53 protein-coding genes (2 of these 53 cut by a window edge) are annotated in these 57671 nt (G+C 52.5%); 30 read left to right on the forward strand and 23 right to left on the reverse strand.

Annotated features, from left to right (window positions below):
- Both CRP01_RS18345 and CRP01_RS18350 read left to right on the forward strand, forming a co-directional pair.
- Positions 1 to 464, forward strand: partial view of an IS3 family transposase gene (locus CRP01_RS18345; protein ID WP_170110436.1) — the 3' portion only. 406 nt of this gene lie to the left of the window's left edge; only the last 464 of its 870 coding nucleotides appear in the window; the start codon falls outside the window, past its left edge; it ends in the stop codon at positions 462 to 464.
- Between the two features lie 133 nt (positions 465 to 597).
- Complete coding sequence (locus CRP01_RS18350) at positions 598 to 1443, forward strand: AraC family transcriptional regulator (RefSeq protein WP_099151546.1); 846 nt, start codon at positions 598 to 600, stop codon at positions 1441 to 1443.
- A gap of 11 nt (positions 1444 to 1454) precedes the next feature.
- Here CRP01_RS18350 and CRP01_RS18355 read toward each other — a convergent pair whose 3' ends face one another.
- Positions 1455 to 1913: a hypothetical protein gene (locus CRP01_RS18355; protein ID WP_099151547.1), complete on the reverse strand. Its 459-nt coding sequence runs from the start codon at positions 1911 to 1913 to the stop codon at positions 1455 to 1457.
- A gap of 199 nt (positions 1914 to 2112) precedes the next feature.
- Here CRP01_RS18355 and thyA point away from each other — a divergent pair, with 199 nt between their 5' ends.
- The 17 genes from thyA to CRP01_RS18445 all read left to right on the forward strand — a co-directional run bounded on the left by thyA (position 2113) and on the right by CRP01_RS18445 (position 22136).
- A complete protein-coding gene (gene thyA, locus CRP01_RS18360) occupies positions 2113 to 3018 on the forward strand; it encodes a thymidylate synthase (protein WP_099151700.1) in 906 nt (301 codons plus the stop codon).
- A 419-nt stretch (positions 3019 to 3437) separates the two neighbouring features.
- Complete coding sequence (locus CRP01_RS18365) at positions 3438 to 4904, forward strand: c-type cytochrome (RefSeq protein ID WP_099151701.1); 1467 nt, start codon at positions 3438 to 3440, stop codon at positions 4902 to 4904.
- Between the two features lie 77 nt (positions 4905 to 4981).
- Complete coding sequence (locus CRP01_RS18370) at positions 4982 to 8299, forward strand: TAT-variant-translocated molybdopterin oxidoreductase (protein WP_099151548.1); 3318 nt, start codon at positions 4982 to 4984, stop codon at positions 8297 to 8299.
- 167 nt (positions 8300 to 8466) lie between these two features.
- Positions 8467 to 9936: an NrfD/PsrC family molybdoenzyme membrane anchor subunit gene (gene nrfD, locus CRP01_RS18375; protein ID WP_099151549.1), complete on the forward strand. Its 1470-nt coding sequence runs from the start codon at positions 8467 to 8469 to the stop codon at positions 9934 to 9936.
- 87 nt (positions 9937 to 10023) lie between these two features.
- Complete coding sequence (locus tag CRP01_RS18380; protein WP_099151550.1) at positions 10024 to 10554, forward strand: DUF3341 domain-containing protein; 531 nt, start codon at positions 10024 to 10026, stop codon at positions 10552 to 10554.
- An 88-nt stretch (positions 10555 to 10642) separates the two neighbouring features.
- The gene (locus tag CRP01_RS18385; protein ID WP_099151551.1) at positions 10643 to 11548 is read left to right on the forward strand and encodes a c-type cytochrome; all 906 of its coding nucleotides are present in this window, start codon (positions 10643 to 10645) and stop codon (positions 11546 to 11548) included.
- Between the two features lie 117 nt (positions 11549 to 11665).
- Positions 11666 to 12925 (forward strand): hypothetical protein, encoded by a 1260-nt coding sequence (locus CRP01_RS18390; protein WP_099151552.1) that lies wholly within the window; start codon positions 11666 to 11668, stop codon positions 12923 to 12925.
- A 112-nt stretch (positions 12926 to 13037) separates the two neighbouring features.
- The gene (locus tag CRP01_RS18395; RefSeq protein ID WP_099151553.1) at positions 13038 to 14273 is read left to right on the forward strand and encodes a cytochrome c oxidase subunit II; all 1236 of its coding nucleotides are present in this window, start codon (positions 13038 to 13040) and stop codon (positions 14271 to 14273) included.
- Between the two features lie 188 nt (positions 14274 to 14461).
- Complete coding sequence (locus CRP01_RS18400) at positions 14462 to 16318, forward strand: cytochrome c oxidase subunit I (RefSeq protein ID WP_099151554.1); 1857 nt, start codon at positions 14462 to 14464, stop codon at positions 16316 to 16318.
- A gap of 132 nt (positions 16319 to 16450) precedes the next feature.
- Entirely contained in the window at positions 16451 to 17347 is an 897-nt protein-coding gene (gene cyoE / locus CRP01_RS18405) for a heme o synthase (RefSeq protein WP_233752708.1), read from the forward strand.
- Between the two features lie 4 nt (positions 17348 to 17351).
- On the forward strand, positions 17352 to 17933 hold the full coding sequence (locus tag CRP01_RS18410; protein ID WP_099151555.1) for a cytochrome c oxidase subunit 3: 582 nt from the start codon (positions 17352 to 17354) through the stop codon (positions 17931 to 17933).
- Between the two features lie 75 nt (positions 17934 to 18008).
- Positions 18009 to 18941, forward strand: coding sequence for a cytochrome c oxidase subunit 3 (locus tag CRP01_RS18415; RefSeq protein ID WP_099151556.1), 933 nt, complete (start codon positions 18009 to 18011; stop codon positions 18939 to 18941).
- A 41-nt stretch (positions 18942 to 18982) separates the two neighbouring features.
- Positions 18983 to 19405 (forward strand): cytochrome C oxidase subunit IV family protein, encoded by a 423-nt coding sequence (locus CRP01_RS18420; protein WP_233752709.1) that lies wholly within the window; start codon positions 18983 to 18985, stop codon positions 19403 to 19405.
- Between the two features lie 279 nt (positions 19406 to 19684).
- Positions 19685 to 20350 (forward strand): hypothetical protein, encoded by a 666-nt coding sequence (locus CRP01_RS18425; RefSeq protein ID WP_143473432.1) that lies wholly within the window; start codon positions 19685 to 19687, stop codon positions 20348 to 20350.
- Between the two features lie 4 nt (positions 20351 to 20354).
- Positions 20355 to 20933: a DUF420 domain-containing protein gene (locus CRP01_RS18430; RefSeq protein ID WP_099151559.1), complete on the forward strand. Its 579-nt coding sequence runs from the start codon at positions 20355 to 20357 to the stop codon at positions 20931 to 20933.
- Positions 20934 to 20971: 38 nt separating this feature from the next.
- A complete protein-coding gene (locus CRP01_RS18435; RefSeq protein WP_099151560.1) occupies positions 20972 to 21241 on the forward strand; it encodes a hypothetical protein in 270 nt (89 codons plus the stop codon).
- Positions 21242 to 21641: 400 nt separating this feature from the next.
- Positions 21642 to 22136 carry a hypothetical protein gene (locus tag CRP01_RS18445; RefSeq protein WP_099151562.1) on the forward strand — a complete coding sequence of 165 codons (495 nt, stop codon included), beginning with the start codon at positions 21642 to 21644 and terminating at the stop codon, positions 22134 to 22136.
- Positions 22137 to 22243: 107 nt separating this feature from the next.
- Here CRP01_RS18445 and CRP01_RS18450 read toward each other — a convergent pair whose 3' ends face one another.
- The 4 genes from CRP01_RS18450 to CRP01_RS18465 all read right to left on the reverse strand — a co-directional run bounded on the left by CRP01_RS18450 (position 22244) and on the right by CRP01_RS18465 (position 27052).
- Complete coding sequence (locus CRP01_RS18450; RefSeq protein WP_099151563.1) at positions 22244 to 22768, reverse strand: DUF3575 domain-containing protein; 525 nt, start codon at positions 22766 to 22768, stop codon at positions 22244 to 22246.
- A gap of 281 nt (positions 22769 to 23049) precedes the next feature.
- The gene (locus tag CRP01_RS18455) at positions 23050 to 24561 is read right to left on the reverse strand and encodes a carboxypeptidase M32 (RefSeq protein ID WP_099151564.1); all 1512 of its coding nucleotides are present in this window, start codon (positions 24559 to 24561) and stop codon (positions 23050 to 23052) included.
- Positions 24562 to 24566: 5 nt separating this feature from the next.
- Positions 24567 to 25925, reverse strand: a complete 1359-nt coding sequence (locus CRP01_RS18460) for a pyridoxal-phosphate dependent enzyme (RefSeq protein WP_099151565.1) — start codon at positions 25923 to 25925, stop codon at positions 24567 to 24569.
- A gap of 278 nt (positions 25926 to 26203) precedes the next feature.
- Positions 26204 to 27052: a LysM peptidoglycan-binding domain-containing protein gene (locus CRP01_RS18465; RefSeq protein ID WP_099151566.1), complete on the reverse strand. Its 849-nt coding sequence runs from the start codon at positions 27050 to 27052 to the stop codon at positions 26204 to 26206.
- Positions 27053 to 27202: 150 nt separating this feature from the next.
- Here CRP01_RS18465 and CRP01_RS18470 point away from each other — a divergent pair, with 150 nt between their 5' ends.
- The 3 genes from CRP01_RS18470 (at position 27203) to CRP01_RS18480 (ending at position 30470) form a co-directional block, all read left to right on the forward strand.
- Positions 27203 to 28309: a TolB family protein gene (locus tag CRP01_RS18470; RefSeq protein WP_099151567.1), complete on the forward strand. Its 1107-nt coding sequence runs from the start codon at positions 27203 to 27205 to the stop codon at positions 28307 to 28309.
- 101 nt (positions 28310 to 28410) lie between these two features.
- Positions 28411 to 29589 (forward strand): glycoside hydrolase family 1 protein, encoded by a 1179-nt coding sequence (locus CRP01_RS18475; protein WP_099151568.1) that lies wholly within the window; start codon positions 28411 to 28413, stop codon positions 29587 to 29589.
- A 68-nt stretch (positions 29590 to 29657) separates the two neighbouring features.
- Complete coding sequence (locus CRP01_RS18480; protein WP_099151569.1) at positions 29658 to 30470, forward strand: PorV/PorQ family protein; 813 nt, start codon at positions 29658 to 29660, stop codon at positions 30468 to 30470.
- A gap of 41 nt (positions 30471 to 30511) precedes the next feature.
- Here the strand turns inward: CRP01_RS18480 and CRP01_RS18485 are convergent, their stop codons facing one another.
- The 6 genes from CRP01_RS18485 to CRP01_RS18510 form a co-directional block, all read right to left on the reverse strand.
- Positions 30512 to 30931 (reverse strand): DoxX family protein, encoded by a 420-nt coding sequence (locus CRP01_RS18485; RefSeq protein WP_099151570.1) that lies wholly within the window; start codon positions 30929 to 30931, stop codon positions 30512 to 30514.
- A gap of 186 nt (positions 30932 to 31117) precedes the next feature.
- Positions 31118 to 31672 carry a GNAT family N-acetyltransferase gene (locus CRP01_RS18490; RefSeq protein ID WP_222845768.1) on the reverse strand — a complete coding sequence of 185 codons (555 nt, stop codon included), beginning with the start codon at positions 31670 to 31672 and terminating at the stop codon, positions 31118 to 31120.
- Positions 31654 to 33216: an NAD(P)/FAD-dependent oxidoreductase gene (locus CRP01_RS18495; protein WP_099151571.1), complete on the reverse strand. Its 1563-nt coding sequence runs from the start codon at positions 33214 to 33216 to the stop codon at positions 31654 to 31656. The genes CRP01_RS18490 and CRP01_RS18495 overlap by 19 nt, the downstream gene beginning before the upstream one ends.
- An 86-nt stretch (positions 33217 to 33302) precedes the next feature.
- Positions 33303 to 33770: a hypothetical protein gene (locus CRP01_RS18500; protein ID WP_170110437.1), complete on the reverse strand. Its 468-nt coding sequence runs from the start codon at positions 33768 to 33770 to the stop codon at positions 33303 to 33305.
- Between the two features lie 65 nt (positions 33771 to 33835).
- A complete protein-coding gene (gene kdsA, locus CRP01_RS18505; protein WP_099151573.1) occupies positions 33836 to 34657 on the reverse strand; it encodes a 3-deoxy-8-phosphooctulonate synthase in 822 nt (273 codons plus the stop codon).
- Between the two features lie 77 nt (positions 34658 to 34734).
- Positions 34735 to 35097, reverse strand: coding sequence for a DUF2116 family Zn-ribbon domain-containing protein (locus CRP01_RS18510; RefSeq protein ID WP_099151704.1), 363 nt, complete (start codon positions 35095 to 35097; stop codon positions 34735 to 34737).
- A gap of 265 nt (positions 35098 to 35362) precedes the next feature.
- On the opposite strand from CRP01_RS18510, the gene CRP01_RS18515 reads away from it, so the two are divergent.
- A complete protein-coding gene (locus CRP01_RS18515) occupies positions 35363 to 35791 on the forward strand; it encodes a hypothetical protein (RefSeq protein WP_099151574.1) in 429 nt (142 codons plus the stop codon).
- A 143-nt stretch (positions 35792 to 35934) separates the two neighbouring features.
- On the opposite strand, the gene CRP01_RS18520 is transcribed toward CRP01_RS18515, so the two are convergent.
- The 3 genes from CRP01_RS18520 to CRP01_RS18530 all read right to left on the reverse strand — a co-directional run bounded on the left by CRP01_RS18520 (position 35935) and on the right by CRP01_RS18530 (position 38057).
- On the reverse strand, positions 35935 to 36261 hold the full coding sequence (locus CRP01_RS18520) for a HesB/IscA family protein (RefSeq protein WP_099151575.1): 327 nt from the start codon (positions 36259 to 36261) through the stop codon (positions 35935 to 35937).
- 84 nt (positions 36262 to 36345) lie between these two features.
- Positions 36346 to 36795, reverse strand: a complete 450-nt coding sequence (locus CRP01_RS18525; RefSeq protein WP_099151576.1) for a hypothetical protein — start codon at positions 36793 to 36795, stop codon at positions 36346 to 36348.
- 71 nt (positions 36796 to 36866) lie between these two features.
- The gene (locus tag CRP01_RS18530) at positions 36867 to 38057 is read right to left on the reverse strand and encodes an IscS subfamily cysteine desulfurase (RefSeq protein ID WP_099151577.1); all 1191 of its coding nucleotides are present in this window, start codon (positions 38055 to 38057) and stop codon (positions 36867 to 36869) included.
- A gap of 162 nt (positions 38058 to 38219) precedes the next feature.
- Between CRP01_RS18530 and CRP01_RS18535 the strand changes: the two genes are divergently transcribed.
- On the forward strand, positions 38220 to 39389 hold the full coding sequence (locus tag CRP01_RS18535; protein ID WP_099151578.1) for a methylmalonyl-CoA mutase family protein: 1170 nt from the start codon (positions 38220 to 38222) through the stop codon (positions 39387 to 39389).
- A gap of 24 nt (positions 39390 to 39413) precedes the next feature.
- Here CRP01_RS18535 and CRP01_RS18540 read toward each other — a convergent pair whose 3' ends face one another.
- Positions 39414 to 40025, reverse strand: a complete 612-nt coding sequence (locus CRP01_RS18540; protein WP_099151579.1) for a nucleotidyltransferase family protein — start codon at positions 40023 to 40025, stop codon at positions 39414 to 39416.
- 113 nt (positions 40026 to 40138) lie between these two features.
- On the opposite strand from CRP01_RS18540, the gene CRP01_RS18545 reads away from it, so the two are divergent.
- Positions 40139 to 41152: an alpha/beta hydrolase gene (locus CRP01_RS18545; protein ID WP_143473434.1), complete on the forward strand. Its 1014-nt coding sequence runs from the start codon at positions 40139 to 40141 to the stop codon at positions 41150 to 41152.
- 389 nt (positions 41153 to 41541) lie between these two features.
- Positions 41542 to 43287: an OmpA family protein gene (locus CRP01_RS18550; RefSeq protein ID WP_170110438.1), complete on the forward strand. Its 1746-nt coding sequence runs from the start codon at positions 41542 to 41544 to the stop codon at positions 43285 to 43287.
- Between the two features lie 524 nt (positions 43288 to 43811).
- Here the strand turns inward: CRP01_RS18550 and CRP01_RS42350 are convergent.
- The 6 genes from CRP01_RS42350 to CRP01_RS18570 all read right to left on the reverse strand — a co-directional run bounded on the left by CRP01_RS42350 (position 43812) and on the right by CRP01_RS18570 (position 48379).
- Entirely contained in the window at positions 43812 to 43958 is a 147-nt protein-coding gene (locus tag CRP01_RS42350; protein WP_170110439.1) for a hypothetical protein, read from the reverse strand.
- Between the two features lie 95 nt (positions 43959 to 44053).
- Positions 44054 to 44764: an outer membrane beta-barrel protein gene (locus CRP01_RS18555; RefSeq protein ID WP_170110440.1), complete on the reverse strand. Its 711-nt coding sequence runs from the start codon at positions 44762 to 44764 to the stop codon at positions 44054 to 44056.
- A gap of 136 nt (positions 44765 to 44900) precedes the next feature.
- Entirely contained in the window at positions 44901 to 45500 is a 600-nt protein-coding gene (locus CRP01_RS42355) for a DUF5683 domain-containing protein (RefSeq protein WP_170110441.1), read from the reverse strand.
- Between the two features lie 86 nt (positions 45501 to 45586).
- The gene (locus CRP01_RS18560) at positions 45587 to 46585 is read right to left on the reverse strand and encodes a ParB/RepB/Spo0J family partition protein (protein WP_222845770.1); all 999 of its coding nucleotides are present in this window, start codon (positions 46583 to 46585) and stop codon (positions 45587 to 45589) included.
- Positions 46586 to 46800: 215 nt separating this feature from the next.
- The gene (locus CRP01_RS18565) at positions 46801 to 47583 is read right to left on the reverse strand and encodes a ParA family protein (protein WP_099151583.1); all 783 of its coding nucleotides are present in this window, start codon (positions 47581 to 47583) and stop codon (positions 46801 to 46803) included.
- A gap of 121 nt (positions 47584 to 47704) precedes the next feature.
- Positions 47705 to 48379 (reverse strand): metal-dependent hydrolase, encoded by a 675-nt coding sequence (locus tag CRP01_RS18570; protein ID WP_099151584.1) that lies wholly within the window; start codon positions 48377 to 48379, stop codon positions 47705 to 47707.
- Positions 48380 to 48743: 364 nt separating this feature from the next.
- Between CRP01_RS18570 and CRP01_RS18575 the strand changes: the two genes are divergently transcribed.
- The 4 genes from CRP01_RS18575 to CRP01_RS18590 all read left to right on the forward strand — a co-directional run bounded on the left by CRP01_RS18575 (position 48744) and on the right by CRP01_RS18590 (position 54121).
- A complete protein-coding gene (locus tag CRP01_RS18575) occupies positions 48744 to 49283 on the forward strand; it encodes an NADPH-dependent FMN reductase (protein ID WP_143473435.1) in 540 nt (179 codons plus the stop codon).
- Between the two features lie 62 nt (positions 49284 to 49345).
- A complete protein-coding gene (locus CRP01_RS18580) occupies positions 49346 to 51382 on the forward strand; it encodes an alpha/beta hydrolase family protein (protein WP_099151706.1) in 2037 nt (678 codons plus the stop codon).
- A 68-nt stretch (positions 51383 to 51450) separates the two neighbouring features.
- Positions 51451 to 53559 (forward strand): 3-hydroxyacyl-CoA dehydrogenase NAD-binding domain-containing protein, encoded by a 2109-nt coding sequence (locus tag CRP01_RS18585; RefSeq protein WP_099151586.1) that lies wholly within the window; start codon positions 51451 to 51453, stop codon positions 53557 to 53559.
- 46 nt (positions 53560 to 53605) lie between these two features.
- Positions 53606 to 54121, forward strand: coding sequence for a class I SAM-dependent methyltransferase (locus tag CRP01_RS18590; RefSeq protein WP_170110442.1), 516 nt, complete (start codon positions 53606 to 53608; stop codon positions 54119 to 54121).
- An 18-nt stretch (positions 54122 to 54139) separates the two neighbouring features.
- Here CRP01_RS18590 and CRP01_RS18595 read toward each other — a convergent pair whose 3' ends face one another.
- Both CRP01_RS18595 and pnp read right to left on the reverse strand, forming a co-directional pair.
- Complete coding sequence (locus CRP01_RS18595; RefSeq protein ID WP_099151588.1) at positions 54140 to 55396, reverse strand: gliding motility-associated C-terminal domain-containing protein; 1257 nt, start codon at positions 55394 to 55396, stop codon at positions 54140 to 54142.
- 221 nt (positions 55397 to 55617) lie between these two features.
- Positions 55618 to 57671 carry the 3' portion of a polyribonucleotide nucleotidyltransferase gene (pnp, locus tag CRP01_RS18600; protein ID WP_099151589.1) on the reverse strand. It continues 178 nt past the right edge of the window, so only the last 2054 of its 2232 coding nucleotides appear in the window; its start codon lies off the right edge, out of view; it ends in the stop codon at positions 55618 to 55620.

Consider the following 57671-nt stretch of genomic DNA (forward strand, 5'->3'; position numbering starts at 1 on the left):
TTCTGGATCTCTATTCCCGGCGTTGCCTGGGATATGCGCTATCTCAAACCCTGGAAACCGAGCAAACCACCATGAAAGCTTTGAAAATGGCTCTAAAAACCAGAGGGAAGCATAATTTTGATCAGCAACTGATCTTTCATTCTGATGGTGGTGGCCAATACTATGATAAAGGCTTCCTGAAACTACTTCGTCAATACCAGATCGTCTCCTCAATGGCTGAGTGTGTTTACGAAAATCCTCATGTGGAGCGATTTCACAGTACCGCAAAAAATCAATATCTCATCCCCTGGGGTGTCAACTCGGTTTGTCAACTCGAAAAACGGATGCCACAGTTCATTAAATTGTATAACCAGATGAAACCACATCGAAGCCTTAAGGGCAAAAGCCCGCTCAGTTTTGAACAGTTTATTCAACAAATTCCGCTATGTCAAAGACCGGTGGAGTTATTTAAGAAAATAACCTAATTTTTATTCATCAAGCGAGTGGAATGTACACTCGTTTTGTGTCAACCTATGTTAGGCGCGCACAGTTGACAAAAACCAAAGCCTTCCACCATCGACCCTCTACCATCCACCGTCCACCATCGACCATTACAAAATGAAAATCATCGCCTTCACCATTCCCGTACGTCAGGATCAGACCGTCATCGTTAAACGGGAAGTAGATACCCGCTTCTATCCGCATCTGCACCGCCACGAGGAAGTGCAGCTGAGCTGGATACAGAAGGGAGCCGGAGCCCTGCTGGTCGGGGAGCACCTGCACGATTTCAGCCCGGGAGATATTTTTTTGTTTTCGGCCAATCTGCCCCACCTCTTCAAAAATGATCTGCAGGAAGACGGTATTGAAGCCTTTTCTCTCTTTTTTAAAAAGGACAATCCACTCTGGGCGTTGCCGGAACTCCATCAGATCGCTCAGTTTTTGCAACAAATGGAAGGTGCCTTCTTGGTGAAACAGGATCTCCGGCGGGAGGTAGGGGAGTGTCTGGAGGCCATCGAGCACCGACCGGCAGAATTGAGATTGCCCTTGTTTATCGAATTGATGCAGGGGCTGGTGCGCCGTTCCGGACTGGAACTGATCGGTGCCTCCACGGTGCCCCTGGTGTCGGATCAGGAGGGGCTGCGGGTGAATACCGTCTTACAGTTTGCGATGACCCATTACGACCGGACCATCACGCTGGAGGAAATTGCCGGGCAGGTGCATATGGCGCCCGGCTCTTTCTGCCGTTTTTTCAAAAAGCGGACCGGAAAAACCTTTATTCGTTTCCTGAACGAGATCCGGGTCCGGGAGGCCTGTCGTTTGCTGACGGATCAGCCCGACCGGCAGATCTCGGAAATCGCTTTTCAGTGCGGCTTCAAAAATGTCAGTTCTTTCAACCGGGTATTCCGGCAGATACAGGACCAGTCACCGACGGAGTACCTGCTGAGTATCCGGGAGGTCGTGTAGCGCTATACCGATCACTGTTTTTCGTAAATATGCAGGGTGCCGGAGCCCGCCCGGGTATCGTGGGACATGTAGCCCGCGCAGAAGTTGGACATGGTCAGGGCAAAGTGGGTGGGTTCGGTCTTCAGGAGAAACTCCCCGCCAAAAGCCGTGTTTTCTTCTACCTGCCAGTCGAAATTAAAATTGACCTCTTCAAATTCACTTTTGTAATTAAACTGACCGCCGTCCGCAGTGAAGGTGATGTTCGCCGTGGTGGGGCCGTAGCCGGCACAACCGCTGCAGGCGTAGCCGATCAGCTTCCAGTTGCCAATCAGTTGCTGCCGGATGGTATCCGCGTCTTGCAGGGGATTGGCCCGGCAGGCCAGCAGGATATCTTTGGTTGCTTCCGAAAAACCATCGGTGGTACTTGTATCCTTGGAGCAGGAGCAGAACAGTGTGATGAGGAACACGAAGTAAATAGCGTTTTTTTGCATGTGTTTTTCTTGTTTTATGGAATGCCTGGGAAATAGCGGGGCCTCTGCCGGTCCCGAGATCCCAATTAGCAGAGACGGCTTCCCGGGGATAAACGGTTGGGAGGAAACGGGCGGAAAAAACTCCGGTAGCGAAGCAGCCGTTCAGATTACGCTACTTCCCGCTTGTTTTGTAGCTTTGCTTCAAATAAATCCGATTCCATTGCGAGCTTATCTTGACCTTTTACAACATATCCTGGATCAGGGCGTCACCAAAAGCGACCGTACCGGTACGGGCACTATCAGTGTTTTTGGTTACCAGTTGCGCTGCGATCTGGAAAAAGGTTTCCCGTTACTGACAACGAAGAAGGTCCATTTTAAATCCATCCTGCACGAATTGCTCTGGTTCCTCCAGGGGGATACCAATATTCGCTATCTGGTACAAAACGGCGTGGGGATCTGGAACGAGTGGCCGTATCAGAACTGGCTGGTGCAAAATGATCTGGCGGAGCAGTATCCCAAGTACAGCGAGGCCTGGAAGGAGCAAAAGAAGGTCTTCATCCAAAATATAAAAGAGGATGCCGATTTCGCCGCCCGCTGGGGAGAACTGGGGCCGGTCTACGGGAAGCAATGGCGGGATTTTGAAGGGGTTGATCAGATCGCCCAGGTAGTCGAAGATATCCGGCAGAAGCCCGATTCGCGTCGTTTGATCGTTTCGGCCTGGAATCCGCCGGATATACCCATCATGGCCAAGGCCGGATTGCCGCCCTGCCATACCCTGTTCCAGTTTTATGTAGCCGAAGGGCGTTTGTCCTGTCAGTTGTACCAACGCTCCGCCGATGTATTTCTGGGGGTGCCGTTCAATATTGCCTCCTACGCCTTACTGACGATGATGATCGCTCAGGTCTGTGATTTACAGCCGGGGGATTTCGTGCACACTTTCGGCGATGCACACCTCTATCTGAATCATCTGGAACAGACGAAACTGCAAATGAGCCGGGAACCCCGGCCATTGCCCCGGCTCCGGATCAATCCGGAAGTAAAGGATATTTTCGGGTTTCGGTACGAAGATTTTGAGTTGCTGGATTACGATCCCTACCCGGGTATCCGGGCACCGGTGGCGGTTTGATGATTTGATGATCTGATGCCGAGATGATTTGATGTGGAGATGATCTAATGCTGAAAATACTGCAACAATCTGATAGTGTGGTCTTCACACTATCTAAGCAGCAAAAAATCGCAGGATTGATTTGGGTAGAGATATTCTAAATAGCAGAAAAAATTGACCATTGTCATAAAAATGTCAGGGCAATCATTAAATTTGCGCCCGATAACTCAAAAAGGAGCACTGCTCCCAAAAACCACCAAACATCCTGCCTGATCCTGGGATGAGAAAACTAAGATTACCTTCCCTTATTTAGAAGGAATCTAAATAAAAGTCTCCTTTGTCAAAATCCTGTTATAAACGCATTACGAACTTTATCTTTGCGCAAGATTTGGCCTAAGGGCTGAAAATCAGCCAAAATGTACCAAAATTTAACCGCTGACATGATATATAAACCGCTGATTAGCCGGACATTCTTACTACTTGCTTTTCTGGCTGGTGCCATCACACTCCACGCGCAAGACGCGTCTGAAGCCCCGCAGGAAGAAACGGCTGCCCCACAGGAAGCTGCCGCCGGAGCTCCTGATCTGGGTGCTGGCAAAACCTTGTTTACCGCTCAATGTGCTCAGTGTCACAACCGGAACATGAAGGACCCGCTGACCGGTCCTGCTCTGGGTGGCGTCGAAAGCCGTTGGCCAAACCAGGCCGATCTGTACGCATGGATCCGGAATTCCCAGGCAATGATCGCCGCCGGAAACCCCCGTGCCGTTGAAGTTTGGAACGAATGGAAACCGACCGTTATGACGGCTTTCCCAAACCTGACGGATCAGGAGATCGGTAACATCCTGGCTTACGTTGATGGTGTCTACACTGGAGTTTATCCGCCAAAACCGGCCGGTGCCGGTGACGTAACTACTGCGGTTGCCAAAGAGACCGATAATACCGGCCTGTATATTCTGCTGGCCGTTATCCTGGGGATTCTGGCGCTGGTACTGGCGCGCATTATCTCCAACCTAAGTTATATGGTGCAGGTTCGCGAGGGTGCTGCTCCCGCCAGCCGCCGCACCCTGGTACAGATCCTGACCAGTAAAGGGGTGATCGCTTTTGTGATCTTCGCGCTGGTAGTACTTGGAGGTTATACGACGGTAAACAACGCCATTAAGCTGGGCCGCCAGCAAGGCTATCAGCCGGAGCAACCGATCAAGTTCTCCCACGAACTGCACGCCGGTCTGCAACAGATCGACTGCCAGTATTGCCACGACGGTGCCCGCCGTAGTAAGCACTCCGTCATTCCGGCCGCGAATACCTGTATGAACTGCCATAAGGCGATCGAAAAGGGTTCTACTTACGGTACGGCCGAACTGACCAAGATCTTCGCTTCCATCGGTTACGATCCGATCAATGACTCGCTGATCGCGAATTACGACCAACTGAGCACGGAGGAAGTAAAAGAGATCTACAGCAAATGGATCGCTGATTCCTACGCTCAGAGCGAGGACTTCAATCCGGACCGCATCGAAAGTGTGGTGGAAGAACAGTGGGAAGGCATCGTTGCCGCACTGACCAATAAAGAAACCGGAGACGACAAGATCCAGGGACCGATCGAATGGGTACGGATCCACAACCTTCCGGATCACGTTTACTTCAATCACTCCCAGCACGTTTCTGTCGGAAAACTGGAATGTCAGACCTGCCACGGTCCGATCGAAGAAATGGAAGAAGTGTACCAGTATTCTCCGCTGTCCATGGGATGGTGTGTGAACTGTCACCGCCAGACGGAAGTCCAGTTCCAGGATAATGACTACTACAAGTCTTACGAGACGTACCACGAACAGTTGCAGGGCGGAACCCGCGACAAAGTTACCGTGGAAGACATCGGAGGTCTGGAATGTCAGAAATGTCACTATTAATTTAAAGATAATCTAGGATGGCCGGGGATTTCCCCGGCTTTCCGAGTATCCTATAAAGTTGTCTCGAAATCATAAAGATGAAAGATCAGCAAAATATTTGGGTAGGAGTCGATCAACTGAAGAATGACGAAGCCTACCGTAAACAGGTTCAAGACGAATTTTTTCAATTACCCGTAGCTGAACAGACTGCCGCCAGTCTGAAAGTAGAAGGAAGTCGCCGTGACTTTCTGAAATACCTGGGTTTCGGTGTCGGTGCAGCTACGATCGCTGCCGGCTGTGAGATCCCGGTGAAAAAGGCAATTCCCTACGTAGTAAAACCGGATTCTATCGTACCCGGTGTAGCTACCTACTTTGCCTCTACTTTCGTACAGGGTGGTGATTACTGCCCCGTTTTGGTGAAAACCCGCGAGGGTCGTCCCATCAAGGTAGAAGGCAACAGCCTTTCCAAGGTGACCATGGGCGGTACCAGCGCCCGGGCCCAGGCCAGCGTACTGAGTCTTTATGATACGAGCCGTCTGGATGGTCCTTACCGGATCACCGAGGGCAAACTGGGTGAAGCTGCGGCCAGCTGGACGGAGATCGATGCTGAGATCGGCCGTTCCCTGAACGCGTCTTCCCAGATCCGGATCGTAGCCAATACGATCATGAGCCCAACTACGAAAAAAGCCATCGCGGATTTCAAAGCTGCCTTCCCCAATACGCAGGTTGTAATGTACGATCCGGTATCCAGCTCTGCGCTGCTGCAGGCCAATGAGGCTTCTTTCGGCGCCCGGGTAGTACCGGCTTACCACTTCGATAAAGCAAAAGTGATCGTTGGTTTCGAGGCGGACTTCCTCGGTACCTGGATCTCTCCGATCGAATACGCTGCGCAGTACGTTACCGGTCGTAAACTGACCGACGGACAACGCGATATGTCCCGCCACATCCAGGTAGAAAGCGGTATGAGCCTAACCGGTTCCAACGCCGACCACCGGATCATGGTAAAACCCTCCGAGCAGGGTGCCGCCATCGTAACGCTGTACAATGCACTGGCCGGAAAAGCCGGTCGCAGCACGGTACGCGGAGCTGCTTCACTGAGCGGAGCTGCGGCCAGCAAACTCGAAAGCGTGGCCGAAGAGCTGTGGAGCCAGCGCGGAAACTCACTGGTAGTTTCCGGCAGCAACAACCAGGGCGAGCAGATCCTGATCAACGCGATCAACGATATGCTGGGCAACTACGGCAGCACGATCGACCTGAGCAAGCCTTCCATGCAACGCCAGGGCGATGATGCCGCACTGCAACAACTGATCAAAGACCTGAACGCCGGCAGCATTGACGCCATCTTCGTGATGGACGGTGCCAACCCGGCTTACGATATTCCGAACGCGGCCGAATTTGTGGCCGGTATGGCTAATGTAGACCTGAGTGTGAGCTTTGCGGGCGTGCCCAATGAGACCTCTGCCCTGTGTCAGTACGCCACACCTACTCACCACTACCTGGAGAGCTGGGGCGATGTAGAACCCAAAAGCGGTAGCTACAGCCTGATCCAGCCGACCATCACGCCGATCTTTGCGGCGCTGGGTCGCCCGGGTACCCGCCAAACGGAAGAATCGCTGCTGACCTGGGCCAACAGTGACCAACTGGACAAAGAGGCCGAGCAGCCGATGATGGAATACCTGAAGGCTAACTGGGAACAAACCATGTTCAGCCGCCAGAATAACTTCTCTACTTTCCAGGCTTTCTGGGACAGTGCGCTGCACGACGGTGTGTTTGAAACCGGCGGATCAGCTCCTGCACCTGTTGCTACCGACAGCACCAGCGTTGCTACTCCGGTTGCCGTAGCATCCGCCGCTTTCGCCGGGGATGTGAACGCTGCTGCCGGCAAAGTACGCCAGCCGGCTGCCGGCGAAGCCATGGAGATCAACTTCTTCGAAACCGTCAACATGGGAGCGGGGCAATACGCCAACAACCCCTGGCTGATGGAAATGCCGGACCCGATCACCCGCTGTGTATGGGGCAACTATCTGGCGATCCCGGTAAAATGGGACGGAGGCAACAGCTTCAGCTCTTACAAAGGCCTGAACGAGAACGAAATGTACAGCGAAGCCGACCGTGCAGAGGTAAGCATCAACGGTACCAGCCAGACGGCCACCTGTATCCGCCAGTTCGGTCAGCTGGACGGCACCTTCGCACTGGCACTCGGCTACGGTCGCTCCAAGACCGGCAGAATGGGCCGTGCCCTCGGTGAGGAAGTGGGGATCAACGTTTTCCCCTGGATGAGCATTGATGCCGACGGTAACACCCAGTACTACGCTACGGGTGTGGAGGTTTCCGACCGGGTAGAGAAAGAGATGGAGTTCGCCTGTGTGCAGTACCACCACACGATGGGGGTAACGGCTAAAGACGAGAACGGCGAAGTGATCGTAGACGAAGAGACCGGCAAGCCGTTGAACGTGGACGAAAAAGCCATCATGACACTGGGCGGCGGTTTCCAGGGCGGACTGACCAATCGTTCCATTATCTTCCAGGGTTCACTCAGCGAGCTGGACGAACTGGTAGAGCACATGCACGAATTCCAGGAAGAGGCCGAGCACCTCAATAGCGCGACGCTTTATCCTTACGACGAATACAACGAAAAATATTATAGCCAGGGTCACCACTGGGGGATGCACGTTGATCTCAACGCCTGTATCGGTTGTGGTGCCTGTCAGGTAGCCTGTATCGCCGAGAACAACGTACCGGTAGTGGGTAAACACGAAGTACACCGCCACCACGAAATGACCTGGTTGCGCATCGACCGTTACTTCTTCGGGGATTACGAAAACCCGAACGTTGTTTACCAGCCGATGATGTGCCAGCACTGTGATAACGCTCCCTGTGAGAATGTTTGTCCGGTAGCGGCCACCAACCACAGTGCGGAAGGTCTGAACCAGATGACCTACAACCGCTGTATCGGTACGCGTTACTGCGCTAACAACTGTCCTTACAAAGTACGTCGTTTCAACTGGCTGGATTACACTACTGCCGACCTGTTCTCTTCCAACGAACCGCTGGTGAACGGAGAAGAGCTGCCATTCGGCGCGGACAACCTGACCCGGATGGTACTGAACCCGGACGTAACGGTTCGTTCCCGCGGGGTGATCGAGAAGTGTAGCTTCTGCGTACAGCGGATCCAGGAGGGTAAACTGACGGCCAAGCGGGAAGAAAGAGCGCTGCGCGACAGCGACGTGAAAACCGCCTGCCAAACGGCCTGCCCGACCGGAGCGATCACTTTCGGTGACCAGAACAACAAGCAGGGTAGCCTGGCTAAGAAGATGGCCCACCCGCTGAACTACGAAGTGCTGCAGGAGATCAACACGCGTCCGAGCGTATTCTACTCTGCCAAAGTAGTGAACAGCAGCGAAGAGCTGGCTTAGAAGTAGAAATGTGTTAAGGTGTTCGGGTGTTGAGGTTGGAAGTAACCCGCAATTTAGGCCCGGACACGGCAATTGAATGAAAAATAAAAGTAAGAAGTTGGAGAGAAAGTTGAGCGGCATTAAAAACCAGTAGACTTTCAGACTCTAACACTCGAAAAATTCAACATATGAGTGCTGTAGTATCTCCCATACGTGAACCCTTGATCCAGGGTGGTAAATCTTACCACCAGATCACGGAGGATATTGTATCACCTACCGAGAAGACGCCCTCGACAGCCTGGGTGATCGCGTTTATCATCGCGGTTACCGGTTTGGCTTTCTACGTATTCTGCGTAGCCTGGACGGTCTGGGTCGGTATCGGTTCCTGGGACCTTAACCGGACGATCGGTTGGGGATGGGACATTACCAACTTCGTTTGGTGGGTTGGTATCGGTCACGCGGGAACGTTGATCTCGGCGATCCTGCTGCTTTTCCGTCAGAAATGGCGGACCGGGGTAAACCGGGCAGCGGAGGCCATGACCATCTTTGCGGTAATGTGCGCCGGCCAGTTCCCACTGATCCACATGGGACGTCTCTGGTTGGGCTTCTTTATCTTCCCGTACCCGAACACCCGCGGTCCGTTGTGGGTAAACTTCAACTCACCGCTGCTCTGGGACGTATTCGCGATCTCTACCTACTTTACCGTATCCCTGTTGTTCTGGTATACGGGTCTGGTACCGGATTTCGCTACAGTACGCGACCGCGCCAAAGGCCTGCGTCGTAAGATCTATAACTTCGTTTCTTTCGGTTGGACGGGTTCCGCAAAGCACTGGCAACGTTGGGAGAGCCTTTCGCTGATCCTCGCCGGTCTGGCCACACCACTGGTACTTTCCGTACACACCATCGTATCTTTTGACTTCGCCACTTCGGTAATTCCCGGATGGCACACCACGATCTTCCCGCCGTACTTCGTTGCGGGGGCGATCTTCTCCGGATTTGCCATGGTGCAGACCCTGATGCTGATCACCCGGAAGATCCTGAAACTCGAACAATACATCACCATCGGTCATATCGAGAGTATGAACAAGGTGATCCTGCTGACGGGTACCATCGTAGGGGTTGCTTACCTTACGGAGCTGTTCATCGCCTGGTATTCCGGATATATCTACGAGCAATTTGCCTTCTACAACCGGGTACTCGGTCCGTACTGGTGGAGCTACGTGGGCATGATGAGTTGTAACGTACTGTCTCCACAGATCTTCTGGTGGAAGAAGTTCCGTCGCAGCATCTTCGTCACCTTCGTGATGTCCATCTTCGTGAACATCGGTATGTGGTTCGAACGCTTCGTGATCATCGCCACCACACTGGCCCGTGACTACCTGCCTTCCAGCTGGAGTTACTACACGCCGACCTGGGTGGAGATCGGTCTGTTCGTCGGTACCCTCGGTCTGTTCTTCACGCTGTACCTCATCTTTACCCGGGTTGCACCGGTAGTTGCGGTAGCGGAGATCAAGGCGATCCTGAAAAGCGCCGGCGATCAGTATACCGGACCGAATGCCCACGGCCACGGTCACCACGTAGGACATAAGAAAGACATTCCGGCCGGTGGTACGGTAGATATCGATGATCCGGAAACCGGACAAAGTACGGATCACTAAGGCGGTACGCCGGAGGTTAGAAGGAATAGGGGAGGCCCCGGGTGGCCGCAAACAATTTAGGTTTAAAAATAAAATCAACTCGAAATAATGAGTGCAGCAAATACGGAAGTGCTTTACGGTCTGTACGACGACGAAGAAATTCTGTTGGAGGCAGTAAAAAAGGCCAAGGAAGATCATCTGGAGATCATGGATGTCTTTACGCCTTTCCCGGTACACGGTTTGGACCCCATTCTGGGTCTGGAAGAGAGCCGTTTGCACATTGCCGGCTTCATTTACGGAGCTATCGGTACGCTAACCGCTTTCTTGTTCATGACCTGGGTATTCACCCGGGACTGGCCCATCATTTTTGGTGGTAAGCCTTATTTCTCTGCGCCTGCTTTCATTCCCATCACTTTTGAGGTAACGGTATTGATGGCTTCCGTGGGAATGGTAGTGACTTTCTATACCATCTGCGGTATGGCGCCGGGCGTGACCAATGCGACCCTGGACGATCGGATCACCGACGATAAATTTTGCATCGCATTCAATACCAATGGAGCTTCTTCCGATGTGTTGGATAAACTGAAAGGCTTCTTCTCCAGCACCGGCGCTTCGGAGGTGAACAGCAAAACGATATAAAAATTTTCCGGTAGGCGGCAGACGGTCAATGGTAGCCGGTCGATGATCGAATATCAGGTCTTCCGTTCAAACCGATAAAAAATAAGTGATGAAGCACATTAGAATATATTTCATAGCTGTTGCGGCAATTTTCCTACTTCACGCCTGTTCACCGGCCGAGGGTGATTTCACCGGGCACGAATACATGCCGGATATGGGCCACGCGGTGACTTACGAGGCCAACGTCCTGAGTGATTACTACTACAATACCTGGGACCTGGCGAGTACTTTCCCCAAGAGAGATATCACGCGTACGTTCCTTACTCCGGTGAAAGGCACCGTTCCCCGCGGTTACGCCGGCGTTTACTTTGCCCAGAACGGTACGGCTCAGAACGCGGTAATGGAAAACCTGCACGGCCAAAGCACGGCTAATGCGATCTCCATTCCCCTCAACGGTAGTGTACCTTACTACTACGCGGATACTCCCGAAGACCGCGAGCGTGCCAAAGCAGAGATCATTGAAAATCCCTTCCCGATCACGACCAGAGGTCTGGAGCAGGGTAAAGAACTATATGACCTGTACTGTGCGATCTGCCACGGTACGGCGGGTAACGGTATGGGCTACCTGGTGAGCGACGATAACCCGAACGCGGTCTATCCTGCGCAGCCGGCCAACCTAATCAACGAGGATTTTTCCAATTCTTCCAACGGTCGTTTCTACCACGCTATCGTTTACGGTCTGAACGTAATGGGTAGCTACTCCGACAAACTGTCCTACGAAGAAAGATGGCAGGTGATCCACTACATTCGTTCGCTGCAGGCCAAAGAGGCCGGTGCCGCTTACGACCAGACCACCAACAGCTTCAACGCTGCCTACGGTACACCCGCCGGCAGTGAAGAGAGCATGATCGCCGAAGGACCGATGTCCGACGAGATGGAGGCTCCCGGTGAAGGTGGAACGGAAGAAGGTACCGAAGACCACGGTGGTACCGAGGACCACAGCGGTGGTCATTAATCAAGAGAATAACGGGTGGGAGTGGCCCCGATCTGGAGGCAGCCCCCTGAACCCGGGAAAATAATGCATTTAAGAATAAGATTCGGCGCGTTTGCGCTCACTAAATAAACAGCATCAATGAATCAATTTACGCTGGAAGCCAGACACAAAAGCGTTTTAATAGGAGCCGTCATTCTCGGGGTCCTGTGCCTAGGTTTGACTTTTCTATTCTACGATGATGAATTGCATTCTCGCTTTTGGAGTAACTATCTGCACAATACGGTATTCTTTACCGGTATTGCTTTTGTTTCCCTCTTCGTGCTGGCTGCATTTACTACAGCCTACGCCGGATGGCATACCGTTTTCAAGCGGATCTGGGAAGCTTATGCTTTCTTCCTAATCCCCGGCTTGGTGCTGTTTTTAGTGATCATTGCCGGTATCTGGGGCCATTTCCACCACCTGTACCACTGGACGAACGAGGCCGATGTGGCCACGGACCGGATCATGTTGGGTAAATCAGGCTTCCTGAACAAGTACTGGTATACTTTCGGTACGATCATCATCATGGGTACCTGGATCTTCTTTGCGAATAAACTGAGAAGTATTTCCGTAGAGGAGGATCTGCACGGAACTACGGATTACGCTTTCCACCGTCGCATTCGTCGCTGGTCTGCCGCTTTCCTGCCTATCGCCGGTTTCACCAGTGCCGCTCTGATCTGGCAGTGGGTGATGTCCGTGGATGCGCACTGGTACAGTACGCTGTTTGCGTGGTACGCCACGGCGAGCTGGTTCGTAGCCGCTATGGCCCTGACGATCATGACCCTGATCTTCCTGAAATCAAGAGGATATTATCAGAACGTTACGGATGAGCACCTGCATGACCTGGGTAAATACATGTTTGCCTTCAGTGTTTTCTGGACTTATCTGTGGTTCTCTCAGTATATGCTGATCTGGTACGGAAACAACGGTGAAGAGACCATCTACTTCCGTACCCGCCTGGATGAATACCGCGTGTTGTTCTTCGGCAACCTGTTGCTGAACTTCGCAACGCCGTTCCTGGTACTGATGCGCAACGATACGAAGCGGAAATTCGGTACACTGGTATTCGCTTCCGTCATCTGTTTCTTTGGTCACTGGTGGGATTTCTTCCTGATGATCAAACCCGGTGTATTGCACACGACGCACGAAGCGCTGGCGCACGGTGCCGAAGCGGCTGCCGATGCAGCTCACCACGGTGGGTTCACGGCCGGCTTTACGATCCCCGGACTGCTGGAGGTCGGGACGATGCTCGGATTCCTGGGTGGTTTCCTTTGGTTTGCCCTTTCCAGACTGGAAAAAGCGCCGCTGACTCCGTCCAACGATCCTTATATCGAAGAGAGTCTGCACCACCACGTATAAAGCTTATTTAGACTTATTCTAAATAATTAGAAACACCCGGTGATTTTAATCAGTAAAGAAGGGGTTTCAATTAATTTTGAAAGCAATTACAAGAAATTATAAATAATCAATAATGACTGCTATTCTAGCTATACTTTGCGTACTCTTGATCGGCATCGTTGTCGTTCAAATTGGTAAAGTAACCGAGTTGGCGGCTAAGATCCGGGGAGAAGAGGAAGTTGAAGAAGGCACAAATCGCCGTCAGTCCGGCTATTTGATGGTTTTCATGGTCGCTTTTCTGATCTTCACGGTGGTCAGTGCACTATACTACCGGAATTATATGTTGGGTTACGGACCGCACGAATCTGCTTCTGAGCACGGAGGCAGTCTGGACTCCCTGTTCAATACCACTTTGTTCTTCACCGGTATCGTATTCATCATTACGCAGATCGCTCTGTTCTACTTCGCGTGGAAATATCGCGCTGAGAAAGGGCGGGCGTCCTTGTACATGCCGCACGATAACAAACTGGAGGTGATCTGGACGATCATCCCGGCCGTAGTAATGACCTTCCTGGTAGTTGGCGGTCTGGATGCCTGGAACGAAGTAATGGCCGATATCCCGGAAGACGCTCAGGCGGTACTGATACCGACCACCGAAGATAAGAGCGAGTTCCTGGAGATTGAAGCTACCGGTTATCAGTTTGCCTGGGATATTCGTTATCCGGGTGCAGACGGTCTGCTGGGAACCAAGAATTTCCGCATGATCACCGGTACCAACCCGCTGGGGCAGGACTGGTCCGACGAGAAGAACCACGACGATTTCATGACCAATGAGATCGTACTGCCGAAAAACCGTTGGGTACGGGTACGGATCACCGCCAAGGACGTACTGCACAACTTCTATCTGCCGCACTTCCGCGTGAAGATGGACGCAATACCCGGCCTGCCGACCTACTTCGTATTCAAGCCGACCAAAACGACGGAAGAATACCGGGAGCAGTTGTCAACAGTGGCGGAATACCAGGTGCCCGATCCGAACGATCCGGAGAAGATGCTCTGGGAGACTTTCGGGTACGAACTGGCTTGCGCCGAATTGTGTGGTAAAGGTCACTTCAGTATGCGCCGCGCCGTACGCATCGTAGAGGAAGCGGAATATGCGGCCTGGGCGAGAGGACAAAGCCCGCTGTACGATTCCGTACGCGGTACTGACGATGATCCTTTCCAGGAAGAGAACGCAGCCACTATGGAAGCAGAGGACGTGATCGAAGCACCGATCGATTCTCTAACGCTACCGATCGATTCACTAACGGCTCCGATCGACTCTATCGGTATGGCAGAGCCAACCGACACTACGGGCTCAACCGAGTAAGCAAAACGGCAGCGCAAATAGCTGCTCTTGAATATACCGATAACTTCCTCAAGCGGAAGTAAGTAGACCAGGATCATTATTTTAAACAAGACCTCGGGTTTACTGTTAGATTGATGCATTATTAACTATTACGGAGAGGGGAGGAAGCCCGCTCCTGATTCAAGAAATTACAAACAGATCAAGCGAATATGGCTACTTTAATAAGTGCACCTCAAGTACAGGAAGATAAGCTGATTGAAGAGCTTGGCTATGATGATCATTTTCATGATCACCATCATGGTGACAAGTATCAATCCAATTTTGTGTCCACTTACATTTTCAGTATGGACCACAAAATGATCGCCCGGCAGTTCCTGATCACCGGGATGTTTTGGGCTATTATTGGTGGTTTAATGTCTTTGATTTTCCGCCTGCAGTTAGGTTTTCCGGACGAAAGCATGGCTTGGCTGAAACCGATCCTGGGACAGTGGATCACGATCAACGATGAAGGTGTTGGTCAACTTTCACAGGAGTTCTACTATGCACTCGTGACGATGCACGGTACGATCATCGTATTCTTCGTACTGACGGCCGGCTTGAGTGGTACTTTCAGTAACCTGCTGATTCCGTTGCAGATCGGTGCACGGGATATGGCATCTCCTTTCCTGAACATGTTGTCCTACTGGTTCTTCTTCCTGGCCGGTGTGGTAATGTTCGCGTCACTATTCCTGAATACAGGGCCCTTCTCGGGGGGATGGACGGCCTATCCGCCGCTCAGTGCGCTCCCGCAGGCCTCGCTTGGTTCGGGGGCCGGTATGACGCTTTGGGTGACGAGTCTGGTCTTCTTCGTAGTTTCCGTACTGCTGGGTGGTATTAACTATATTACCACGGTACTGAACCTGCGTACCAAAGGTATGAGCATGTGGCGTCTACCGCTGACGATCTGGGCGTTCTTCGTTACTGCTGTACTTGGTCTGTTGTCCTTCCCGGTACTCGCATCCGGTTTCTTCCTGATGATGTGTGACCGCGGTCTGGGGACCAGTTTCTTCCTGAGTGAGATCTTTATCGGTGGCCAGGCTTTGGATCACGTGGGCGGTAGCCCGATCCTGTACCAGCACTTGTTCTGGTTCCTGGGACACCCTGAGGTATATATCATCATCCTGCCCGCGATGGGTATCGTATCTGAAGTACTTTCCGTCCACGCACGGAAGCCGATCTTCGGTTACAAAGCGATGGTGTACTCCATTTTGGCCATTGGTTTCCTGAGCTTCATCGTTTGGGCGCACCACATGTTCATGTCCGGAGTGAATCCATTTATCTCTAACTTCTTCGTGGTATTTACCCTCATCATTGCCGTACCTTCGGCGGTGAAGGTATTCAACTGGATCGCGACCCTCTACGGTGGTAATATCCGGTTCAACGCCGCGAGTCTGTTCGGTATCGGTTTCGTATCCATGTTCATCTCCGGTGGTCTGACCGGTATCTTCCTCGGTAACTCCGCGATCGATATCCAGATGCACGATACCTACTTCGTAGTAGCTCACTTCCACATTGTGATGGGGGTAGCGGCCTTCTTCGGTATGTACGCCGGTGTTTACCACTGGTTCCCGAAAATGTTTGGCCGTTTCATGAACGAGACCCTTGGTAAGATCCACTTCTGGGTAACCATGATCGGTGCCTACGCGATCTTCTGGCCGATGCACTATCTGGGTATGGCCGGTGTACCTCGTCGTTACTACCGCTTCGACCTGTTTGATACGTTCCGTCACTTCACGGAGATCAACAAGTTTATCACGATTGCGGCGGTGATCGTATTTGCGGCTCAGTTGCTGATGGTGATCAACTTCTTCTACAGCATCTGGAAAGGTAAGAAGATGACGACCCGCAACCCATACGGAGCAACTACTCTGGAATGGACTACACCGATCGACACGGGTCACGGCAACTGGCCGGGCAAGATCCCCGCTGTTCAGCGTTGGGCTTACGATTACGGTAAGGACGGAAAAGAGTTCATCCCGCAGATCGTACCGATGGCCGAGGGTGAAAAAGATGGTGGCGACCATTGATCGTAAGCGCGAATTTGTAAGACGTTAAGATGTTGCAGCCCCCGGAGGGGAATAGTGGAGATCAGATACATTACGGTTCTGATCTCCACTATACAAGCCGGGAGCTCAATTTCCATATAAAAGCAAGGAACATTGTCTGTTAGAGTAGCGGAATCCAGCCTTTGGGGGCGCAGTCTTCAGAAGGTGCAGGATTACAAGATGCTGGTTAAGTTGAGATTGTCGCTTACCGTGGTTTTTTCCTCGGTACTCGCCTTCCTCATTGCCAGCAACGGAGCCATTAACTGGCTGGCGGTAGCGGTACTGGGCATCGGAGGTTTTCTCGTTACCGGCGCTGCCAATACGCTCAACCAGGTACTGGAAAAAGACTATGACTGCTTGATGAAACGCACCGCAGATCGTCCGCTGGCCGCCGGCCGGATGAAGATCTCGGAAGCGGTGCTGGCTGCCGGATTCATGAGTTTATTCGGCATCAGCTTGCTGGCTTTATTCAATCCCTGGACGGCTTTCCTGGGAACGGTTTCGCTGGTTGCCTATGCGTTTCTGTACACACCCGTAAAGCGCATCTCCCCCCTGGCGGTGGTGATCGGCGCTGTACCGGGAGCATTGCCGACCATGATCGGTAGTGTGGCCGCCGAAGGACAACTGACGCTGCTGGCGCTGAGCCTGTTCGCTATTCAGTTCCTCTGGCAGTTCCCGCACTTCTGGTCGATTGGTTACCTGGGATTTGCCGACTATCAGAAAGCCGGCTACCAGTTGATGCCCAGCAAGAACGGAGCGCCTGATCCCAGCGTAGGCTGGCAGGCATTTTTATATACTTTATTCCTATTACCCGCAAGCGGATTGCCATTTTTCCTGGGGGTTACGGGCCTGATCTCACTGATCTTCGTCCTGGTGCTCGGGATCGCTTTTGCTTATTTCGCCTGGAAATTCTACCGGAATTACGACCGGAAATCAGCACTGGCACTTATGTTTTTCTCCTTTGGCTATATCCCACTGACCTTAATCGCATTTTGGTTGGATAAAGTATAATGATATGAATGATGTAGTTGTGAATAATACACTCGGCAGAAATAAGATACACCCAAAGAAATTTGCCCTTTGGGTGGCTTGTGGCAGCATCATGATGATGTTTGCGGCCCTGACGAGTGCTTATATCGTGCGCAGAGCGGGCGGGAACTGGCTGGAATTTCAGCTGCCGGCCATCTTTACGTACAACACGATCACGATCTTAGCCAGCAGTTTAAGCCTACACCTGTCCTATCGCGCCTTCTTACGGGGCAATAGCGCGGCGTACAAAGGTTTGCTGCTCGTAACTTTAGCATTGGGCCTACTTTTTGTAGGTTTGCAATACGAAGGCTGGACGCAACTGGAAGCCATGGGTGTTCCTCTGCGGCTGAACCCTTCGGGAGACTTCATCTACGTGATCTCTGCGGTACACGCCGCCCACGTGCTGGGAGGTATCGCCACCCTGATCGTAGCCAGTCTCCACGCATTCACACTGCCCAATAAAGTGACACCGGCCCGTAAGCTCAGGTTCCAGTTAACCTTCACTTACTGGCATTTTGTAGATTTTCTGTGGCTGTATCTACTGGTATTCCTGATGCAGCAGTCCTAGCACCGCCGCGAACCGGCGATAAATACGGACACCTGATACTCAATTAAAATATACTCAATACTAAATAACTAACTGATGGCGACGACTGATACCGTTATCGAACACGAAATCCAGGAAGAGCAGGATCTTTGGTCGGGAGGTAAGCAACCTTTTAAGGCGAGCTACGGCAAGCTGATGATGTGGTACTTCTTATTATCGGATGCTTTCACCTTTGCGGGTTTCCTTATTGCCTACGGTGCACTGCGTTTCAGCAGTCCTACCTGGCCGGTACCGGACTTTGTGTTCTCTACCGCACCTTTTGGTATCCACCATGCACCGCTTATTTTCGTAACGATTATGTCCTTCCTTCTGATCGTAAGTTCCGTGACCATGGTCCGGGCGGTACAGGAAGGACACCGCGAAAATAAAAACGGGGTGGTATTCTGGATGCTACTGACTGTACTGGGCGGTGCGGGCTTCCTGATGTGTCAGGCCTGGGAATGGACCAACCTGATCGGCACCGAGCATATGACGGTAACCACCAACCCTTTCGGTACGCATACCGAAGACGGCGTTTACCTGAATGCGGACGGTTCCGAATCCGATGAGACCTTCAAGGCCGGAGAAAGTTACCTGCTGCACAAAGCGGCCGGTGGCGGACACGGTGAAGGACACGACGAAGGTCCCCACTACGAGACGGAAGTAGGCGATTACGCCGGCTATGCGGTGAATGAGAAAGGATTCGTACTGCGTAAATTTAAAGTAACCGAAGGTGAGGACCAGGGTATAGTCAAAGCTGAGGCACTCGGGCCGGCTGCTTTCGGTGCGCTGTTCTTCTTTATTACCGGTTTCCACGGTTTCCACGTTTTCTCCGGAGTAATGTTCCTGCTGATCATTCTGATCAACGCGGCCAGCGGACTGTACGTGAAGCGTAAGAACGGATACGAAATGGTAGAGAAGATCGGGTTATACTGGCACTTTGTAGACTTGGTGTGGGTATTCGTATTCCTGGTATTCTATCTGTTGTAATAAAATTGCCAAACCGCTACTGTAGCTTTAAATAAATTATAATGGGACATTTATCCTACGAAGAATCTATCAAGAAAGTATACCGCGGCCTGATCCTGCTGGCGGGTGTAACGCTGGTGGAAGTATTCCTTTCTCTGCTCGGTAAAGGATACGTTATTCCGGGCGCGGAAGAATATAAAGTATTGATCTATATCGTTGGGTTGGGCCTGATCGGTCTTTCCCTGTACAAGGCCTACTTCATCATCTACGAATTCATGCACATGCGTTACGAGATGAAAGGACTGGCCATGACGGTGCTCCTGCCTACCTTACTGCTGATCTGGGCGATCATCGCGTTCTTCCAGGAAGGCGATAGCTGGAAAGGACGCCGCGAGCAGATCAAGGAAAAGAACGAGATCAAAGAAGGCACGCAGCAGGGATTCCAACTGCGCCAGGACGATTTTGAGATCCGGAATCTGGGCTGATCTTCAGTCGGATAAGGCATCATCCCGCTCCGGTTATTCGGAGGCATCCGGGAGATAAGAAAGGCGGAATATTCATTCCGCCTTTTTTATTGCCGGTACGCGAAGGGCGCACTTTCATCTGATTGTAAAAATTGCCGCTCTGACGTTAAAAGCTTGAACAAGAGCAGCCGGAGTCCGTTATCCATGTTGATTTTAGGGCTATCTTTGCGGGGAAATTCCGGGATTTATAACACACGAAGATTTCCCGTTTCCATTACCCCTAAAGGCTAAAAAACAATTATGGCAAAATCAGCTAGAACGATATTTCAACTAGGGGCTCTGGTCATGTTGCTGATCGTTTTCCCGGCAGCATCCTGGTACTATCTCAACTCCGGTCTGCAGTACCGGCGTTCGACAATGGCTGAGCTCAAGGAGTACGGTACTTTTCCCAGTGAAAACTGGCCACTGGCGGACGGCAGTCAGCTTTCGGAAGAATTTCTGAAGAAGAAAATGCTGCTTGCCCACCAAATGCCGGATGCCGGCCATCCGGAACTGGTCAAAAGATACGGCGAGACCCTGAGACGCCTGCACGATCAATTTGAAGAACGGGACGAACTGATCTTCCTGACCCTGTTGCACGGAGATTCCGCGCGGGTCGGACAACAGCTTATGCCCTTTGCCGAAACCTACGAACTGGAGGATCAGCCCCACCAGTTTTTTATACGGCTGGACGATAATGAATTCGCTTCCCTCGGGAAGGAGGTACTACAACCCAAATCCGAAGCTGCATCGGACCTGGAAGAACCATCTGCTTTCTTTTTACTAACGGACACCACCGCTACCATCCGTCGCTATTACGATATTCGCGAAGAAAGTGATATCAGGCGTCTGGTAGAGCATATCGCGCTGCTGTTGCCTTTCAAAAAGGACCGGGAGCTTATTTTCAAAAGAGAAGTAGAAAAATAGACTAATGGACGCAAATCTGAGCTTGGCTCGCAAACTGAACGTTTACGCCTGGATCATCTCCGGAGCCGTACTATTTCTGGTAGGATTGATGCGCAGGGTAAAGATCGACCTGCCCGCCGGATGGGATATGAGTTTCTTACCGCCTTTCCACGCTACGCTGAATGCCCTGACGGCAGTGGTGTTGCTGGTGGCGTTGTACTTTATTAAACAGAAAAATATCGAAGCCCACCGGAAGGCCATTTACGTGGCCATGGGACTGTCGGTACTGTTCCTGTTGTCCTACGTGGCCTACCATTTCACAACCCCGGAAACAATCTTCGGCGACGCGGACGGCAACGGAGTGCTCAGTGATGCGGAAAGGCTGGAAGTGGCAGGGCAGCGCACGGTTTATCTCGTTCTGCTGCTGACCCACATCGTACTGGCTGCCTTGATTTTGCCCTTTATTTTGTTTACATTTATCAGGGCTTACACCGGGCAATTTGAAAAGCACCGGAAGATGGCCCGCTGGGTATGGCCCCTGTGGTTCTACGTTGCTATTACCGGGCCTATCGCCTATTATATGCTGGCTCCTTACTATCAGTGATGCGCAATTTAAAATTCACAACACGGAGAATAAGAATTATGAAATCGAAGATCCTCAAATATCTCAGTATCTTTCTGCTGGCCATCAGTATCCAGATGGTGAGTCCCGAGCCGGTACAGGCTCAGTGCCCCATGTGCCGGATGTCGGCGGAAAGTAATTTGCAAAACGGCGGACAGGCGGGTAAAGGACTCAACAACGGGATCCTTTACATGCTGGCTACCCCGTATCTGCTGGTTGGTCTGATCGGCTTTCTCTGGTGGCGCAACCGCCGGAAAGAGTCCGAAGAAGAACTGGAGGCAGAAGTCTAAGCCACGTGATTTCCCGGCCGGTTGCAGCTCAATTTGCCACCGGCCGGAAAACCACAGAACCGGAAGTCGAAGCTCCGAAAAACAGCCCCTATCCCAGTTGCCGCGCTCGGCAAATCCCTCTGGACTATCCCTTCTTTTATCCGCATTATTAAGCTGGTTTGCCGGTTTGAAGCTTGGATTATTTGCAATTTTTTCGTTTTTTCAGTAACCTTTTAATTCGAAAAGGTATAAATCTACAAACAACTCCGGTTCATTATACACCAACTTTTACAACTCAATCTTCGCCTCAATGTACTGACTCTATGTGAAGAGCTCCGGCTCTCAAAAGCAATCTGCACTTGAAAAAAAATTCTTATTATAACCCTTTTTAATTTTTTGTTCACTTAAACTCTATTCATTTATGAAAAGGTATGCAGTCCTTTTTGTGGTGGCCTTGTGCCTGTTTTTTGCCAATAATGGAAACGCACAGGATTACAATTCTGCCATCGGTTTACGTCTGGGCTATCCCCTGTCCCTGACTTACAAAACCTTTATTTCCGACGATAGTGCCATTGAAGTATTCGGTGGTCTGCGGGGATACTCCTCGTACAGCTGGGTCAACGTAGGTGGTGCCTACCAGGTACACAAGCCGATCGAAGGTGTTGACGGGCTTAACTGGTATTTCGGTGGTGGCGCCAGCGTATTCTTCTGGACCTATAAAAACTCCTTTACCGGAGATGGTTCCGCATCTACTACCTTCGGGATTCTGGGTAATCTGGGACTTGACTACAAGTTTGCGGATTCTCCGATCAACCTGAGTGCCGATTGGATGCCGATATTCTTTATTGGTAACGGATTCGGCTCCGGCTTTGGCGGGGGCTACGGTGCCCTGGCCGTACGCTATACCCTCAACTAGGTTTCCATTAGGCAATGAATACACAGAGGTTCATTGCACTAAAACATAAAAAAGAGGGCCGACGAGTAAGATCGTCGGCCCTCTTGTCTTTTTAAATGCCTGCTTTTTTAGTTCAATAGATAACCTACCGTGGCGATGGTGATCGTCGGTAGAGTACCGGCACCGAAGGCATCAAAGTCATCATCGATACCTTTTCCGGTGATGATACCATAAGTAGGTCCAACGTTGAAATCCAGGTAGAAACGGTCGGAAAGACGGAGCTGATAACCGATAACCCCACCGATGGTGATCAGGGCGTAGGAACTCACATCATCGTCATCCGTGCTGATAGTCGCGATATTGGCGATCGGCCCGACGTAAAGTCCTTTGGGACGCTCACTGTTGGATAGATAAAAACGGTATCCACCGCCCGCACCGAATCCGGTGAAGCGGACACCTGCCAGTTTACGGGAATAGAAATTGGCCCGTAGGGTAAACGAAGCATTTTCGCTGACAAATTTTTCGTAGCTGGCATTGAGTACACCGAAGGCCAGACCGAAAGGATTGGCCTTGATCAGAGATTGTGCGCTAACGGAGGCGCATCCAAAACAAAATACAATTGCGAAAGCGAGTTTGAATAGTTTGGCTTTCATAAAAAGGGTTTTATAGTGAAAAAAAAATCTTGAGTTCTTTATTTAGTAGTATTGTGCAACAGCACCGGTCTATAGCGGACGTGCTGACTATCGGTGGTGCGCATGCACTACATTCAGCCCGATGCCCACGTGGGACCAGGTTAAATCGAGTTTTGGTAAAGAAAGTTTAAAGAGATAAGTGTGAAATGACGATTGCAAATTGCCTGGAAAAGCCTGGTTGATAACGTTTGGGTAATTATCAACGCAGGGCAAAAATACTTTATATTATGAATTAACAAAAATTAAAGTCCTAAATCATAAATCGAATTATACTTTTTCCGGGCGTACTCCATAAAGTAACGGAATTGCAGGGGCTCGCCGCAAACCTTTTCACAGAGATCATTCGCCGAATAAAAACGACCGTGGGCGTGGATATTTTTTCGCAACCACTCCAGTACCGGACTGGTATCGCCCCGCAGAATGGACTCCTGCAGATCCGGGAGGTCCTGATCGATCTGATGGTATAGCTGCGCGGCGTAAAAACTGCCCAAAGAATAGGTGGGGAAATAACCCAGACTGCCGTGAGCCCAGTGGATATCCTGCAGTATACCCCGCTTGTCGTCCGGAACCTCCAGATCGAGATATGCTTTGTATTTTTCATTCCAGGCATCCCGCAGGTCAGCTACTTCCAGACTGCCTTCGATCAGCGCTTTTTCCAGTTCGTAGCGGATCAGGATATGAAAATGGTAGTGCAGTTCATCCGATTCCACCCGGATCAGACTCGGTTCGATCTTGTTGATCGCCCGGAAGAAATCCGTAGGCGTCACCCCGGAAAACTGCTGGGGAAAGACCGCCTGCAGATCGGGGAACTGCGCCTCCCAGAAAGCCAGACTGCGTCCTACATTATTTTCCCAGAGCCGCGACTGGGACTCGTGGATGCCCAGCGATACATACCGCCCGAGCGGCAGACCGTAGTATTCCACGGGCAGTCCCTGCTCGTACAGCGCGTGACCACCCTCGTGCAGGCAACTCCACGTCATGGTCGCAAAGTTGTTTTCGTCTACCCGGGTAGTGACCCGTACGTCTTCCGGTGAAAAATTAATGGTAAAGGGGTGCGTAGACAGGTCCTGACGACCGGCCTGAAAACTAAAGCCGATCCGTTTCAGCAGTTCCAGCCCGTAGTCCCACTGTTGTTGCTGGGGGAAATGTTGGTGCAAGAAGGCATCGTTCACCTGGGGCTGTTCCCGGATCAATCTTACAAAATCAACGAGTTGTTCCCGGACGTCTACAAAGAGCGGATCCAGCTGGCTGACACGCATACCGGGTTCAAATTCCTCCATCAGCGCATCGTAGGGGTGAGCTTCGTAGCCCATTTTACGGGCTTCTTCCCGTTTGATCTCTATCAGATCGGCCAGTGGCTGGGCGAACACCTTAAAATCATTCGCTTCCCGGGCGGCGATCCAGGCGTGATAGCCGGCGGATACCAGTTGGGACCGACGGATAACGAAATCCATGTCCAGTTTGCGGCTGCGCTGCAGGTCCCGCCAACTCAATTCGATATTGCGTTGCTGGCTGATGCTGAGCTCCTGCCCGTCGTTGACAAGCTTTTCGATCACTTCGCCCAGCTCGGGAGCGGTGAAGATCTCGTGGGCCATGCCCGACAAAGTGGCCACCTGCTGGGAGCGGAAACGCGCACCCTGCGGCGGAAGACTTACTTCTTTATCCCAGCTGAGAACGCCGATAGCGTATTCAACGTCCGCCAGTTTTTGCATCTGACGGACGTATTTATCGTATAATTCGTTGTTTTTCTGCATGCTCCTTATAAGGCCTGAATGATATCGTATTTGGTCACTACGTGCAGGGTACCTGCCGTATCTTTAACCAACACCGCCGGCGTCGATTTGTTGATATAGTGGTTCAATTGACTGAAGGGCATGTCGGAATTGACCAGCGGGAAGGGATCGCCCATGATGGTCTCCACCGTTTTTTCGGAGTGATTGAACGGGTTATCCAGCAGGTAATTCAATACGATATTTTCGGTGATGGAGCCCACCACTTCCTCATCTTTCATTACCGGCATCTGGGAGATATCGTGTTCCTTCATAACGGCGAAAGCCTGACGGACCGTTTCGGAAGCGCTAACCGAGAAGAACTGCTTGTCTTTCTTTTTGGCGAGAATATCCTTCACGCGCAGTTCGGTATCCAGGAACCCGCGTTCCCGCATCCAGTCGTCGTTGTAGATCTTGCCGACATACCGGCTACCGTGATCGTGTATCACAATCACCACCACATCGTCCGCCGTAAGCTGATCTTTCATCTGGAGCAGACCGGCCATGGCCGAACCGGCGGAATAGCCCAACAGAATGCCTTCCTCGCGGGCCAGCTTGCGTGCGTAGAGGGCGCCGTCCTTATCGGTTACTTTTTCGAAATGATCGATGATGCTGAAATCCACGTTTTTTGGCAGAATATCCTCGCCGATCCCCTCGGTGATGTAAGGATAGATCTCCTTTTCGTCAAATTCGCCGGTTTCGTGGTATTTTTTGAATACCGATCCGTAGGTATCGATCCCCCAGACCTTGATGTCCGGATTTTGTTCTTTCAGGTATTTGCCGGTGCCGGAAATGGTACCGCCCGTACCAACCCCCACCACGAGGTGGGTGATCTTGCCGCCGGTTTGTTCCCAGATCTCCGGTCCGGTGCTTTCGTAATGCGCCTGCCGGTTGGACAGGTTATCGTACTGGTTGAACCAGAAAGAATTGGGGATCTCCTTACTGAGCCGTTCGGCTACGGAATAGTAGGAGCGGGGATCTTCCGGAGTGACGTTGGTTGGGCATACGACCACCTCGGCCCCCAGGGCTTTCAGCAGATCGATCTTCTCTTTGGATTGTTTGTCGTTGGTGGTGAAAATACAGCGATAACCCTTCACCGCTCCGGCGATGGCGAGTCCCATCCCCGTATTTCCGGAAGTACATTCGATGATGGTACCACCGGGTTTGATGTCTCCATTGGCTTCGGCATCTTCCAGCATTTTGAGCGCCATGCGGTCTTTGATGGAATGGCCGGGATTAAAAGTCTCTACCTTCATCAATACGGTAGCGGGTACATCGGCCACGATCCGGTTGAGGCGGACCATTGGGGTGTTGCCGATGGTTTCAAGAATACTTTGTTTAAAATTCAAGTTGATACAGATTATAAGTTAATGGTAGTAATTGGACAAATAAAATTAAACCGTGAACCTAAGAGCCCGACGGTCTGCATGATCTGGCACCGATCATAGTCCCGGAATGCTCCGGTCCATAACACCTGGCCCCTAGAAGAATAGAGCAGTTGATAGTTAAGTCAACAAAAGGAAGTTCCCATGGTTCTTCCCGTTCACCGTCAACCCTCAACCCTAAACCATCTACCCTCAACCGTCTACCGTCCCCCGTCAACCATCCCCCAAAGCTACACTCACCATCATTTACAATAAGTAACTTTGATATAGAATCGCTGGTCTACCGCCCCCAGCAGTTTCGCCGCCATGGGGGAGAGTACGACCTTGACGTTCCCTTCGTAGGCACGGTTTGTCATGTTACCGATCACTTTAACGTAAACAGTACGTTGGTTCATTGGGTTGGTGACCCCAATAATTGCATTCTGGCGCGCGTAGCGGTGCAGTGCGTACAGCCCGGCCGCTTCGTTGCCGTTCTTGAACCAGTGGGCCACACCGCTCTCCGTGGTTTCATTGCCTTCGCATTCGCGCAGGTAGATGGCCTTCATCGCCTGGTTGCGCTGTGCGGTGGGGCCGCCCGCATTCTCTCGCATATCCTCCTGAATGCCGTGGATGTTCATCCAGCCGACATGGAGCAACTGTTCCGATTTGAGTTCCGTGCTCAGGAGCTGGTTACGGGCCATGAGCTCTTCCACTTCCATACGGAAAAACTTCTTGGCGATGCGGTACATCGTATCGCCCTTTTTGACCCGGTAGAATATCGGGATGTAATCCACCGGAGAAAAGCCTTCTCCCTGATAACGCCGGATCGCGCGGTTCGGTATGGGAACCCGGATCTCCTGGCCGATCTTGATCGGATGGTCCTTTAGTCCCTGATTGTAGTAGTAGAGCTCCTCCACGGACAATCCGTAGAATTTAGCCAGGGAATACAGGGTCTGTTTGGGCTCCATCTGATGCATGAGGTATTTATCCCCATAATCATTCGTCATCAGGAAGACGGTGTCTTCGGGAGTCAGGTAATTTAAACTGTCGCCGGTAATTGCTCCGTGGGCTGCGGTCAGAACGAAGATCTGGAGCGCTAAGATCAATCTCATAGTAATCGGATTAGGTATATCTCTACAAAAATAGCGCTTTTGTATTATACTAACTTGTCGCTTAGTAACTTTGTCGTTTTGACCTGCGGCCGGCGTAAAATACCGACCGGAAGTCTATACAATGCGAAAGTTATAAAAAGAAAAATGCAAATGAAAAGATCTTTTTGGTTACTAGTCCTCGCTATTGCTATTGTTAGTTGCCAGTCGGCCGGTAAAGAAGTATCGGAAGAAATGGCCGATACCGGTGAAGTAGCAGTAGACAGTCTGCGCTACGAGGGAGAAGCCCATATCAGTAATATCCGCCAGCTGACCTTTGGCGGTGATAATGCGGAAGCCTATTTTAGTTTTGATGATTCCAAACTGGTTTTCCAGGCTACCAATCCCAACTGGGGTGCGGAGTGTGATCAGATCTTCTACATGCCGGTTTCCGGAACGGACGGCAGCCAGCCACCGCTGCTCAGCACGGGTGAGGGCCGTACGACCTGCGCCTTCTTTATGCCCGGTGACACCAGTGTGCTTTACGCTTCGACCCACGCGGCGGATGCGGCCTGCCCCGAAGCGCCCCGTACGCTGAACGGCAAATACGTCTGGCCGGTATTCCCGACTTTCGATATTTACATTTCGAACCTGCAGGGCGAGGTCATTCAGCAACTGACCGACGAGCCGGGCTACGATGCCGAAGCTACCCTCTCTCCGGACGGCAGCAAGATCGTATTTACTTCCGATCGCTCCGGTGACCTGGAACTTTATACCATGAATGTGGACGGTACCGATGTACGCCAGATCACCGATTCGCTGGGCTACGACGGCGGCGCTTTCTTTTCGCCGGACGGCAGCAAGCTGGTGTGGCGCGCTTCCCGGCCCAAGACGGACGAAGCGGTAAAAGTGTATAAAGACCTGCTGGCCGAAGGAATGGTACAGCCGACCGATATGGAGATCTACATCGCGAATGTGGACGGCTCGGATGTCAAGCGACTGACGAGCCTGGGGAAAGCCAACTGGGCGCCCTATTTTCACCCTTCCGGTGAGAAGATCCTGTTTTCTTCCAACCACCATTCTCCCGAGGGAGGACGGCCGCAATTCAACCTGTTTGCGATGAACCTGGACGGAACGGGCCTGGAGCAGATCACCTTCGACAGCGTTTTCGATGCCTTCCCGATGTTCTCACGGGATGGGAAGAAACTCATCTTTGCGTCTAACCGCAACAATGGAGGCACGCGGGATACGAACCTGTTCCTGGCGGACTGGAACGATTGATGATCGGGTGCTGTGATGGTCTGCATGCAATCCGATGGGCCGGGAATAAAAAATACCGGTCATCATAGTAGCAGATCATCACAGCATCATTATCTTGTGCTATGCTTATCCAATTTCCACCATCTTTTTTCTGGGGAAGTTCTACCTCCGCCGCCCAGATCGAAACGGCCTCGGACCATAACTGGCTTGGCTTCAAGGCGAAAGATGGCAGTGTTTTCGACCGGACGATCGATCACGAACTACGCCGGCAGGAAGATCTGGAATACATCTGTCAGTTTGGAAAAGTATACCGGTGCGGCATCGACTGGGCCCGCCTGCAACCGGAACCCTTCGGCCTTTTCGATCAGGAAGCCGTCGATGAATACCAGGAATTTTTCGCCCATCTCCGGGATCGGGGGATGACCGTCATGCTGGTGTTGCATCACTTCGCCAATCCCATCTGGTTCGAAGAACGGGGCGGCTGGCTGGAAGAAAATAACATTAGTGCTTACACGGACTACGTGCAGAAATGCGTGGAGCATTTCGGGCTGTATGTCAGTCACTGGAATACGTTCAACGAACCCAATGTTTACGCCGGGGCGGCTTTTTTCCTGGGGCAATTCCCGCCGCACAAAAAGAGTCTGCGCAAGGCGAACCGGGTACTCAATTATCTGGGACAGGCCCATCAAATCGCCTATGATCTCATCAAAGACCAGTTCCCGGATGATCAGGTAGGCATCTCATTCAATACCGCCTGGTTTGACGCCACCCATCCGCTGGGCCGGATCCCGGCCTATCTGGTGGATCGCTGGTTTCACCGGAAAGCCGCGCGCTATTTCACCAGTGTGGATTTTTGGGGACTGAGTTACTACGCTTATGTACCGTTCAATCCCAAGCCCATCACCGAGATCGAGCAACCGGGGAAACTGAAAAAAATGGGGATCCCGCACGATAAAATGTGGGGGTATAAACCGGAAGGACTGGGCATCATGCTGCGGCGTTTCCACAAGTGGTTTAAAAAGCCCCTGATCGTTATCGAGAACGGCATCTGTACGGATGATCCCCAGGTGCGGATCCAGAGTATCAAAGATTATCTGCAGGTGATCGACGGTGTCATGGAAGAGGGTATCCCCATCTTAGGGTATATCCACTGGAGTACTTTTGATAATTTTGAGTGGAATCTTGGTCTGTCCTACCGCTTTGGGCTGGTAGCCGTTCATCCCGAAACGAAAGAGCGTACCATGACCCCCGCCGGGGAGTTTTATGCGGAATTGACGCAGACGCGGCGGTTGTATCTATAGCAGTTTGGGAACAGGCCTTTGGATCTGTAAGCGAAAGATTATGTTCTAAAATACATTACCGTATCCCCATGAAAACCCTGCTCGCTTTCATTCTTGCCCTTGGTTTCGGGTTGATCCTGCCCGCACAGAATGGTGTATTCATTGCTACCAATGCCCGGAGTATCGGCCTGGGAGGGAGTGGAGTAGCCGCAAGTGGACTGGCCAGTCTGGGCAACAATCCAGCCGGATTAGCGGATCTGGAAAACTGGGGTGCAGGCGTTCAGGCCGAACAGCGTTTCCTGCTTTCCGAACTGCAACTGCTCACTGCGGCCGGTGCGCTCCCCACGGCATCCGGTAGCTTCGGCTTACAGATCAATTATTTCGGTTTTGAAGCGTATAATGAGCAGAAGATCGGGCTGACCTACGCCCGGAAGCTTTTTGATCAGCTGTATCTCGGCGCGCAGGTAGGAGTGTTCAATACCCGGATCCCGGAGTATGGTTCGCGGGCGCTGGTCACTTTCGATGTGGGACTGCTGGCTCCCATCAGCCGGGAGATCACCTTTGGTTTTCAGCTCATCAACCCGATGCGGATGGAGATCATCGACGGAGAATACCTGGCCACCGTCCTGCGTTTCGGTCTGGATTACCAACCGGCGGAAAAGATCCATTTACTGGCGGAAGTGGAAAAGGATATCCAACAGCCCGTTCGCGTACATGCCGGCCTGGAATACCGGATCGTAGACCCGCTATACCTGCGACTGGGAGTAGCTACCGAACCGGTATCGATGAGTTTTGGCTTCGGTTACGTACTGGCGGGCGGCCTGGCGATTGACGTGGCGGCCAGTTACCATCAGATCCTGGGTTTTACCCCGGCCCTGGGCATCACTTATCGGGGAGAATAAATTCCGAAATCAACCAGCCAAACTTCACCACTGGATCTTATCTAGGCATTCGGCACCTTGGCCGTAGCAAACAGGCGTTTAATACTGAATCGTCCGCTGCCGTTCACCCAAACCATCAGTAGTCCACCGGTGATGGCAATATTTTTCATAAACATAATGGCCTGTAGCCGTTCCTCATCGGGCGGATCGTTCCAGAAGGAATGAACGATAAAGGTAACGGGTACCCAGTAAAGCAGTAGCATAAAAGCGCCGAGACTGGCCCGGTAACCGGAAAGGATCATCAAACCACCGAGCACCAGCACCGCAATGGCACTGAAGAGCAGAAAGTCCTGCTGCCAGTTAATACCATATTCCGTCATGGTCGCTTTGGTGGCTTTCATGTAAAAGATGGAATCGTAAGCTTCGTACAGGAAAATAAAGGACAGGAAAATACGACCGAGGAGATCACCAATATCTTTCATTATGGTTTCTTGTTTGGTTGGTTAGTAGTTCGTTTCGGAAATTCATGGTGGCTGGCTGCAAAAGTAAGATTAAAAATGAATTTTTGGCGGGTAATTGTCCGTCGGTAGCGGGACCTTTCAACGAAACTACCATTCGTTTTTTCGCCAAAAAAACACTCAAATTCCGGGCCTGCTACTGGCATCCCTCTATAAGTCCATCGTCAGTGTGATCCGGTCGCGGCAGCGGATGCCGTTTTCCCAGATGGGCTCGGGATAATTCCGGATAAAGAAATCGGTATCGATCTGCCGGATGCGGAAACCGGTCTTTTGGTACAGGTACAACTGGCCGATACTGGAATTACCCGTCCGGATCAGTAAGGTCCGGGCCCCGGCGGCGGTCGCCCGCCGGATGGCTTCCCGTAGCAGTCGGCTGCCGAGCCCGTTTCCCTGCAAGTCCGCCCGGACGGCAATGTTCTTTATTTCGTACTCCCGATCTCCCAGGTCCTGCAATACCAGGCAGGCGACCGGTATTCCATTCTGCTCGAGGAGCAGTAGGTCAGATCTAAACAGATAGATGCTGATTAGGTCCCAATGGGGATCCGCAAGCTGGAGCAACGCCCGCAGTTGCGGAGATACCTCCGCTACTTGCTGCGGGTGCATGATCCGCGTGGTGAGATGGGAAAGCTTCATGGTAATTGCCGGATATTCGGGCGCTACAGATGCAATGGTCGTATAGACTACTACTACACTTCCACCCGCCATTTTTGTACGGCGCGAGCCACATTCTGCCCATCCATAGCGGCGGAGATGATCCCACCCGCGTAGCCGGCGCCCTCCCCGCAGGGAAATAGTCCCAACACGTCGTCGTGCATGTAAGTTTGGGGATTGCGGGGAATCCGAACGGGAGAACTCGTGCGGCTCTCTGTACCGATCACATTGGCCTCTTCCGTGTAGTAGCCCCGCATTTTGCGACCGAAGGTCTGGACGGCCTCCCGCAGCCGGGTGTAGATGCCGGACGGCAATAATTCGTGCAGAGGAGCCGGATAAAGTCCCGGAATGTAGGAGGAATCGGGCAGGTCCGCCGACAGTTTGCCCTGAACAAAATCCGGCAATCGCTGGGCCGGGGCCCGCTGACTGCCGTCCCCGTACTGAAATAGTTTTTGTTCTACGGCCCGCTGGAGTTCCAGCGCGGCAAAAACGCCCTTGTTTTGGTAAGGTTCCAGGTCTTCCATGTCGATGGCGACCACCGTCCCCGAATTGGCGTAGGGAGAATCCCGCCGGGATAAAGACATACCGTTCACCACGATCTCACCGGGAGCGGTAGCGGCAGGCACCACCAAACCACCCGGACACATACAAAAGGAGAACACTCCACGGCCGTCCACCTGGCAGGCCAGCCGATAGCTGGAAGCCGGCAGATGTTCATCCCGGGGTGACTGGTTATACTGAATGCGATCGATCAGCGGTTGGGGATGTTCAATACGTACGCCCAGCGCAAAGGGTTTGGCTTCGAGGCTGACCCCCCTACGATCGAGCAGGTAGTAAATATCGCGGGCGGAGTGACCGGTGGCCAGAATAACGGAATCCGCGAGATATTCATCCCGGTCGTTGACCACCACTCCCCGGACTTTCCCCCCGTCGAGGATCAGATCGGTGACCCAACTGTCGAAATGTACCTCGCCGCCGTAGTGCCGGATCGTTTCCCGGATATTGGCCACGATCTGCGGTAACTTGTTGGAACCGATATGGGGGTGAGCGTCGATCATAATATCGGAAACGGCGCCGTGTTCTACCAGCAGTCGCAGGGCTTTTTCGATATTTCCCCGTTTGTGCGAGCGCGTATACAGCTTTCCGTCGGAATACGTACCGGCACCTCCTTCACCGAAACAGTAGTTGGAATGCGGATTAACTTCGCCGAACTGTTGGATGCCGCGCAGATCCCGGCGACGGGAACGGACGTCTTTTCCCCGGTCAAAAACGATGGGTTTCAGTCCGAGCTCGATCAGCTCCAAAGCGGCGAAATAACCGGCAGGGCCGGCGCCGACAATGAGGACCGGTTCTTTTTTCGAAACATCCTGAAAACGTTCGAGAATGGCGGGTTCGGCGGTGGGCTGTTCATCGATATAAACGGCTACCCGCAGCCGGAAAAAGGGGCGTGAACCCCGCGCGTCGATCGATCGGCGCAATTGCTGAACATCCTTTACCCGTCCTGCGGGAACACCGCTTTTTTTAACGGCACGCTGACGGATAACTTCCGGATTGGCCGCCTCTTCGGGCAGCAATTTTAGTTCAAGTTCCTTGATCACTCCGTGAATCTTATAGTACAGTTATGTGAATTATCACCGATCAAAAGAAAAATGGAATGTTCCTATTTTGACCGGGGTGCGGCGGATCATTTTTCCTCTTCTGTTTTGGGCGGTCGGGCCCAGAGCTTTTCGCCTTTCTGCTCAAAATTCTTGGGTACAAAGATACGGACAGTGATCCGTTCTTCGCATTCTCCGAATTTTGTGCGTATCCGCTTGCGCTCGGTATCCTTGGACAGGAGCGACATCAGTTCCGTGCTGTTGGAATCAGAAACGATGGTGTAGCGCTCGTTCTTCAGGAAGAACTGGAGTACACTTTCCGAAGCCTGGTACAATTGCACCTGGGTTTCCGTCATCAACTGGTTACCCGCCCAGGTTTCCACGGTATAAGGATCCACCAGGTCGATGAGGACCTGATCGATGCTATCCAGCTGGAAAGTCTGGTGCTGCGTGTGTTTGAGCTGGGCCGACAGGCTAAGCGTAGCGGTCAGGAGCAACAGCAAGGTCATTCCTGAAGTTTTCAAAAATTGGTTCTTTAAGGCAAGTCGTTTCAACATGTTGGGATGGTTTATCTCATTAGAACGTTACGGATCGGGCTTTGTTTTTCAGACAGCCGTCAGGATCAGGATAATACGGCTGCTTCCCGGATCCGGACGAGTTTTTCCAATAATCCTTCCAGCCGTTCCAGCGGCAGCATATTCGCTCCGTCGGATTTGGCTTCGGCGGGCCGGGGGTGCGTTTCAATGAACAGGCCGTCGACACCCGCCGCGATCCCGGCTTTGGCCACCGTTCCGATCAGGGCCGGCCGGCCTCCGGTAACGCCGCTGGGCTGGTTGGGTTGTTGCAGGGAATGGGTACAGTCCAGCACCACCGTAGCCCCGAAGGACTGCATGGTGGGAATACCGCGGTAATCGATCACCAGATCCTGGTAACCGAAGGTCGTACCTCTTTCGGTCAGAATAACTTTTTCGTTTCCGGATTCGGTAACTTTTTCCATAGCGAATTTCAGGGCCTCGGCGCTGACGAACTGCCCTTTTTTGACATTGACTACCTTGCCCGTTTCCGCTGCCGCCTGCAGCAAACTGGTCTGCCGGCAGAGAAAGGCCGGAATCTGCAAAATATCGACATAGGCGGCGGCCATGGCCGCTTCGGGTTCGGAGTGGATGTCGGTAGTGACGGGGATATCGAATTCCCGGTTCACTTTTGCCAGGATCTCCAGGGCTTTTTCGTCCCCGATACCGGTGAAGGAATCGATGCGCGAGCGGTTGGCTTTGCGGTAAGAGCCTTTAAAGATATAGGGTATATTCAGTTTGTAGCAAAGATTGGCAACCTGTTCGGCGATCTCCAGGGCCATGGTTTCGCCCTCAATGGCGCAGGGGCCGGCGATCAGGAAAAACTGCCCGGAATCCAGTGATTTAAGTTTGGGAATCAGCTTGAGGTCCATGTATTTTTATTTTGCAGGATGAGCTGCAAAATTAGTAGACTATTTCGATAAAAGGTGAGTTAAAGTGAGAAAGGAGTTTACTCTACGTATTGTTGTCGGATGACGAGCGCCAGAAAATCGTCGTCCAGTTTCAGGTAGCCGTGTTCGTAGCAGAAATAATAGACATTCCCGGATTTCGTTCGGTATTCGTTGGTGAAGTAGCTGAATTTAAATCCTTTTTCGAGGAGGGCATCGCGGTGGACCTTGGTCTTTCCCCGGGGATTCAATTCGGCCAGGATGCGGCGATTCTTGCGTAATATGTTGTTGATATTCCGCATAAAATTGGTCGCATCACTGTTCTGTTTATTGTGAAAAGTACTACGGCAGTGATCCGAACAGAACCTTTTATCTTGGCGGCCGTGGAAACTTTCTCCACAGACCAGACACGTTTTTTTCTTCATGCTTTGAGCGGCGTTTTCGACTAAAAACATGTTTAAAATTCAGTAATCGGCTTTCGAATGTCCCTTTTCCGCTGACACTTCGTTACGAAAAGTGGCTTGATAGCGCTGCTATCATCCACTTCCCGCGCCTCGTTTCAACCGAAAATGGATCATTCTCACCACAAAGACCGAAATCTAAACATGTTCTAAAAACCAACTTCTAAGTTAAGACTTTTTTAAATATTTTGTTTGTAATTGGCGTTATAGCACTGAAAATAAAATTAATATGATGATGAAGTATCGAATCGTGGGCATTTTTGTCCTTCTGATGTTGGGTTTGGGGGTCAACGCACAGGCTCAATCCCGCAAGCAGGCCGAAAAACAGGAAGCATCCGCAAAAGCGGAAAAAAAGGAAGGCATTTCCATTTTTAAGAAAAAGTCCGCTTCTAAGGAAGAAGCAGCCAGGGAAAAAGATTACAAGGAACTAAAAGAAAGTCACAAAAACGCCAAATCGGAAGTGCGGGTTTCCCGTAAGGAACGCAAGGCGGCGGAAGCTAAAGAGCAGGCAGCCCGTGCCAGAGCGGCGGCGATCCGTGCGGACAAACGCGCGGCCAAAGCCGATAAACGTGCGGATAAAGCGGAAGTGAAAGCGGTTAAGGCCCGCAAGAAATTCATTCAGTTGCCGACTTCAAAAAAGAAGAACCAAAACCGTTAGCAGAATAGTATTCCGGTCCAAAGGAGTGTAGCCGGGAGAAATGAATAAAGCTGCGGGGCCTGATTGGTATATATTTATCGCCTTTACGGTAAAAAATACGCTAAACGATCACCTTGGTCATTCAGGCCCCGCAGCTCCATGAATTATACCGCAAAACTCTCACCGCACGCACAGGTACGGGAAGCATTGGGATTATTGAAGAAGAAGCCCTTTCCTTCCAGGCCTCCGGAAAATTCCAGTGTGGTATTGAACAGATAGAGCATGCTGCGGAGGTCGGTCACCACCTTCACGCCATTGTCTTCAAAGACCTGATCATCCGCCTTCACCTCGTTGTCAAAATCCATATTATAGGTCAGGCCCGAGCAGCCACCGCTGGTCACGGACACCCGCACGAAGTGCTCCGGTGTCAATTGATCCTTTATTCTTATCTCTTCGATCCGCTTTTTTGCAGATTCCGCTACATAAACCATAGTCGTATGATTGTTCTTTACGCTTTACAAATATAAGAACGTTTTTGATAAGGCTGAGGTTTAATTTGCCCTGCAGCTCTGCCCTTATCTTCGCTCAAAGTAGTTATCGCAGCCGTCGATATAGCTTTCGAAAAACACCAGCAGGTCCTCGCAGATCACGATATCTCCGTTCAGCCAGGGCTGGATCTGGGAGGTCGTCAACGCAAAATTCTCGCTACCGCGAGGTATCACTTCCCAGGTATCCTGGCGGTCCAGCAGGCCATCCCGGTAGATCTCGAGTTCGTGGTTTTCTTTAAACACCAGGCGCAGATCTCCCACGGGGATCTCTTCCATTTCACCGCTGTAGCAGGAATAGTAGACGTGGTCCCATTCGCCGATCAGGGCGTCATCCACGGACTCCAATGTCCAGGTCTCGTCCTGGTAGCAATTGTAAGCGCCTTCGATAGAGTAGGGGAGTGCGGTTTCTTCCTGACAGGCCGGCAGGAAAACAATCAGGAGTAGCAGGCCCAGCCAGGCCCGTTGGTTTCGGTGCATATTTGTTTTATCTAAGAACAGTTTAAAATTGGGGACGACTAATCGGCTTCCGCGTTTGCCTGCGGGCGCGATCAGATTATTCCTTCCTTGAACATTTCCCATACCGGACTTTCCGCACGTAAGGCTTGCACGCCTTTCACGATCAGCTCTACGGTACGATCGACATCTCGAGCTTCAGAAAACCGGCCGAAGCTAAAGCGAATGGATCCTTTGAGCCATTCTTCCGCCAGTCCCATTGCCTGCAATACGTGCGAGGGTTCCAGCGATGCGGAGGAGCAAGCCGAACCGGTGGCCACAGCAATACTGCGGTTGAAGGAGGAGATCAGCGCTTCGGCGTCCACGTGGCGGAAAGACAGATTGCTCACATGGGACAGCCGGTGTTCCCGGCTTCCGTTGATCTTGACGGCTTCCAGCTCCTGCTGTAGGGACTGTTCCAACCGGTCGCGCAGTCCGGCCAGTCGCCGGCTTTCTTCCGCCATGACCGATCCGGCAATTTCAGCGGCTTTACCAAAACCGACAACCGCCGGTACGTTCAGGGTGCCGGATCGCATACCCTGCTCGTGGCCGCCGCCGTGGATCTGGGCCGCGAGTTTTACCCGCGGTCTCTGGCGACTTACGTAAAGCCCGCCAATCCCTTTCGGACCGTACATTTTATGGGCGGAAAAGGTCATGATATGGATCCCCGTTTCCCGTGGGTTAACCGGGATCTTGCCCACCGCCTGGGTGGCATCACTCATGAGCAGGACTCCCTTCCGGGTACAGATCTCTCCGATCTCGGCCATCGGCTGGATCACTCCGGTCTCGTTATTGGCCCACATGACGGACACCAGGATGGTATCCGGGCGAATGGCGGCTTCCAGTTCTTCCAGGTCGATCAGCCCGTCCGCATCCACATCGAGATAGGTGATCTCGGCGCCGAGCTTTTCCAGGTAGCCGGTGGTATCCAGCACCGCTTTGTGCTCCGTTTTTACGGTGATGATGTGCTGACCTTTGCGCTGGTACAACTGGAATACGCCTTTGATGGCCAGATTGTCGGCTTCCGTCGCTCCGGAGGTAAATACTACCTCCCGGGGATCGGCCTGAATGAGGCCCGCGATCTGCTGCCGGGCCTGGTCTACGGCCTCATCCGCTACCCAGCCGAAAGGATGGGTACGGCTCGCTGCATTGCCGGGTTTTTCGTAAAAATAGGGCAACATAGCTTCCACCACCTGGGGATCGACCGGGGTGGTAGCATTGTAATCCAGATATATCAGTTGCTGCATAGATGTTGGTCTGTTGGTCGTAATTCGGTAGATTATCGGTCGGCCAGCACGGGCTCCGGAGGGGAAATAATCTGCTGACCGCTCTATACCGACTTGCCGCAATTCTTCACTTCTTGGTGTAAAATTAACTATTTTGCCAGGGAAATTGTTGACCTTAGTGATATGAATAAAACCAAAGACCTCTTTACCGAATTCCCGGAAACCAGCAAGGCCGACTGGATCGCCAAATTGGAAAAAGAACTCAAAGGCAAATCGTTTGCCGACCTGCAGTGGCAACTGGATGAAGACATCAAACTGGATCCTTTTTATCATCCGGAAGATATGCCGCAGCCCCCCGAGCCCATCTTCCCGGGTGGTGGGAACGACTGGGAGATCGGTGAATATGTATTTGTCAATGATTTTAAAGCCGCCAATCAGCAGGCGCTGCGCGCCCTGCAGGACGGGGTAAACGCCCTCTTCTTCCAGATCAAACACGAACCGACGATCGAGGAACTGAAGATCCTGCTGGACGGCATCGAACTGGGGTATGTCTCCACGCATTTTGCACCTTATTATCCGGGAAAAAATCCGGTAAAGATCTTCCGCCTGCTGGAAGAGTTGCTGGCGGATCGTCCGGAACTGGCCCGGTCGGTGCGCGGCTCGATTGATTTTGATCCCCTGCTCGACTGGACAGATCCTCCACTGGATGATCTGGCTAAATATATTATGCTGGCCAAGGATTCCCTGCCCAACTTCAGCGTTTTACAGATCGATGCCAAAACTTACCACGGGGGCCCCGAAGATACGAGTCGGGAACTGGCTCTCGCCATTGCCAAGGGAAGTGAATACCTGGCCCAGATGCAGGAGCGGGGCGTGCCGCCGCTCGAGGTCAATCGCCGGCTTCAGTTTTCCATGGCCGTCAGTACCAGTTATTTCGTGGAGATCGCCAAACTGCGGGCCATTCGGTCCCTCTGGAACAATGTATTGGCGGCCTACGGGGTGGAAGACGCCGAACCGATTACCATCGTGGCTCATCTGGCTCCCGAAACCCAGGTGAAGGATCCGAATACAAACCGCATCAAAGCGGCCACCCAGGCAATGTCGGCCATCATCGGCGGCGTGGATCGCTTCTACGTACTCCCGGCGGATATCGATCACAAAGAACCAACCGGCCCGGCTTCCTACCGCCTGGCCCGGAATCTGCAGCATATCCTGAAAATGGAAAGCTTTTTTGATCAGGTAAGCGATCCGGCGGCGGGGAGCTATTATATTGAAAAGCTGACGGATGCATTGGCGGAATCGGCCTGGAAACAGTTTCAGGAGATTGAGGCGGCCGGTGGTTTTGGCGGTTAAAACAGACTTTGGTTTCCCGTTAACCTAATCCCTCTCCTTCAATTTCCGATACTCTTCGGGCGTGTCCAGGTCGAGGCGTCCTTCGGGCAGGTCCATCGGTTCGACCTGGTCCCGGAATTTTTGGAGCAATTTGCGGGCACCCGCTGCACCCTCCAGCGACAGCAGATGTGGAAAAAAGCTGTGGGCAAAGATCGCGGGCACTCCGAAAACACCCTCGTAGCGGGCCGCTGCGATCGGAGCGGAAGACTGTCGCCAGAGCTGGTAGAGATCCCTCAGGTGATCAGCATGGACCAGCGGCTGATCGACCAGACTGATGCCCACGCCGGCCCACACATCGGCTCCGTTTTTCACCAAATATTCCAGGCCGCTGCGAATCGTACTACCCATTCCTTCTGACCAGTCCGGATTGAAAACTATTTCCACCGAAAGATCGTTTAATTCGGGAGCGATCAGCTCCCGGTTTGCACCCAGTACAACGACGATCTTATCAGAGATGCCCGACTGCTGGATGGTAGAGACGGCATGACGGATCAGGCTCTGGCCCCGCCAACTAAGTAACTGCTTGGGTTGTCCCATCCGGGTGGAGGCTCCGGCCGCCAGTAACAGGTGCGCGATGGGTTTATTTTTAAGCGTCATAATTCAGGTTCTCAATTTTCAAACACCGCCTTTCCCTATCAAAACGGATAAGCCCGGCAAAAAGTCCGGGTATTTTCAGATTAACGTCCAATTCGCGAAAGAATCACAACTTAATGGCAATCAATTATTTGCTTCAACAATCAGCGTTCTCTATTTTGTTTAGCCTGGCCGGCCTCTCCCTGGCCCAGGCCCAGACGGTGCAGGGCCCCGCTCAGCCCCTGGCCGGTCCCGGCGGTGCGGATTACGTCTGCGATAGTGTGCAAATGTACGACTTCGCGGAAAAACCCTACGGATACTGGTTATTCGAACCCGGTGGTGATCAGCGACCCGATTCAGCGCAGGTGGTCGTCCTGATCCACGGTTACGGTGCCTACAACCCGATGATCTACGGCGACTGGATCGAACACCTCGTCCGGCGGGGCAATATCGTGATCTTTCCCCGCTTTCAGCGCAATCTGTTTTTTCCCCGTCCGGGAAAATTCGGCGACCATGCGGCCCGGGCAATCCGGGATGCTTTGCTGGAACTCGAACAACCGCAATACGTGCGGCCCGTAGCGGATTACCTGGTGGTGGCCGGGCACAGTTACGGTGGGGTGGTATCGGCCGATCTCGGCGTCAATTTTGTCGACTATGGCATTCCCCAGCCTCGGGCGATTTTGCTTTGTGCTCCCGGTAGCGGTCCGCTGAAGGGAGGCCGGCTGAAAACCTACAAAGCCATGCCCAAAAACACCAAGCTGGTGATCATGGCCAGCGAAGGGGACCGGGTGGTCGGTGACGAGTTTGCCCGCCTGGTCTTTGAGACCGCCGTACATACCCCGGAGCGAAACCTCATCTATCAGTATCGCGACTCTATCGGCATCGGTGCCGGGCACAGCCAGTGCTACGCGGTTAATCTGGAATTCGACAACGGGCGAAGGAATCCCACGGCCAATCGCGCGCTGCGTCGCGCCAGTTGCAATGCTCTGGATTATTACGGCTACTGGAAGATACTGGATGCCCTGATCAGTTGCCTGGATTCGGGCGACTATTGTCGTTATGCGCTCGGCAATACCCTGGAACAGCGTATGCTCGGCTACTGGAGCGACGGCCGGCCGGTGCGCGCACTGGAAGTGATCACCCCTAATTGACGGCGTTTCGGTAGCAGATCGGCCTTTTCCCATTAATGATAAGTTTGTAGTCAGCGTCTTAACGGGGCTGACCTGTCTCGACGATCCGGTACGGTAGGTTTCGGTAAAGTTCAGCTGTTACTTTTTTCCTATCCTGCGTTATAGGGATGTTGGTGGTACACCGGTTTTTAGTTATGCTGCATCTATTTTATTCAGAAGGTGTACACCAGAATATCGAAGTAGGTCGGAGATCGGAATAGCTGTTCTGTGAAGTGCATCAAAACATGGTCGAACCAATGGCGGATCATTCGTCATTTTTTAGGTTCATTTTCAAAAACGCTTTACGCAATGAGCGACCCTGTTCCACCGGCCTACTTCGCCCCCTTCCATCGCCACTAAAACCTTTTGTTATGTATAAGAACGCTCTACTCCTTATGTTCCTGGTATTGTGCGGAAGTTTATCCCTGCAGGCCCAGGAACAGGAAACCAGCATTGTTTATTTCGCCCTCGATAGCGATGTGCTGAGCCCGGATGCCCGGCAGCAATTGGACGGTTTGCTGGAAACGATAGGACAACTGGATCGCTGGAAACTGGACGTACGAGCCCATACCGATGCGACCGGTACCGATCAGTACAACGAAGCGCTGGCGCAAAGACGGGCGGCGGCCGTGCGCACTTACCTGACCGAGCGCGATCTGCCGACGGATCTGGTCAGTATCTCCACTTTTGGCGAGCACCGGCCCGCGGAAAGTAACGTTACGGAAACCGGACGGCAACGCAACCGTCGCGTCGAGATCGACCTCTACCACTGGCCCCTTCATTCGCTGAATGATCTGATCGGTGGGTTGAATGAGAATGGTGGTCAGTTTTTTAGCTTCGCTTCGGACCAATCCGTCGCCATCACCGGTGCGGACGGTACTACGGTCTGGATCCCTTCCGATATATTCGTACACGCCGACGGCCGGACGGCCCACGGTGACATCCAACTGGAAATGCGGGAAGCCTACACTTACGCCGATATGATCGCGCAGAGTCTGAGTACGCACTCCGGCGATCGCATCCTGGAGACCGGCGGTATGGTCTATCTCGAAGCCCGCCTGGGAGAGGAACAGCTTCAGCTCCGGGAAGGTGGTGAATTGGTGATCAGTATGCCTACCGAATCGACCTTGCCGGATATGCAGCTCTTCACCGGGGCCACCGATGCCAACGGCAACCTGCAGGACTGGAACCCTACCGGACAGGGATTCAAAACCAACAAGATGGCCACTCTGCGCATTGCCGACCCTCCGGCCATGCCCGATGTGCGAACCGGCATGACCTTCTTCAAGGAAGACCTTTCTGGTGAGCCGATAGAACCGGCTAAGCCGCGCGCACCGGTCTATCCGAGCGAACCCAAGCGGGAAAGTATTCAGTACAACCCCGGTTTTTTTAAAAAACTGGTCATGGGCCGCAAGAAGATCGAAGCCCGCGAAGAGGCGATCTACGCCCAAAAGGTAGAACAGTACGAAGCCCGGCTCGAACGTTATCCGGAACTGCTGGCGGCCCACGAACTGGAAATGGAACGCTATGAATCCAAGATGGACCGGTACCGCGAGGAAATGCTGGCTTATGAGGCCGGACTGAAAGCACAGTGGAAGGCCCACCAACAGCGTCAGCGGGAAAAATATAAGGAAGCCTATGAGCTGGCGGAAGTCAAATACCGCCGTACGCTGGAGGCTTACGAGGCATACAAAGCCAAGAAGATCGCCGATTACGAAGCGGCCGTAGAACAGGGCGCAGTCGATCAGCGTTCGCTGAACGAATATTTCTTCACCGTCAATAAAATGGGATGGATCAATTGCGATCGCTTCTATAATATTGCTGCTTCCGAAAAAGAGCCGCTGATGGTGATGGACGATGATGAGCAGGAAGAAAGGGTCTTTATCCTCTTCAAGGAAAGACGGAGCGCGCTGAATACCATTCGGAAGAAGGATCACTATACCACGCTTTCCGTTCCCCGGGGCATGGAAGTACGGGTGATCGGCCTGAAAGTGAAAGACGGCCGCCCTTTGCTGGCGATCCGGGAGGTCACGGTAGGCGAGATAGACCAGATCGAACTGGAATACGAACCCCGCCGCCTGTCGGAGATCCGGGAAACTATGGCCAGTCTCGATTAATAATTTGCAACACTGCTTACCCGGCTACATGAGTGTTGCCGGGTATGCAGGCTTCGGTTAATAGAAAAAAGTTTAGCCTGTTCTGGCCTCGATCTGTATGGGGGAAGCTGGAGAATGGTGCTTGTGATATTATGTCGGCGTTCCAAATGCCTCCGAGCGGTTAAGGTATTGGCTTTGGCGCAACTGTTCGTCGTAAGACAAACTGCGGAAAGCAGAGATAGGGTAAAACGGGATGAGGTGTGCAATTTCTTCATATCTGGTCGACGTTACAAACATCGACCAGCGGTAATGAGATGCGATTGCCAGACTACGGACAGCAAGTATACTACTTACAGCATGAGAAAACAATATTATAAAATCCCCCGCCTTCTGTAGTATATCCCAAACCCACATCGGGACCGCTGGTCGTCGTTTGCAACGACGACCCACTATAAAAACGAATTCACAGCCTACCAAAATTACTAAATCTTCGTATGGGTGGAGCGCTGGCGATTGGATATGAATTGCCGCTACCGGCATCACACTTACTCCAGCAAGCGGCCAAACTTCACCCCCAGGCGTACGTCCAGCGAATAGATATTCCGGTTGATGAGCTCATCCACCCTTGCTCCCCATAGTATATCCCAACCCCACATCGGGACCGCTGGTCGTCGTTCGCAACGACGACTCACTATAAAAACGAATTCACAGCCTACCAAAATTACTAAATCTTCCTATTGGTGGAGCGCTGGCGATTGGATATGAATTGCCGCTACCGGCATCACACTTACTCCAGCAAGCGGCCAAACTTCACCCCCAGGCGAACGCCCAGCGAATAAATATTCCGGTTGATGAGTTCATCCACGTACAAACCGCGCAGCCAGAACTGGAAATGCGGTTGCACCACGATCCGCAGATTGGGACTGAATGCTTTCTCCCAACCCAGGGCTGCCTGAAATTCCACATTGATATTCCGGAAATCCACCTCATCCGTCGGCGAATTGTCGACCGGATTGGTGCCGCCGTTACTGAAGAGGGTCGTACGGGTCCGATTGGTCAGGTTATAGGCAATGCCGGTTCCCATCATAAAGAAGAACTCATTATTCTCGTTGAGCGTCTGGTAAAAGGTGAGCTCTACGGGCACTTCCAGCAAATAATTGGTAAAGGTTTGTTCGTACTCATCCGCCTGTCCGCTAAAGGGATCGTCCGCGGGAATAGCCTGCCGGATGGTCCGGTAACCGGTATTCACCAGATTTGCTCCCAACTGGAAACCGATGAATTCCCCGCGCCACTGGATCGCGCCTCCGATAGAGTAGGAGGGTTTGGCAGCTTCCAGGCTGTCGATAGCATCGATCTGGGTCTGATTGAGGTTTTCAAAAACGATCAGGCGGCGGTCCGAATAATTGGGATAAAGGTTGATGCTGTACCAGGTGCCTTCCTGGGCGGACAGATCCAGGGCAAGCAGGCAGAGGCCCGCAAGAAGAAGATATTTGTTCATGGATGGTCTATTTAGTCGACAGGCGATCCGCCTACGGTCGATAGCACAAAGGTTAAAAGTCAGGATTAATAACGCAAACGGCGGGGAAGTTGATATTCCGAAGGCCGGAAGTTTTAGCCGTTTGGGCGGCACCGGGCTATTTGATCGGGATGACCACCCCAACGCCCATGACTGCCTGGCCGCTGACCGGGAGCATCTCCAGGGTAGGCTTGAGCCGGAACGAAAGATCGTCATCGATATCGAACTGCCGCAGGTGAGCGTCCACGTAAGCTTCGATCCCCTGCAGGGCGTAACCAAGCAAGAGGAATACATAACTCATCTGGGTATTCTTATCGTAGCGGTCGCGTAGGTTACGCAGCGTCCGGACATTATCGATGCTGGTGCCGGTAAATTCGTGCTCCTTATTATCCAGCTTCAATAGGTAAGCATCCTGGAGCCGGCGGTAGAGATCGGTATTGTAATCTATCGTGCGGTAGAGGGCGTAAAAGCCGCCGGCTACCAGCGGTACTTTCCACCAGTCCCGGTTATAGACCTGGCCGCCACTGGGAATGATGGACCACAGCAGCGCTTTTTTGGGCACCGGCCAGTTCGAATTTTTCTCAATCGCTTTATCGGCTTCCACCAGCAGGCTGTCGGTACTGGTATCGGGGCGGACGATTGTCGTGGTGTCCTGCCCGGACACAGACTGACTGAGTAAAAAACACAGCAGAGTAACGGAAAAAATGCGGTACAGCATGAGCCGGTGGTGTTAGATTCCTAAGCAGAACGCTCCGGGCATCCGGTTTGTGAGCCGAATGGCGGGCATTGACCTTTTGTTGACAATTAAAGCTGTTCGACGCATTTGAAAAAGAAATTCAACTGATCATTGTCTTTGAAGTCGATGATGATCCGGCCTTTCTGGTCATTATCCTCACTGATCTCCATTTTGACGTTGGGCGTACCAAAGAATACCCGGAAATCCTCCAGGATGCGGTCGCGTTCCGCCTGCAAGCGACTTTTCGGAGCTTCTTTTTTGCTCTTTTCTCCCTTGGGCGGATGATAAGTCTTGGCCAGCGTTTCCGCCGCTCTTACGGACATGAGTTTGCCTTCTTCATCGTACATTTTCCGGAGGCATTCCTTTTGCAGGAGTTTGTCCTTGATCCCGGCGATGGCCCGCGCGTGGCCCATGGTGATGCTTTTATTGCGCATGGCGTCCATAACGTCCGCGTGCAGGTCCAGCAGCCGCAGGTAGTTAGTTACGGTACTCCGTTTTTTCCCGACCCTTTCGGAAAGCACTTCGTCGGTAAGTTCAAATTCTTCTTTGAGGCGATAGTAACTGACCGCGATCTCGAATGGGTTGAGGTCTTCCCGCTGAATGTTCTCGATCAGAGCCATTTCCATGAGCGTCTGATCGTTGGCGATCCGGATAAAGGCCGGCACTTCCTGGAGGTCGGCCAGTTTGGAAGCCCGCCAGCGGCGTTCCCCGGAAATGATCTGGTACTGTTTATCGGCAAAGCGGCGTACAGTGATCGGCTGAATGATCCCGTGTACGCTGATGGATTCGGCGAGTTCCTGCAGGGCTTCTTTTTCAAATTCCCGCCGGGGCTGATCGGGATTGGCCTCGATCTGCTCGATGGGGATCATGGCGAAGTGGCTGGATAGCTCCTTGATCAGTCCCTCCGGATTAGTGGCGATCTGCTCATCGATATTATCGGGGATAAGCGCAGCCGTACCGGCACCCTGACTCTTCATCTTATTCACCATATTGGGATCCAGCCCAAAGGATTTCTTTCTCGTAGTACTTTTTTGGGGCCCGTCAGTACGTTTTTTCTTAATCGCCATAATATTTTTTGATTCTTTTTTTTTGGTGGACGGTTGATGGTGGACGGTAGACGGTAGACGGTAGACGGTCGGTCGAAGGTTGACGGTTGATGGTTTTTGCCGGTATGGATAATTTCACACTGTCTCCCTATCTCCAAATCTCCTTGTCCCCCCATCACCAAGTCTCCTCTTCTCCTTGTCTCCTCTTCTCCTTGTCTCCAAGTCACCCACTCTCATCAAGCGGTCACAATCGCATCCGAATTATTCTCCAGAAACTCCTTAGCCAGGTTTAGGAAATTGATGCTGCCTCTGCTGCCCGCATTTACCATCACAACCGGCTGGTGCATGTTGGGCGCTTCGCTGATCTTGGAATTCCGGTGGATGATGGTCTCGAAGACCAGACCCGGGAAGATCTCCCGCACCTGATCGACCACCTCATTGGCCAGACGGAGCCGGCTATCGTACATAGACAAGAGGATACCTTCGATCTCCAACTTGGGATTCAGACTCTTTTTCACCAGTTGGATGGTATTCTGCAACTGGGTAAGTCCTTCCAGGGCAAAGTATTCGCACTGCACGGGGATCAGCACGGAATCGGCGGCGGTCAGTGCATTGACCGTAACCAGACCGAGAGAAGGCAAGCAGTCGATGAAAATATAGTCGTAGTCATCTTTTACCTTTTCCACGATCTCGCTCATTACGTATTCCCGGCGCCAGCGGCTGGCCAGTTCCAGGTCTGCCCCCACCAGATTGATGTGGGAGGGGATGATCTCCAGATTGGGTGTATCGGTTTCGTAGATGGCTTCCTGCGGATCCAGTTCGTTGATCATGCAGTCGTAGATACTCTCGTCCACATCCTCGGGTAAAGCACCGACGCCGGAAGAGGCATTGGCCTGAGGATCGGCATCGATCAGGAGTACCTTTTTTTCCAGGATCGCCAGACTGGCGGCCAGGTTGATGGCCGTTGTGGTCTTGCCAACACCTCCTTTCTGATTCGCTATGGTAACTACTTTACCCATGTTTGTCTATTTGAATTTTTCGTTGAAAAATTTGCCGGAGCATGGTGCAGGGCACCTGTGTTTGCTTCGGAGTCGCGGTTGGCTGCCAACCCCGCGCCGCAGGCCCTGCACTATGCCGTACCTACATCGTTCCACCGACAGGCAGCAAAATTAACTCTTTTCCTTTATCCGCGAAAGCCTTTTTGGCCGCATCGTGGTCTATTTTAATAAATCCGAAAGTATCGTAGTGACAGCCGAGGATGCGATCGCACTCGATAAAATCGCTGGCAATAATGGAATCTTCGTAGCCCATCGTGAAATTATCACCGATGGGCAGAATGGCAAAATCCAGCTTCGGACAGGTCATCGGGATCAGTTTCAGGTCCATGGTCAGTGCGGTATCTCCGGCGTGGTAAAAACAGCCTTCGTCGTTCCAGACCACGAAACCGCCCGGATTACCGGCGTAAGTGCCGTCGGGTAATGAACTGGAGTGCACAGCGTTCACGTATTTTACCGTTCCGAAGTCGAATGCCCACTTGCCGCCGTGGTTCATCGGGTGGCCCTCGATATCTTTCTGGCCGTACCAGCTGTAGATCTCAAAGTTGGAAACGATCTTGGCGCCGGTTTTTTTCGCAATGCGCTCGGCATCTGCCGTGTGGTCCTGGTGGCCGTGGGTCAGCAGGATATAGTCGGCTTCAATACCGTCTACATTGACGTCTTTGGCTAATTCGTTGGGTGAAATAAATGGGTCAAAGAGGAGTTTTTTGCCTTTGGTCTCAATGCCAAAACAGGATTGGCCATAGTAAGTAATCTTCATAAAATATTGATATTTTGGGAAAGCTGCCCGAAGATAGCCAGCTTTCGAGAGAATAAAAAATGAATTCTTGTCCGGATCAGCGTGTCGGATGGCCGGTCGCTTTCTTCCCGGTAATTGCGGGGCGGTAGTCGAAAGGGCTCCCGGCAAATTAATGCGGTTTCCTTAAACAACTTTGGGGGAATAACTGTATACTTATGCAACTTAGAGATGCGAACTTGGCATCCATTAATAAAATTGAGCTGCCGAAAAATTGTTCAGTGGCCGGAAGGAAAGTCATCGTTAAACCTGCCGGCAGGGGATCCAACACCGGGCATCAGCTATCTATCTGTAAGGACTTGCATTGCAAGCTGAATTTTTTACCAATATGATCACAGTAATCTCGGGTACCAATCGAAAGGAAAGTGAAAGTCTGCTGTTTGCCCGCCAGATGGTGGCTTTTTTGCAGGCCAACACGGACGAGACGGTCAAGCTGTTGCCGCTGGAATCCATCCCCCACGACTGGTTTCATCCGGATATGTACGAAAAAGATCAGCAGTCACCCAGCCTGAGTGGCCTGCAGGATGATTTTGTGCTGTCTGCCTCCAAGTTCCTGTTTGTGGTACCGGAGTACAACGGAAGTATCCCCGGGGCGCTGAAATTGTTCCTGGATGCCTGTTCCATTCGCGAGTACCAGAGTAATTTCAAAGGCAAGAAAGCGGCCATGGTCGGTGTAGCCACCGGTCGGGCGGGCAATTTGCGCGGCATCGATCATCTGACCGCCATACTACACCACATGGGCACCTTGATCATGCCGGCCTATCTACCGATCTCCCGGATCGGTGCCCTCACTGAAGAAGGGAATATCCTCGATCAGGATACCCTCAAGGTAATGGAACAATTTGCGATCAACTTCCTGGCGTTTTAGATAGCCAAAGGCACGGCCCGCTACCGGCAAAATTCCTTATTTTGTGGAAAAATCACCTTTCCATGATGAAACCACTCTATATTTTCCTGCTAACCGTTCTTTGTATTCCTTTTTCCGGCCAGGCCCAGACCGAAAAGCTGGAACTGATGGATATCTTCGATCTGGAATTTATTTCCGATCCGCAGATCTCACCGGATGGTTCCCAGATCGTCTACGTACGCAACTTCAAGGATGTGATGGCCGATGCCAACCGGTCCAATCTCTGGATCGTCAACGCCGACGGCAGTAAAAACCGACCGCTGACCACGGGCAACCAGAGCGACTATTCCCCGCGCTGGTCGCCGGACGGCAGCCGCGTGCTGTACCTGAGCAGCAAAGGTGGCAGTTCCCAGATGTACCTGCGCTGGCTGGAGGACGGCACGGAGCAGAAGCTGAGCAATTTCCCGAAATCTCCCGGCGGTATTCAGTGGTCGCCGGATGGAAAATGGATCGCTTTCGGCATGTCGGTAGATAGCCAGCCCGCTTCGCTGATGTCGCTGCCGAGTCCGCCCAAGGGCGCAAAGTGGACCGAGAAACCAAAATATATTGATGAGCTGAATTACCGTTCCGATGGGGCCGGTTATTTGCCCGCATCTTACCGGCACCTTTTTGTGATGTCAGCCGACGGCGGTCATCCCCGGCAGCTTACTTCCGGAGATTTCGATCACGGTAGTGCTTTCGCCTGGACGCCCGATGGAAAATACCTCATCCTTTCCGCCAACCGGCACCCGGAAGGGGAGTACGAACCCCGCAATTCGGAGATCTATGAACTGGAAGTTGCCTCGGGCACGATCAAAGCACTGACGGACCGCAACGGACCGGATTCCAGCCCGGTGGTATCGCCGGACGGAAAAACGATCGTTTACTCCGGCTTTGACGACCGCTACCAGGGCTTTCAGACTACCGGCGTCTACCTGATGAACCGGGACGGCAGCAATCCGCGCCTCATCAATAAGGATTTTGACCGCAATTCGGATAACCTACAGTGGAGTGCCGACGGTAAATATCTCTTCTTTCAATACGATGACCGGGGTAATACCAAGATCGCCCGGATGGACCTGCAGGGTAAGGTAACTGACCTGACCAACAATGTAGGTGGATTATCTCTGGGACGGCCCTATTCCGGCGGCGATTATACCGTAGCCAAAAACGGGCGCTTCGCCTATACCCTGGGTACGCCCGAACACCCGTCCGATCTGGCGGTGGCCACCGGCAGCGGGGATGTAAAAAGACTGACGGAAGTAAACGCGGACCTGTTCAGCCACAAAAAAGTGGGAGCCGTGGAAGAGATCTGGTACGAATCCAGCTTCGACGGCCGGAAGGTACAGGGCTGGATCTGTAAGCCGCCCGATTTTGATCCCAACAAAAAATATCCGTTGCTGCTCGAGATCCACGGTGGGCCTTTCACCAATTACGGTTGGCGTTTTTCCACGGAAGTACAATTGTACGCGGCGGCCGGGTACGTGGTGCTGTATACCAACCCACGGGGCAGTACGAGCTACGGCGAGGAATTCGCCAATCTGATCCACCACAACTACCCGGGAGAAGACTATGACGATCTGATCTCCGGCGTGGATGCGGTGATTGAAAAAGGATATATCGATGAAAACCAGTTGTACGTAACCGGCGGCAGCGGCGGCGGCGTACTCTCCGCCTGGATAATTGGCAAAACGGACCGTTTCCGGGCGGCCGTGGTGGCCAAACCCGTGATCAACTGGAGCAGTTTTGTATTGCACGCGGACGGTCCGGCGTTTTTCTCCAAGTACTGGTTCCCCGGTTTCCCCTGGGAAAATCCCGAGCAATACTGGAAGCGTTCACCCCTTTCTCTGGCGGGTAATGTGAAAACACCGACGATGCTGCTGACCGGTGAGCAGGATTACCGCACACCGATCTCGGAAACGGAGCAGTACTACGCTGCGCTGAAGCTGAATAAGGTGGATGCGGCAATGGTCCGTATTCAGGATTCCGGACACGGGATCGCCAATAAACCGAGTAACCTGATGAACAAAGTGGCCTACGTGCTGGGTTGGTTTGATAAACACCAACCGGTGAAGCCGTAACTAGTCCGGTGGAAGAAGCCCTGGCCGAAAAGATCTGATCAAAATTACATCTGATATAAAACCATTTCATGGTTCGTTATTCTAAAGATACTGACAACATTGTCACCCTGAGTTTGAACATGAAAGGCCGGACGGTCAATGTGATCAACCACGAGATCGGGCAGGCCTTTCTGCCGGTACTGGAGCATCTGAAAATGGAGAAGGCCCGCGGTGGTCTGCGGGGCGTGATCCTGACCTCGGACAAAAAGACCTTTTTATCCGGTGGAGACCTGGAATACCTGCTGAATGCAGAGGATGCCGAAGAAGTCTTCTCCTTTACGGAAACGCTGAAGAAATTTCTGCGGGACCTGGAAAGCCCCGGCGTTCCCGTGGTGGCTGCCATTAACGGGAGCGCGCTGGGTACGGGTTTTGAGGTCGCTCTGGCCTGCCACCACCGCATCGTCATTGACGATCCGCGGATCCGGCTCGGCCATCCGGAAGTCAATCTCGGGCTGATGCCCGGTGGGGGAGGGGTTATCCGACTGATGTGGCTGCTGGGGATCGAAAAAGCCTACACCATCCTCACTTCCGGGCACCGGTATTCGCCCCAAGAGGCCATGCGGGTAGGGATCATCGACGATCTGGCGAAGAACCGCAAGGAGATGCTGGAAAAAGCCAAAACCTGGCTGCTGGAAAACAAAGAAGGGCGTCGGCCCTGGGACCGGGAACACGAAAGCATCCCCGGCGGTACGGCCAAAAAGGCCAGTGTGGCGGCCACGATTCGTAACTTTTCGGCCCAACTGGCCAAACTTACCCACCACAACTATCCGGCGCCGCAGGCCATACTGAACGTGCTGTTCGAAGGCTCGAAAGTGGACTTTGATACCGCCTGTAAGATCGAAGGCCGGTATTATACCAGTCTGGTACTGAGTAAGGCTACCAAAAATATGATCAAGACCTTTTGGTTTGATTACAACGCCATCAAGAGCGGGGAGAACCGACCCAAAGGTTTTGGAAAATTCCGTCCCCGCAAGGTCGGGGTGATCGGCGCGGGTATGATGGGATCGGGTATTGCTTTCGCCTGCCTGCGTCAGGGACTGCACGTGGTACTGAAGGACGTTTCCTACCTGATCGCCGAACGCGCCCGGGAGTACGTTCGGAAGAAACTGGACGAATTGCTGGAAATCGGATTTATCCAGGAGGAAGATAAGATTGAAACCCTGTCCCGGATCAAGACCACGGAATCTTCCAAAGAATTTGAGGACTGCGATCTGGTGATCGAGGCGGTTTTCGAAAACAAAATGGTAAAACAGAAAGTGACGCGGGAAGCCGAAGAGTTCCTGGATGAGTACTCCCTGTTTGCCAGCAACACCGTTTCCATCCCGATCACACAACTGGCCACCGCCTCGGTGCGGCCCGAAAACTATGTCGGCCTGCACTTCTTCCATCCGGCCGATGAGATACCGCTGGTAGAGATAGTCAAAGGGGAGGAAACATCGGATGAGACCATCGCCCGGGCTTTTGATTTTGTCAATGCCATTCATAAGGTCCCGATCATCGTTAAGGACGATTGGGGCTTTTACGCCGCCCGGGTCCAGAACACCTATATTCTGGAGGGGATCACGATGTTGCAGGAAGGTTATCCTCCGGCCCTGATCGAAAACCTCGGCCAGAAAGCCGGTATGCCAAAAGGAGCGCTGGCTCTGGCGGATGATCTGGGCCTGGAACTGGTGCTGAAATACGAAAATCAGGCTGCCGTCCACTACGGAAATAAATACATCCAGCATCCGGCGGTAGCCGTATTGCACAAAATGCTCAAGGAACTGGAACGGCCGGGACGGCAAAAACGGGCCGGTTTCTTTGCTTACCACGAGGGAGCGGAACGTACCATCTGGCCGGAACTGACTGAACACTTCCCCCCGGCCGACCAGGAATACGATCACGAAGCGATCAAGGAGCGCCTGCTGTTTGCCCAGGTAATCGAAGCCGTGTGGTGTATGCAGGAAAAAGTGATCCGTTCGGTACCGGCCGCCAACCTGGGCAGCGTTTACGGCTGGGGATTTCCCGCTTTTCGGGGCGGTGTGATCCAGTTTGTGAATGATTATGGCCTGGACGCCTTTATGGCAAAATGTAAAGCGTACGAGCAGACCTACGGGCCGCGGTTTAAGGTGCCGAGTTTTCTCCGGAAATTGCTATAGTGGTTCTGCCGCTCGAGTGGTTCTGCCACTATACAAAAAACGCAGGATGGAATTAAAAAACGCAGTTGATTTTATAAAAAACGCTGTTATTCCTGTAAAGGGGACCTGGGCGGATATCGGTGCCGGTTCGGGCATCTATACCCAGGCGCTGGACCAGGTATTGGAAGCAGGCAGTATCATCTACGCCGCGGACAAGAATCCCCATATGCTATACCGCCTCCGTCTGGAAAATTGTGAATTGCGCATTGAGGAGCTGGATTTCACCCGGCCGTTCACGCTGCCGCCACTGGACGGCATCATCATGGCCAACGCTCTGCACTACGCGCCGGACCCCGAACCGGTACTGGAAAAAATCGTCGCATGCCTCAAACCGGGCGGACGTTTACTTATGATCGAATACGAAACGGAGCGACCGCTGCAGCCCTGGATCCCGTATCCGATTCCTTTCCAACGTTTCCGGGAAATGGCCGCTTCCGTCGGCCTGCAGGAAGTGCGGCAGGAGGGGCAGATCCCTTCGGCCTACGGCCACGATCACATTTATCTGGCGGTAGCGGAGCGTTGAGATCATCGCTTGCCCGCATTATCTGACCAATAAAATATCTCCCCGTTTTTCGACCCATTCCCCGCTCTGTTGCTGCATGCGGATCCGGTATACGTATACGCCCATTGGCAGGGAGCGACCGTTGCTGGTGCCGTCCCAACCGTTGTCCAGCGAGCGGCTTTCGTACACCAGCGATCCGTAGCGACTGAAGATTTGCATGGAATAGGCGCCGACATCACCGAAATGACCGTAAGGGCGAAATTCGGTATTGACCCCATTGGGGGCAAAAGCATTCGGAATAAAGAGCGAAGTGGTGTGCGTCAGGCAGACCCGGTTGGAAAAAGAGGTGGTGCGTTCGTAAAGTTTGCCCTTGCGGTACAGCCGCGGCGCACTGACGATCGAATAGCACAGTGTTCGTTGTGCGGGATCCTCCAGGTCGATGATCTCGCTGTGGTCGTAAACATCTCCGCCGTAGTTAGCGACCGGGTCCTGTAGATTAAGAGGGCCGTCCACGGGTTCCGTAACTACGAAGTAAAACTGATTATCGAAAAGGAATTCGTTCTGATAGGGCGTCCAGCGGAGACTATTGAGACCGTTTTCTCCGGTTTCCCCCCGCAGAAAGATCGTGGTGAGCGTATTGGACACCTCTTCGTTCCGGCAGCGGTCGTAGGCGTGGATCCGATAGGTGCGGGGCCCCAGATGGGCGTTCGCCTGTTCGTCCAGGAAAAAGCCCGTTCGGAAATTGAATCCCTTCACGAGTTCGAAATCGATGCCGTCGGTTGATCGGAAGAGTTCCCCATCCTGCAGAGGGGAATTGGGCAGGTCGGTCCGCCAGGATAATGCGACCGATCCGGGTGGCGTACTGAAGTCCTGATTGACGGAAGCACTATCGAGCACCACGATATCCTGGACCAGCAGAATCGGAACATCCATACAGATCTGATTGGAACGTACGGTATCCTGCTGGTCGGGACTGATGGCCAGGATCTCGAGACAGTGTTGCCGACCGTCGTCAGCGTAAAAATCGTAATTGGTGATATTGCCGTCCAGGGTAGCGATCAGTTCGGCGGGACCCGGCCAGTCGCTGGCCGGACTTTTCTGACTGGCCCAGACTTCGTATTGCAGCACGCCGTCCGACCAGCCGTCGTAGGCTTCCCAGCTCAATGGAGCGATCAGGGTGCAGGAGTTGAAATCTCCGGCATTCAGCAGGAAATCCTGGGCCGAAAGCGATAGGGTGCCGGTAAGCAGCAACAACATCAGCGGGTAAAACTTTCCGGCGCGCGGTTTTTTTAGCATCAGAGTAGGTTGAAGGTATTTAATAGTGCTTCAAATTAAAAACTTTGGCGCTAAACGGCACTACCCGAACCACTTACAGTTTGACTGCCAATTAACAATTTCCGGAATTGACGGCCTGAAAAACAAGAGCCCCCGACCGGAATGATCCGGCCGGGGGCTTATCAGTTGTACGGGCTACGGGGCCCGATCATAATTCTGTTCTACGGTCGTTACGATCCGGATTACCGGCGTCCGCGTCCACCGCCGTCACGACGACCACCGCCGCCATCACGACGTCCACCGCCGTCACGACGTCCACCACCGTTGTCCCGGTTGCCGCCGTCGCCGTTATCACCGCCGGGAAGCAGTACTTTACGGGACAGACGCAGTTTACCGGTTTTCGGATCCACGCCAATCAGTTTAACTTTCATTTCGTCGCCTTCGGAGAAATGATCTTCCACTTTATCGATCCGGCTGGTAGACAGCTCGGAAACGTGGACCAGACCACTCTTACCTTTGAAGTCGACAAACACACCGTACGGCATAACGGAAGCTACCTTCGCGTCGTAAACATCACCAACGGTCGGCGTAAAGGTGATCGCATTGATACGGGCCAGAGCCGCGTCGATGGATGCTTTATCGGCACTGGCGATACTCACCACCCCTTTGTCGTCCACCTCATCGATATTGATCACCGAGCCGGTTTCGGCCTGGATCTCCTGAATGATCTTACCGCCAGGTCCGATTACGGCACCGATAAAGCTCTTATCGATGGTGATCTCCACGATACGCGGAGCGTGCGGTTTGTAATCTTCGCGAGCTTCGCCCATCACTTCACCCATTTTGTCCAGGATGTGCAGACGCCCCTGCTTGGCCTGTTCCAGGGCCTGTTCCAGTTGCTCGTAAGGAAGACCGTCGATCTTGATGTCCATCTGGCAACCGGTGATACCTGCGGCGGTACCGGTTACTTTGAAGTCCATATCACCCAGTGCATCCTCATCACCGAGAATGTCGGAAAGGATGGCAAAACGAGAACCGTCGGAGATCATACCCATGGCAATACCGGATACGGGTGCCTTGATTTTGATACCACCGTCCATCAGCGCCAGTGCACCGGCACAAACGGTTGCCATAGAGGAAGAACCGTTAGATTCCAGGATATCGGAAACCAGGCGCAGGGTATACGGCATTTCTTCCGGAAGCACCTGCTTCAGCGAACGGCCGGCCAGGTTGGCGTGACCTACTTCCCGACGACCAGGGCCGCGCATCGGCTTGGTCTCTCCCACGGAGAATGCCGGGAAATTATAGTGCATAATGAATTTTTCGTAGTGGAAGTCCAGGGCCGCATCCACCATCATGGAGTCGGTCTTGGTACCCAGCGTCAGGGAGGTCAGACTCTGGGTCTCTCCCCGGGTAAAGATCGCAGAACCGTGCGCAGAGGGGAGATAATCCACTTCTACCCAGATATCGCGAACTTCGTCAAATTTACGGCCGTCCAGACGGAGTTTTTCATCCAGCACCATATTGCGGATAGTCTCCTTCTGTAATTTACCGTAGTATTCTTTGTATTCTCCTCCGTTTTCCAGGACGAATTCTTCCCCTTTCTCTTCGGTCAGGGCTTCCATCATACCGTCCTTAATCGCGGAGAATCCTTCTTTACGTGCTTTTTTATCCAAAGCGGCGCGAGCGATCTCGAGGACCTTGTCCTTGGTTTTTTCGCTAACCCAGGTCTTGATCTCAGCGGGAGTCTCTTTGACCTCAACTTCGCGTTTGGTCGCTTTATCACCTACCTGAGCGGCGAGGTCCAATTGAGCCTGACATTGCACCTTGATGGCATCGTGTCCTACTTTGATGGCTTCTACCAGATCTTTTTCCTGGCATTCTTTAGCTTCGCCTTCTACCATCATTACGTTGTCCATAGTAGCGGCAACGATGATGTCGATATCGGCTTCGGCCAGTTTGGTCCGGCTTGGATTGATGACGAACTCGCCGTCAATCCGGGCTACCCGTACTTCGGAGATCGGGCCCGAAAAAGGAATATCCGAAACGGTCATCGCTGCGGAAGCGGCCAGAGCTGCGTAAGCATCCGGCAGGGTTTCCTTATCGCCGGAGATCAGGTTGATAATGATCTGGGTATCATTCATGTAACCATCCGGGAAAAGCGGACGGATCGCGCGGTCTACCAGACGGGAGATCAGCACTTCGTAATCGGAAAGCTTGGCTTCCCGGCGGAAAAAGTTGCCGGGGATACGACCGGCTGCGGCGAATTTTTCCTGATAGTCTACAGAAAGTGGAA

The organism is Flavilitoribacter nigricans DSM 23189 = NBRC 102662, from assembly GCF_002646595.1.
In the GTDB taxonomy this organism is placed as follows: domain Bacteria; phylum Bacteroidota; class Bacteroidia; order Chitinophagales; family Saprospiraceae; genus Flavilitoribacter; species Flavilitoribacter nigricans.

What these genes read in the sequence shown, in the direction of transcription:
- CRP01_RS18350 (WP_099151546.1), top strand. Translation starts at nt 598, where the DNA reads ATGAAAATCATCGCCTTCACCATTCCCGTACGTCAGGATCAGACCGTC.
- CRP01_RS18355 (WP_099151547.1), bottom strand. Translation starts at nt 1,913, where the DNA reads ATGCAAAAAAACGCTATTTACTTCGTGTTCCTCATCACACTGTTCTGC.
- CRP01_RS18365 (WP_099151701.1), top strand. Translation starts at nt 3,438, where the DNA reads ATGATATATAAACCGCTGATTAGCCGGACATTCTTACTACTTGCTTTT.
- CRP01_RS18370 (WP_099151548.1), top strand. Translation starts at nt 4,982, where the DNA reads ATGAAAGATCAGCAAAATATTTGGGTAGGAGTCGATCAACTGAAGAAT.
- nrfD (WP_099151549.1), top strand. Translation starts at nt 8,467, where the DNA reads ATGAGTGCTGTAGTATCTCCCATACGTGAACCCTTGATCCAGGGTGGT.
- CRP01_RS18380 (WP_099151550.1), top strand. Translation starts at nt 10,024, where the DNA reads ATGAGTGCAGCAAATACGGAAGTGCTTTACGGTCTGTACGACGACGAA.
- CRP01_RS18385 (WP_099151551.1), top strand. Translation starts at nt 10,643, where the DNA reads ATGAAGCACATTAGAATATATTTCATAGCTGTTGCGGCAATTTTCCTA.
- CRP01_RS18390 (WP_099151552.1), top strand. Translation starts at nt 11,666, where the DNA reads ATGAATCAATTTACGCTGGAAGCCAGACACAAAAGCGTTTTAATAGGA.
- CRP01_RS18395 (WP_099151553.1), top strand. Translation starts at nt 13,038, where the DNA reads ATGACTGCTATTCTAGCTATACTTTGCGTACTCTTGATCGGCATCGTT.
- CRP01_RS18400 (WP_099151554.1), top strand. Translation starts at nt 14,462, where the DNA reads ATGGCTACTTTAATAAGTGCACCTCAAGTACAGGAAGATAAGCTGATT.
- CRP01_RS18410 (WP_099151555.1), top strand. Translation starts at nt 17,352, where the DNA reads ATGAATGATGTAGTTGTGAATAATACACTCGGCAGAAATAAGATACAC.
- CRP01_RS18415 (WP_099151556.1), top strand. Translation starts at nt 18,009, where the DNA reads ATGGCGACGACTGATACCGTTATCGAACACGAAATCCAGGAAGAGCAG.
- CRP01_RS18420 (WP_233752709.1), top strand. Translation starts at nt 18,983, where the DNA reads ATGGGACATTTATCCTACGAAGAATCTATCAAGAAAGTATACCGCGGC.
- CRP01_RS18425 (WP_143473432.1), top strand. Translation starts at nt 19,685, where the DNA reads ATGGCAAAATCAGCTAGAACGATATTTCAACTAGGGGCTCTGGTCATG.
- CRP01_RS18430 (WP_099151559.1), top strand. Translation starts at nt 20,355, where the DNA reads ATGGACGCAAATCTGAGCTTGGCTCGCAAACTGAACGTTTACGCCTGG.
- CRP01_RS18435 (WP_099151560.1), top strand. Translation starts at nt 20,972, where the DNA reads ATGAAATCGAAGATCCTCAAATATCTCAGTATCTTTCTGCTGGCCATC.
- CRP01_RS18445 (WP_099151562.1), top strand. Translation starts at nt 21,642, where the DNA reads ATGAAAAGGTATGCAGTCCTTTTTGTGGTGGCCTTGTGCCTGTTTTTT.
- CRP01_RS18450 (WP_099151563.1), bottom strand. Translation starts at nt 22,768, where the DNA reads ATGAAAGCCAAACTATTCAAACTCGCTTTCGCAATTGTATTTTGTTTT.
- CRP01_RS18455 (WP_099151564.1), bottom strand. Translation starts at nt 24,561, where the DNA reads ATGCAGAAAAACAACGAATTATACGATAAATACGTCCGTCAGATGCAA.
- CRP01_RS18465 (WP_099151566.1), bottom strand. Translation starts at nt 27,052, where the DNA reads ATGAGATTGATCTTAGCGCTCCAGATCTTCGTTCTGACCGCAGCCCAC.
- CRP01_RS18470 (WP_099151567.1), top strand. Translation starts at nt 27,203, where the DNA reads ATGAAAAGATCTTTTTGGTTACTAGTCCTCGCTATTGCTATTGTTAGT.
- CRP01_RS18475 (WP_099151568.1), top strand. Translation starts at nt 28,411, where the DNA reads ATGCTTATCCAATTTCCACCATCTTTTTTCTGGGGAAGTTCTACCTCC.
- CRP01_RS18480 (WP_099151569.1), top strand. Translation starts at nt 29,658, where the DNA reads ATGAAAACCCTGCTCGCTTTCATTCTTGCCCTTGGTTTCGGGTTGATC.
- CRP01_RS18485 (WP_099151570.1), bottom strand. Translation starts at nt 30,931, where the DNA reads ATGAAAGATATTGGTGATCTCCTCGGTCGTATTTTCCTGTCCTTTATT.
- CRP01_RS18490 (WP_222845768.1), bottom strand. Translation starts at nt 31,672, where the DNA reads ATGGCGGGTGGAAGTGTAGTAGTAGTCTATACGACCATTGCATCTGTA.
- CRP01_RS18500 (WP_170110437.1), bottom strand. Translation starts at nt 33,770, where the DNA reads ATGTTGAAACGACTTGCCTTAAAGAACCAATTTTTGAAAACTTCAGGA.
- kdsA (WP_099151573.1), bottom strand. Translation starts at nt 34,657, where the DNA reads ATGGACCTCAAGCTGATTCCCAAACTTAAATCACTGGATTCCGGGCAG.
- CRP01_RS18510 (WP_099151704.1), bottom strand. Translation starts at nt 35,097, where the DNA reads ATGAAGAAAAAAACGTGTCTGGTCTGTGGAGAAAGTTTCCACGGCCGC.
- CRP01_RS18515 (WP_099151574.1), top strand. Translation starts at nt 35,363, where the DNA reads ATGATGATGAAGTATCGAATCGTGGGCATTTTTGTCCTTCTGATGTTG.
- CRP01_RS18520 (WP_099151575.1), bottom strand. Translation starts at nt 36,261, where the DNA reads ATGGTTTATGTAGCGGAATCTGCAAAAAAGCGGATCGAAGAGATAAGA.
- CRP01_RS18525 (WP_099151576.1), bottom strand. Translation starts at nt 36,795, where the DNA reads ATGCACCGAAACCAACGGGCCTGGCTGGGCCTGCTACTCCTGATTGTT.
- CRP01_RS18530 (WP_099151577.1), bottom strand. Translation starts at nt 38,057, where the DNA reads ATGCAGCAACTGATATATCTGGATTACAATGCTACCACCCCGGTCGAT.
- CRP01_RS18535 (WP_099151578.1), top strand. Translation starts at nt 38,220, where the DNA reads ATGAATAAAACCAAAGACCTCTTTACCGAATTCCCGGAAACCAGCAAG.
- CRP01_RS18540 (WP_099151579.1), bottom strand. Translation starts at nt 40,025, where the DNA reads ATGACGCTTAAAAATAAACCCATCGCGCACCTGTTACTGGCGGCCGGA.
- CRP01_RS18545 (WP_143473434.1), top strand. Translation starts at nt 40,139, where the DNA reads ATGGCAATCAATTATTTGCTTCAACAATCAGCGTTCTCTATTTTGTTT.
- CRP01_RS18550 (WP_170110438.1), top strand. Translation starts at nt 41,542, where the DNA reads ATGTATAAGAACGCTCTACTCCTTATGTTCCTGGTATTGTGCGGAAGT.
- CRP01_RS18555 (WP_170110440.1), bottom strand. Translation starts at nt 44,764, where the DNA reads ATGAACAAATATCTTCTTCTTGCGGGCCTCTGCCTGCTTGCCCTGGAT.
- CRP01_RS42355 (WP_170110441.1), bottom strand. Translation starts at nt 45,500, where the DNA reads ATGCTGTACCGCATTTTTTCCGTTACTCTGCTGTGTTTTTTACTCAGT.
- CRP01_RS18560 (WP_222845770.1), bottom strand. Translation starts at nt 46,585, where the DNA reads ATGGCGATTAAGAAAAAACGTACTGACGGGCCCCAAAAAAGTACTACG.
- CRP01_RS18565 (WP_099151583.1), bottom strand. Translation starts at nt 47,583, where the DNA reads ATGGGTAAAGTAGTTACCATAGCGAATCAGAAAGGAGGTGTTGGCAAG.
- CRP01_RS18570 (WP_099151584.1), bottom strand. Translation starts at nt 48,379, where the DNA reads ATGAAGATTACTTACTATGGCCAATCCTGTTTTGGCATTGAGACCAAA.
- CRP01_RS18575 (WP_143473435.1), top strand. Translation starts at nt 48,744, where the DNA reads ATGATCACAGTAATCTCGGGTACCAATCGAAAGGAAAGTGAAAGTCTG.
- CRP01_RS18580 (WP_099151706.1), top strand. Translation starts at nt 49,346, where the DNA reads ATGATGAAACCACTCTATATTTTCCTGCTAACCGTTCTTTGTATTCCT.
- CRP01_RS18585 (WP_099151586.1), top strand. Translation starts at nt 51,451, where the DNA reads ATGGTTCGTTATTCTAAAGATACTGACAACATTGTCACCCTGAGTTTG.
- CRP01_RS18590 (WP_170110442.1), top strand. Translation starts at nt 53,606, where the DNA reads ATGGAATTAAAAAACGCAGTTGATTTTATAAAAAACGCTGTTATTCCT.
- CRP01_RS18595 (WP_099151588.1), bottom strand. Translation starts at nt 55,396, where the DNA reads ATGCTAAAAAAACCGCGCGCCGGAAAGTTTTACCCGCTGATGTTGTTG.